Origin of the sequence: Caballeronia telluris, assembly GCF_001544495.1 — a bacterium.
GTDB lineage: Bacteria > Pseudomonadota > Gammaproteobacteria > Burkholderiales > Burkholderiaceae > Caballeronia > Caballeronia telluris.
The window spans coordinates 1-54326 of sequence record NZ_FCNZ02000026.1; the positions used below are offsets into that span (position 1 = coordinate 1).

59 protein-coding genes and 1 tRNA gene (1 of these 60 running past the window's edge) are annotated in these 54326 nt (G+C 64.4%); 38 read left to right on the forward strand and 22 right to left on the reverse strand.

The features are described 5' to 3' along the window. The first annotated feature begins 391 nt into the window (after positions 1 to 391). The 3 genes from imuA to AWB66_RS25820 are packed head-to-tail and all read left to right on the forward strand — an operon-like array spanning position 392 to position 6238. The gene (gene imuA / locus AWB66_RS25810; protein ID WP_087632924.1) at positions 392 to 1288 is read left to right on the forward strand and encodes a translesion DNA synthesis-associated protein ImuA; all 897 of its coding nucleotides are present in this window, start codon (positions 392 to 394) and stop codon (positions 1286 to 1288) included. Continuing rightward, positions 1218 to 2798 (forward strand): Y-family DNA polymerase, encoded by a 1581-nt coding sequence (locus AWB66_RS25815; protein WP_125469790.1) that lies wholly within the window; start codon positions 1218 to 1220, stop codon positions 2796 to 2798. Before imuA ends, AWB66_RS25815 begins: the two co-directional genes overlap by 71 nt. A gap of 8 nt (positions 2799 to 2806) precedes the next feature. Further along, on the forward strand, positions 2807 to 6238 hold the full coding sequence (locus AWB66_RS25820; protein ID WP_087632926.1) for an error-prone DNA polymerase: 3432 nt from the start codon (positions 2807 to 2809) through the stop codon (positions 6236 to 6238). Here the strand turns inward: AWB66_RS25820 and AWB66_RS25825 are convergent. Together AWB66_RS25825 and AWB66_RS25830 are read right to left on the reverse strand one after the other, a co-directional pair. Beyond that, a complete protein-coding gene (locus AWB66_RS25825) occupies positions 6232 to 7167 on the reverse strand; it encodes a dTDP-4-dehydrorhamnose reductase family protein (RefSeq protein ID WP_087632927.1) in 936 nt (311 codons plus the stop codon). The genes AWB66_RS25820 and AWB66_RS25825 overlap by 7 nt on opposite strands. Beyond that, positions 7167 to 7373 (reverse strand): heavy-metal-associated domain-containing protein, encoded by a 207-nt coding sequence (locus tag AWB66_RS25830; RefSeq protein WP_087632928.1) that lies wholly within the window; start codon positions 7371 to 7373, stop codon positions 7167 to 7169. The genes AWB66_RS25825 and AWB66_RS25830 overlap by 1 nt, the downstream gene beginning before the upstream one ends. A 92-nt stretch (positions 7374 to 7465) precedes the next feature. On the opposite strand from AWB66_RS25830, the gene cueR reads away from it, so the two are divergent. Further along, complete coding sequence (cueR, locus tag AWB66_RS25835) at positions 7466 to 7852, forward strand: Cu(I)-responsive transcriptional regulator (protein WP_087632929.1); 387 nt, start codon at positions 7466 to 7468, stop codon at positions 7850 to 7852. 255 nt (positions 7853 to 8107) lie between these two features. Then, positions 8108 to 8254, forward strand: a complete 147-nt coding sequence (locus tag AWB66_RS25840) for a DUF3563 family protein (RefSeq protein WP_087632930.1) — start codon at positions 8108 to 8110, stop codon at positions 8252 to 8254. Between the two features lie 119 nt (positions 8255 to 8373). On the opposite strand, the gene copM is transcribed toward AWB66_RS25840, so the two are convergent. Beyond that, on the reverse strand, positions 8374 to 8754 hold the full coding sequence (copM, locus tag AWB66_RS25845; RefSeq protein WP_087632931.1) for a CopM family metallochaperone: 381 nt from the start codon (positions 8752 to 8754) through the stop codon (positions 8374 to 8376). Positions 8755 to 8845: 91 nt separating this feature from the next. On the opposite strand from copM, the gene AWB66_RS25850 reads away from it, so the two are divergent. Beyond that, positions 8846 to 9196 carry a hypothetical protein gene (locus tag AWB66_RS25850; RefSeq protein ID WP_235021237.1) on the forward strand — a complete coding sequence of 117 codons (351 nt, stop codon included), beginning with the start codon at positions 8846 to 8848 and terminating at the stop codon, positions 9194 to 9196. Between the two features lie 17 nt (positions 9197 to 9213). Here the strand turns inward: AWB66_RS25850 and AWB66_RS25855 are convergent, their stop codons facing one another. Next, complete coding sequence (locus AWB66_RS25855) at positions 9214 to 10059, reverse strand: 23S rRNA (adenine(2030)-N(6))-methyltransferase RlmJ (protein ID WP_087632932.1); 846 nt, start codon at positions 10057 to 10059, stop codon at positions 9214 to 9216. Between the two features lie 286 nt (positions 10060 to 10345). Between AWB66_RS25855 and AWB66_RS25865 the strand changes: the two genes are divergently transcribed. Both AWB66_RS25865 and AWB66_RS25870 read left to right on the forward strand, forming a co-directional pair. Further along, a complete protein-coding gene (locus tag AWB66_RS25865; protein WP_087632934.1) occupies positions 10346 to 11140 on the forward strand; it encodes a 3-hydroxybutyrate dehydrogenase in 795 nt (264 codons plus the stop codon). 14 nt (positions 11141 to 11154) lie between these two features. Continuing rightward, a complete protein-coding gene (locus AWB66_RS25870; RefSeq protein WP_087632935.1) occupies positions 11155 to 12381 on the forward strand; it encodes a DUF3734 domain-containing protein in 1227 nt (408 codons plus the stop codon). A gap of 67 nt (positions 12382 to 12448) precedes the next feature. Here the strand turns inward: AWB66_RS25870 and AWB66_RS25875 are convergent, their stop codons facing one another. Beyond that, positions 12449 to 13648, reverse strand: coding sequence for an amino acid aminotransferase (locus AWB66_RS25875; RefSeq protein WP_087632936.1), 1200 nt, complete (start codon positions 13646 to 13648; stop codon positions 12449 to 12451). 432 nt (positions 13649 to 14080) lie between these two features. On the opposite strand from AWB66_RS25875, the gene uvrB reads away from it, so the two are divergent. From uvrB to AWB66_RS25905, 6 genes are all read left to right on the forward strand, one after another. Next, positions 14081 to 16171, forward strand: coding sequence for an excinuclease ABC subunit UvrB (gene uvrB / locus AWB66_RS25880; RefSeq protein WP_087633006.1), 2091 nt, complete (start codon positions 14081 to 14083; stop codon positions 16169 to 16171). A 287-nt stretch (positions 16172 to 16458) separates the two neighbouring features. Further along, positions 16459 to 17007 (forward strand): iron transporter, encoded by a 549-nt coding sequence (locus AWB66_RS25885; protein ID WP_087632937.1) that lies wholly within the window; start codon positions 16459 to 16461, stop codon positions 17005 to 17007. A 57-nt stretch (positions 17008 to 17064) separates the two neighbouring features. Continuing rightward, positions 17065 to 17397, forward strand: coding sequence for a cupredoxin domain-containing protein (locus tag AWB66_RS25890; RefSeq protein ID WP_087632938.1), 333 nt, complete (start codon positions 17065 to 17067; stop codon positions 17395 to 17397). Between the two features lie 68 nt (positions 17398 to 17465). Then, a complete protein-coding gene (locus AWB66_RS25895) occupies positions 17466 to 18311 on the forward strand; it encodes an FTR1 family iron permease (RefSeq protein WP_087632939.1) in 846 nt (281 codons plus the stop codon). Continuing rightward, complete coding sequence (locus AWB66_RS25900; RefSeq protein ID WP_200819067.1) at positions 18308 to 19714, forward strand: 4Fe-4S binding protein; 1407 nt, start codon at positions 18308 to 18310, stop codon at positions 19712 to 19714. Before AWB66_RS25895 ends, AWB66_RS25900 begins: the two co-directional genes overlap by 4 nt. Before the next feature lie 28 nt (positions 19715 to 19742). Further along, positions 19743 to 20156 carry a GlcG/HbpS family heme-binding protein gene (locus tag AWB66_RS25905; RefSeq protein WP_087632940.1) on the forward strand — a complete coding sequence of 138 codons (414 nt, stop codon included), beginning with the start codon at positions 19743 to 19745 and terminating at the stop codon, positions 20154 to 20156. Between the two features lie 276 nt (positions 20157 to 20432). On the opposite strand, the gene hemP is transcribed toward AWB66_RS25905, so the two are convergent. The 4 genes from hemP to AWB66_RS25925 form a co-directional block, all read right to left on the reverse strand. Further along, complete coding sequence (gene hemP / locus AWB66_RS25910) at positions 20433 to 20681, reverse strand: hemin uptake protein HemP (protein WP_087633008.1); 249 nt, start codon at positions 20679 to 20681, stop codon at positions 20433 to 20435. A 133-nt stretch (positions 20682 to 20814) separates the two neighbouring features. Further along, entirely contained in the window at positions 20815 to 21309 is a 495-nt protein-coding gene (locus tag AWB66_RS25915) for an SRPBCC family protein (protein ID WP_087632941.1), read from the reverse strand. 42 nt (positions 21310 to 21351) lie between these two features. Further along, positions 21352 to 21750, reverse strand: coding sequence for an OsmC family protein (locus tag AWB66_RS25920; RefSeq protein WP_087632942.1), 399 nt, complete (start codon positions 21748 to 21750; stop codon positions 21352 to 21354). Positions 21751 to 21893: 143 nt separating this feature from the next. Continuing rightward, positions 21894 to 22766, reverse strand: a complete 873-nt coding sequence (locus tag AWB66_RS25925) for a pirin family protein (protein WP_087632943.1) — start codon at positions 22764 to 22766, stop codon at positions 21894 to 21896. Between the two features lie 120 nt (positions 22767 to 22886). Between AWB66_RS25925 and AWB66_RS25930 the strand changes: the two genes are divergently transcribed. After that, positions 22887 to 23849 carry a LysR family transcriptional regulator gene (locus tag AWB66_RS25930; RefSeq protein ID WP_087632944.1) on the forward strand — a complete coding sequence of 321 codons (963 nt, stop codon included), beginning with the start codon at positions 22887 to 22889 and terminating at the stop codon, positions 23847 to 23849. A 359-nt stretch (positions 23850 to 24208) separates the two neighbouring features. Here AWB66_RS25930 and AWB66_RS25935 read toward each other — a convergent pair whose 3' ends face one another. From AWB66_RS25935 to AWB66_RS25975, 9 genes are all read right to left on the reverse strand, one after another. Beyond that, positions 24209 to 24631, reverse strand: a complete 423-nt coding sequence (locus AWB66_RS25935; protein WP_087632945.1) for an ExbD/TolR family protein — start codon at positions 24629 to 24631, stop codon at positions 24209 to 24211. A gap of 13 nt (positions 24632 to 24644) precedes the next feature. Continuing rightward, positions 24645 to 25394, reverse strand: coding sequence for a MotA/TolQ/ExbB proton channel family protein (locus AWB66_RS25940; protein WP_087632946.1), 750 nt, complete (start codon positions 25392 to 25394; stop codon positions 24645 to 24647). Between the two features lie 30 nt (positions 25395 to 25424). After that, on the reverse strand, positions 25425 to 26168 hold the full coding sequence (locus AWB66_RS25945; protein ID WP_087632947.1) for an energy transducer TonB: 744 nt from the start codon (positions 26166 to 26168) through the stop codon (positions 25425 to 25427). A 249-nt stretch (positions 26169 to 26417) separates the two neighbouring features. Beyond that, positions 26418 to 26654 (reverse strand): (2Fe-2S)-binding protein, encoded by a 237-nt coding sequence (locus tag AWB66_RS25950; protein WP_087632948.1) that lies wholly within the window; start codon positions 26652 to 26654, stop codon positions 26418 to 26420. A 166-nt stretch (positions 26655 to 26820) separates the two neighbouring features. Then, positions 26821 to 27705 (reverse strand): glutamate racemase, encoded by an 885-nt coding sequence (gene murI / locus AWB66_RS25955; protein ID WP_087632949.1) that lies wholly within the window; start codon positions 27703 to 27705, stop codon positions 26821 to 26823. Positions 27706 to 27717: 12 nt separating this feature from the next. Continuing rightward, a complete protein-coding gene (gene bfr / locus AWB66_RS25960) occupies positions 27718 to 28194 on the reverse strand; it encodes a bacterioferritin (RefSeq protein WP_087632950.1) in 477 nt (158 codons plus the stop codon). Positions 28195 to 28397: 203 nt separating this feature from the next. Further along, positions 28398 to 29933, reverse strand: coding sequence for a fumarate hydratase (locus AWB66_RS25965; protein WP_087632951.1), 1536 nt, complete (start codon positions 29931 to 29933; stop codon positions 28398 to 28400). Between the two features lie 59 nt (positions 29934 to 29992). Next, positions 29993 to 30571 (reverse strand): TIGR00645 family protein, encoded by a 579-nt coding sequence (locus AWB66_RS25970; protein ID WP_087632952.1) that lies wholly within the window; start codon positions 30569 to 30571, stop codon positions 29993 to 29995. Between the two features lie 114 nt (positions 30572 to 30685). Next, complete coding sequence (locus AWB66_RS25975; protein WP_087632953.1) at positions 30686 to 31591, reverse strand: DMT family transporter; 906 nt, start codon at positions 31589 to 31591, stop codon at positions 30686 to 30688. A 359-nt stretch (positions 31592 to 31950) separates the two neighbouring features. Between AWB66_RS25975 and acs the strand changes: the two genes are divergently transcribed. From acs to AWB66_RS26000, 5 genes are all read left to right on the forward strand, one after another. Continuing rightward, positions 31951 to 33933 (forward strand): acetate--CoA ligase, encoded by a 1983-nt coding sequence (gene acs, locus AWB66_RS25980; RefSeq protein WP_087633009.1) that lies wholly within the window; start codon positions 31951 to 31953, stop codon positions 33931 to 33933. Between the two features lie 108 nt (positions 33934 to 34041). Further along, a complete protein-coding gene (locus tag AWB66_RS25985) occupies positions 34042 to 34368 on the forward strand; it encodes a DUF4212 domain-containing protein (protein ID WP_087632954.1) in 327 nt (108 codons plus the stop codon). Beyond that, on the forward strand, positions 34365 to 36401 hold the full coding sequence (locus AWB66_RS25990; RefSeq protein ID WP_087632955.1) for a sodium:solute symporter family protein: 2037 nt from the start codon (positions 34365 to 34367) through the stop codon (positions 36399 to 36401). The genes AWB66_RS25985 and AWB66_RS25990 overlap by 4 nt, the downstream gene beginning before the upstream one ends. Before the next feature lie 48 nt (positions 36402 to 36449). Continuing rightward, a tRNA-Ser gene (locus AWB66_RS25995) sits at positions 36450 to 36539 on the forward strand. 155 nt (positions 36540 to 36694) lie between these two features. Beyond that, a complete protein-coding gene (locus AWB66_RS26000; RefSeq protein ID WP_087632956.1) occupies positions 36695 to 37204 on the forward strand; it encodes a hypothetical protein in 510 nt (169 codons plus the stop codon). Positions 37205 to 37309: 105 nt separating this feature from the next. On the opposite strand, the gene AWB66_RS26005 is transcribed toward AWB66_RS26000, so the two are convergent. Further along, positions 37310 to 37534 carry a hypothetical protein gene (locus AWB66_RS26005; protein WP_087632957.1) on the reverse strand — a complete coding sequence of 75 codons (225 nt, stop codon included), beginning with the start codon at positions 37532 to 37534 and terminating at the stop codon, positions 37310 to 37312. 147 nt (positions 37535 to 37681) lie between these two features. On the opposite strand from AWB66_RS26005, the gene AWB66_RS26010 reads away from it, so the two are divergent. Further along, a complete protein-coding gene (locus tag AWB66_RS26010; protein ID WP_087632958.1) occupies positions 37682 to 37927 on the forward strand; it encodes a hypothetical protein in 246 nt (81 codons plus the stop codon). Between the two features lie 60 nt (positions 37928 to 37987). Here AWB66_RS26010 and AWB66_RS26015 read toward each other — a convergent pair whose 3' ends face one another. Beyond that, on the reverse strand, positions 37988 to 38482 hold the full coding sequence (locus AWB66_RS26015) for a PRC-barrel domain-containing protein (RefSeq protein ID WP_087632959.1): 495 nt from the start codon (positions 38480 to 38482) through the stop codon (positions 37988 to 37990). A gap of 373 nt (positions 38483 to 38855) precedes the next feature. Between AWB66_RS26015 and napE the strand changes: the two genes are divergently transcribed. The 15 genes from napE to AWB66_RS26090 all read left to right on the forward strand — a co-directional run bounded on the left by napE (position 38856) and on the right by AWB66_RS26090 (position 50537). Next, positions 38856 to 39014 (forward strand): periplasmic nitrate reductase, NapE protein, encoded by a 159-nt coding sequence (gene napE, locus AWB66_RS26020; protein ID WP_087632960.1) that lies wholly within the window; start codon positions 38856 to 38858, stop codon positions 39012 to 39014. 68 nt (positions 39015 to 39082) lie between these two features. Continuing rightward, positions 39083 to 39478 carry a chaperone NapD gene (locus AWB66_RS26025; RefSeq protein WP_235021238.1) on the forward strand — a complete coding sequence of 132 codons (396 nt, stop codon included), beginning with the start codon at positions 39083 to 39085 and terminating at the stop codon, positions 39476 to 39478. After that, positions 39450 to 41951, forward strand: coding sequence for a periplasmic nitrate reductase subunit alpha (napA, locus tag AWB66_RS26030; protein ID WP_087632961.1), 2502 nt, complete (start codon positions 39450 to 39452; stop codon positions 41949 to 41951). The genes AWB66_RS26025 and napA overlap by 29 nt, the downstream gene beginning before the upstream one ends. 9 nt (positions 41952 to 41960) lie before the next feature. Beyond that, positions 41961 to 42455: a nitrate reductase cytochrome c-type subunit gene (locus AWB66_RS26035; protein ID WP_087632962.1), complete on the forward strand. Its 495-nt coding sequence runs from the start codon at positions 41961 to 41963 to the stop codon at positions 42453 to 42455. Between the two features lie 9 nt (positions 42456 to 42464). Continuing rightward, positions 42465 to 43079 (forward strand): NapC/NirT family cytochrome c, encoded by a 615-nt coding sequence (locus AWB66_RS26040; protein WP_087632963.1) that lies wholly within the window; start codon positions 42465 to 42467, stop codon positions 43077 to 43079. Between the two features lie 3 nt (positions 43080 to 43082). After that, positions 43083 to 43778 carry a cytochrome c biogenesis heme-transporting ATPase CcmA gene (ccmA, locus tag AWB66_RS26045; RefSeq protein ID WP_235021239.1) on the forward strand — a complete coding sequence of 232 codons (696 nt, stop codon included), beginning with the start codon at positions 43083 to 43085 and terminating at the stop codon, positions 43776 to 43778. Beyond that, positions 43766 to 44434 (forward strand): heme exporter protein CcmB, encoded by a 669-nt coding sequence (gene ccmB / locus AWB66_RS26050; protein WP_087632965.1) that lies wholly within the window; start codon positions 43766 to 43768, stop codon positions 44432 to 44434. The genes ccmA and ccmB overlap by 13 nt, the downstream gene beginning before the upstream one ends. A gap of 24 nt (positions 44435 to 44458) precedes the next feature. Next, positions 44459 to 45220 (forward strand): heme ABC transporter permease CcmC, encoded by a 762-nt coding sequence (gene ccmC / locus AWB66_RS26055; RefSeq protein ID WP_087632966.1) that lies wholly within the window; start codon positions 44459 to 44461, stop codon positions 45218 to 45220. Then, the gene (locus AWB66_RS26060) at positions 45217 to 45402 is read left to right on the forward strand and encodes a hypothetical protein (protein ID WP_087632967.1); all 186 of its coding nucleotides are present in this window, start codon (positions 45217 to 45219) and stop codon (positions 45400 to 45402) included. The genes ccmC and AWB66_RS26060 overlap by 4 nt, the downstream gene beginning before the upstream one ends. Further along, a complete protein-coding gene (gene ccmE, locus AWB66_RS26065) occupies positions 45399 to 45884 on the forward strand; it encodes a cytochrome c maturation protein CcmE (RefSeq protein ID WP_087632968.1) in 486 nt (161 codons plus the stop codon). Before AWB66_RS26060 ends, ccmE begins: the two co-directional genes overlap by 4 nt. Then, positions 45881 to 47920, forward strand: coding sequence for a heme lyase CcmF/NrfE family subunit (locus AWB66_RS26070; protein ID WP_087632969.1), 2040 nt, complete (start codon positions 45881 to 45883; stop codon positions 47918 to 47920). Before ccmE ends, AWB66_RS26070 begins: the two co-directional genes overlap by 4 nt. After that, positions 47917 to 48456 carry a DsbE family thiol:disulfide interchange protein gene (locus tag AWB66_RS26075; protein ID WP_087632970.1) on the forward strand — a complete coding sequence of 180 codons (540 nt, stop codon included), beginning with the start codon at positions 47917 to 47919 and terminating at the stop codon, positions 48454 to 48456. The genes AWB66_RS26070 and AWB66_RS26075 overlap by 4 nt, the downstream gene beginning before the upstream one ends. Then, a complete protein-coding gene (locus AWB66_RS26080) occupies positions 48449 to 48937 on the forward strand; it encodes a cytochrome c-type biogenesis protein (RefSeq protein WP_235021240.1) in 489 nt (162 codons plus the stop codon). Before AWB66_RS26075 ends, AWB66_RS26080 begins: the two co-directional genes overlap by 8 nt. Next, entirely contained in the window at positions 48934 to 49809 is an 876-nt protein-coding gene (gene ccmI / locus AWB66_RS26085; protein ID WP_087632971.1) for a c-type cytochrome biogenesis protein CcmI, read from the forward strand. Before AWB66_RS26080 ends, ccmI begins: the two co-directional genes overlap by 4 nt. Before the next feature lie 68 nt (positions 49810 to 49877). Continuing rightward, positions 49878 to 50537, forward strand: a complete 660-nt coding sequence (locus AWB66_RS26090) for a ribonuclease HI family protein (RefSeq protein WP_087632972.1) — start codon at positions 49878 to 49880, stop codon at positions 50535 to 50537. Positions 50538 to 50544: 7 nt separating this feature from the next. Here AWB66_RS26090 and AWB66_RS26095 read toward each other — a convergent pair whose 3' ends face one another. After that, the gene (locus tag AWB66_RS26095) at positions 50545 to 51291 is read right to left on the reverse strand and encodes an SDR family oxidoreductase (RefSeq protein ID WP_087632973.1); all 747 of its coding nucleotides are present in this window, start codon (positions 51289 to 51291) and stop codon (positions 50545 to 50547) included. A gap of 54 nt (positions 51292 to 51345) precedes the next feature. After that, a complete protein-coding gene (locus AWB66_RS26100; protein WP_087632974.1) occupies positions 51346 to 52578 on the reverse strand; it encodes a pyridoxal-phosphate-dependent aminotransferase family protein in 1233 nt (410 codons plus the stop codon). A 314-nt stretch (positions 52579 to 52892) separates the two neighbouring features. On the opposite strand from AWB66_RS26100, the gene AWB66_RS26105 reads away from it, so the two are divergent. Continuing rightward, a complete protein-coding gene (locus AWB66_RS26105; protein ID WP_087632975.1) occupies positions 52893 to 54002 on the forward strand; it encodes a porin in 1110 nt (369 codons plus the stop codon). 85 nt (positions 54003 to 54087) lie between these two features. Further along, positions 54088 to 54326 carry the 5' end (the start) of a LysE family translocator gene (locus AWB66_RS26110; protein ID WP_087632976.1) on the forward strand. 397 nt of this gene lie beyond the right edge of the window, so the window shows 239 of its 636 coding nt (coding positions 1-239); the start codon lies at positions 54088 to 54090; its stop codon lies beyond the right edge, outside the window.

Below are 54326 nucleotides of genomic sequence, written 5' to 3' on the forward strand. Positions count from 1 at the left end.
GAACAGGACCGTGAAACGACTCCACGCCGATGATAGTGCGGATCTCCCGTGTGAAAGTAGGTAATCGTCAGGCTCCTCATGCGACAAGCAAATACCCCACCCCGCAAAGGTGGGGTTTTTTGCTTTGTGGATCGGTATTCGATACCTCAAAAAATCTATTCAAAAAGAGGATATTTTCGAGGGTTTTCAAAAATTAATTAAATAATCGATCGTTATCGACTTTCATTTAATAGCGGCCCACAACTGCCAGCTCAGCTTTTCCTCTTCAGTCCGCCTCACCTTCCACGCTTACCTTCGTCCTCAAAGTACTGTATAAATATACAGTAAACGAGAGGTCACACGCAGCTCGCACTCCGAGCAGGCCCCTTCATTCGTATCGCAGCGGGGACCCATGGGCGCAGCAATTTCACTATTTGAACTCGGGGTGTCGTCGAGATTGCAGCGTCAGCTATGGCGCGGCAATCAGTTCAGCGACGCAGATTCCGGCGTCGTCTCAAGCGGCCATCGGAAGCTTGATCGCGTATTGCCCGGCGCAGGCTGGATGACCGGCGTGCTCACCGAAGTGCTCGTCGAGGACAGCGGCGTCGGCGAGATGCGCCTGCTCGCGCGCACGCTTCGCGAGTTGACGACGACCAAAGGCCGGTCCGTGGTCTTCGTGGCTCCGCCGTGGAAGCCTTTTCTGACGGCTTTTCGCGCGTGGGGCATTGAGACGGAAAAGCTCTTCTGGGTCAAGGCGCCCGACGATCAGGCGCTCTGGGCGGCAGAGCAATCGTTGAAGCAGAAGGGCATCGGCGCGGTGTTGATCTGGCTGCCGAAAGTGCGTCCGGAAGCCGTTCGGCGTCTGCAAGTGGCGGCGCAGGAATCGCAGGCGCTGGCGTTCCTGTTTCGTCCGATCGAAGCAGCGTCGCAATCTTCGGCCGCACCGCTGCGCATGATCTGCCGGCCCGTGCTGCCCGACGATGCCCAGACGATGAACCGCCGGGAGTGGATGCAGCAGGTCATGCTGGAGATCGACATCATCAAGCGGCGCGGTCCGTTGCTGGAAAAGCCGCTTCGTCTGCCATTGCCGCTGCAGATGCCGGCGCTGCCCGAACACGTCCGCCGCGCGCGCCTGGGCAAACCAGGCAAGTCGGGCCAGAAAGCACGAGAGGTCAATCATGTTGTGGATAGCGGTGACTTTGCCGCTTTTATCGCTAGAAGCAGTCAAGCCGCCATCGATGGCGACACCGGAACCGATCTCGAATTCGTCTGGAATGACGATCTCGTCGGACCCGTCGATCGAAGATGAAGGCGCGCCGTGCTTCGCGCTCTCCGATCACGCGCGCATCCTGCTGCCGGATCTCATCGCGTTCCGGCTCGGCGTGCGGCCGGGCAGCACGCGCTCGCATGCGTTCGCGCTCGCGCCGCGGCTGACCTTGCTCGCCGTCGACGTTCGGCTCGAAACGCAGGCGTTGGAAGCCGTTGCGCTGGCGTTGCTGACTTTTACGCCCAAAGTCGTGTTGGCGCAGGCGAACACGGTGTTGCTCGAAGTCGGCGCGAGCGTGCGTCTTTTCGGCGGCATGAAAACGCTGCTGTCGAAGGTGACGTCGACCGTGAAAGGCTGCGGCTTTACGTCGCGGATGGGTTGCGCGCCCACCGCGTGGGGTGCGTGGCTGCTTGCGCATGCACGCACGCGCCGGGTGCTGCGGCGCACGCGCATCGTGAAAGAGACGTCCCTCGCGCGCGTTCTCGATGTCCTGCCGGTGTCGCTGCTGCCCTCGGCGATGACGCACGGCAATCTTTTCGAGCAGATCGGCTGCAATACGCTCGGCGATCTGCGTCGCTTGCCGCGCGCGGGCGTGGCGCGCCGTTTTGGCGGCGACGTTCTGCAACTGGTCGCGCAGGCTTACGGTGAGGCGCCCGATCCGCGCGAAGCGTTCTGCGCGCCGGCGTCGTTCGAGGCGCGGCTCGAATTGCAGGCGCGCGTCGAGAGTGCGGAGGCGTTGCTGTTCGCCGCGCGCCGGCTGGTGTTGCAGCTCGCGGGCTGGCTGAGCGCGCATCACGCGGCTGTCAGCGAGTTCACGCTGTATCTCGCGCACGAACTGGCCGCGCGCCATGCGCCGAAAACGTCGACGCTGAAGGTTGCGTGGGCTGTCCCGACGCGCGACGCCGACCACGTTCTCTGGCTTTTGCGCGAGAAGCTGAACCAGACGGCGCTCGCGGCACCGGTCATCGAAATGAAGCTGCTTGCGGATAAAGTCAGCGAGCATGCGCCGCCATCGGAGACGCTTTTTCCGATGCCGAATGCCGATAGCGAATCGATGGCGCAATTGCTCGAACGGCTGAGCGCGCGGCTCGGCGCGGAGAACGTGCTGCAACTCGTCGCGCGCGACGATCATCGGCCGGAGGCGGCGATGGCCGTCGAGATCTACCAGCCGGCGCGGGAGGCGAAGACCAAACGCAGGAAGAAGACAGCCGCGCAACCCGCCGCGCAGGACAAAACCGCCGATACCGATTCTCCGGCCGAAACATCCGAAGAAGAACAGCCGCTTACCCTGCCGGATCTTGCGATGCCGTCGCAACCGAGGCCCTCGTGGATTCTGGAAGCGCCGCTCCGGCTGATGTTGCGCAACGAGCGGCCGTTTTACCGGCGGCCGTTGAAGGTGATCAGCCGGACCGAGCGGATCGAAGCCGGCTGGTGGGACGGCAACGGCGTCCAGCGCGATTACTACATCGCCTCCGACGATCGCGGCCGCATGTTCTGGCTGTATCGCGAGCGCTTGTCGGGCGACTGGTTTTTGCACGGTTTTTTCGGGTGACGGGAAAAATGAACTTCGGAAAATCTGCGTTCTCGCGTGCCATGAAGACGTCGGCGTTCTTGCCCGACTATGCCGAGTTGCATTGCCTCAGCAACTTTTCGTTTCTGCGCGGCGCCTCGCATCCGCAGGAACTGACCGAGGCGGCGTTGGAAAACGGTTACACCGCGCTCGCGATCACCGACGAATGCTCGCTCGCCGGTGCCGTGCGCGCGCACGGCGCGATCAAGGAGTTGGAAGCGCAGGCGAAAGCGGCCGCCGATGCCGCCTCGAAAGCCGGCCAGCCGATGCCGGAAATACGGATGCTGAAGCTCGTCATCGGCAGCGAGCTGAATCTCACCGATGCCGACGGCGCGCCGTTCTGCACGCTGATCGCGCTTGCAACCAATCGCGCAGGTTACGGCAATCTGTCGGAACTGATTTCGCTCGGACGTTCGCGTGAACGTAAAGGGAGCTATCGGCTGACGCCCGAGGATTTCACGAATCCGGAGGCATTGTCGGACGATGCGACGGATCTGCGCGGCGACGTCGCGCATCTGAAGCATTTGCCCGATTGCCTGCTGATCCTCGTTCCGCAACGCTCGGCGACGCTTTCGCAAACGCTCGACTGCGCGCATTGGCTCGCGGGTTTCGCCGCCGGCCGTGCGTGGCTCGCGCTGGAGCTTTGGCAGGACGGCAGCGACGACGAACGCCTCGCGTCGTCGCGGCTGATCTCGCAGGAGAGCGGTCTGCCGCTCGTCGCGGCGGGCGGCGCCCTGATGCACGCGCGCTCGCGCAAGCCTTTGCAGGACACGCTGACCGCAATCCGGCTGAACCGTCCGCTCGCGGAATGCGGCTACGCGCTCGAAGCGAACGCCGAGCGGCATTTGCGCACGCGCTTGCGGATCGGCGCGCTGTATCCGCCGGAAGCGATCGCGGAAACGCTGAAGATCGCGGCGCGCTGCACCTTCGAACTCGACGAACTGCAATACGAATATCCGGAAGAACTCGTGCCGGCGGGCGAGACGCCGGCGAGCTATCTCCGCAAGCGCGTCATGGCGGGCGCGCTCGAACGCTGGCCGGACGGACTCGACGCGCGCACGATCGCGCAAATCGACAAGGAACTGACGCTCGTCGCGGAACTGAAGTACGAGAAATACTTCCTGACGGTCTACGACATCGTCGCGTTCGCGCGCAGCCAGAAAATTCTCTGTCAGGGACGCGGCTCGGCGGCCAATTCGATCATCTGCTATTGCCTGCACATCACCGAAATCGATCCGGTGAGCATGGACATGCTGGTCGAGCGCTTCATCTCGCGCGCGCGCAACGAGCCGCCCGACATCGACGTCGATTTCGAGCATCAGCGCCGCGAAGAAGTCATTCAGTACATTTATCGCAAGTACGGGCGGCATCGCGCGTCGCTCGCGGCGTCGCTCATCACGTATCACACGCGAAGCGCGCTGAAGGATGTCGGCAAGGCCCTGGGATTGGATGCGTCGCTGATCGAGCGGATCGGCAAGTCGCAGCAGTGGTGGGATGGGCCGGCGGCGGTCGCCGGCTATCTGGCGGAAGCCGGCTTCAGCGAGGACTCGCACATCACGCAGCATCTGATTCGCCTGACGCGCGAGTTGCGCGGCTTTCCGCGGCATTTGTCGCAGCACGTCGGCGGCTTCGTGATCGCGCGCGACAAGCTGTCGCGGCTCGTGCCGATCGAGAATGCGGCGATGAAGGACCGCTGCGTGATCCAGTGGGACAAGGACGACATCGACGCGCTCAAGCTCCTGAAAGTCGACGTGCTCGCGCTCGGCATGCTGTCGGCGGTGCGCCGCGCGCTCGAATTCGTCGCGTTGAGGCGCGGCTTGCCGGATTTTCCGGTGCAGCGCATTCCCCGCGAGGACAAGGCGGTCTACGAAATGTGCTGTCACGCCGACACCATCGGCGTGTTCCAGATCGAATCGCGCGCGCAGCAGGGCATGTTGCCGCGTCTTAAGCCGCAGAAGTATTACGACCTCGTGATCGAGGTCGCGATCGTGCGGCCCGGGCCGATTCAGGGCGGAATGGTGCATCCGTATCTGCGCAGGAAGCAGGGGCTGGAGGCGGCGGATTATCCGAAGGAGGAATTGCGGCCGGTGCTCGAACGGACGCTCGGCGTGCCGATCTTTCAGGAACAGGTGATGAAGCTCGCGATGGTCGCGGCGGGTTACACGGCCGAGGAAGCGGATAAATTGCGGCGCGCAATGGCGGCCTGGCGTCGCGGCGGTCATCTCGAAAAATATCAGGCCGATCTGATGACGAAGATGCTGGCGCGCGGTTACGAGCGGGAATTCGCGGAGCGTGTCTGCAAGCAGATCGAGGGTTTCGGCGAGTACGGCTTTCCCGAGAGCCACTCGGCGAGCTTTGCGCTCCTCGTGTATGTCAGCGCGTGGATCAAGCGCTACGAGCCGGCGGCGTTTCTGGCGGGCCTTCTGAACAGCCAGCCACTCGGGTTCTACTCGCCGTCGCAACTCGTGCAGGACGCGAAGCGGCACGGCGTGCGCGTGTTCGCGCCCGATGTTTCGCTGAGCGACTGGGAATCGGTGCTCGAAAAGCCGGAAGGGCGCGGCGAGCGGATCGTGTTCGACGTCGACATGGCGGTGCGCCGTCAGCAGTTCTACAGCACGCCGATGCCGAAGCAAGTCCTCAGGAAAACCGTGCGGCGCGCGGCGCGGCGGCTTGCCGCGAGGATCGGCGAGCCGTCGAAGGCGTATGGGGCCCGCGGGCCGGGCGTGCGGATCGGCCTGCAGCTTCTCAAGGGTTTTCCGCAGGCCGCGGCCGAGCGCATCATGGCCGCGCGCCGCGTCGCGCCGTTTGCCGACGTCGACGATCTCGCGCGCCGCGCCGCGCTTTCGCGCCGCGAACTCGACGCGCTCGCGGCCGGCAACGCGCTCGCGAGCATCGCGGGGCATCGGCGGCAGGCGTGGTGGGCGGTCACGGCGCAGCAACAGGTGCCGGAACTGCTGCGCGACGCGCCGATGGCCGAAGCGCCGCTCGCGTTGCCCCAGGCGCCGGAGGGCCGCGAGATCGTCGACGATTACGCGAGTCTCGGCCTAACGCTGAATCGCCATCCGCTCGCGCTCTTGCGGCCGCGCCTCGCGCAGATGCGCTTTAAGACCGCCGCCGAACTCGCGCATTATCGCAACGGGCGCGCGGCGCGGGCGTGCGGCATCGTCACGGTGCGGCAGAGGCCGGGCACGGCGAACGGCACGATTTTCGTGTCGATCGAGGACGAGACCGGCGCGATCAACGTGATCGTGTGGCCGGGACTCGTCGAGAAAGCGCGCAAGGTGTTGCTCGGCGCGTCACTGCTGGCGGTGTACGGCGTCTGGCAATGCGAGGGCGAAGTACGGCATCTGGTGGCGCAGCGGCTCGAAGACCACAGCGGATTGCTCGGGCGCCTCGCCACTGCGAGCCGCGATTTTCACTGAGTTTCCCGAGTCCGTGCGCGCGGATAGTTTGCGAGTACCTGCGCGATCGCGGTATCGAACGGCGTCCGGCGGCCGATGCCGAGCGCCTCGAGCACGCTGGAATCCAGATGGCAATCGCGCGGACGCGGGGTCGAGTCGGTGGGCGTGCGCTGCGCGACGAGCCTGGCGTCGACCTTCAACACGCGCGCGATGCGCTCGGCGATGTCGAACTTCGTCATCGGCTCGTCGCCGGACCATTGCGTGATGCCGCCAATCGTCTCGCCGCGTGCGTGGCGCTCGATCATCTGGCGGATCACGACGGCCACGTCCGGCGTGAAAGTCGGATAGCGCGTCGCCCACGCGTCCATCGTGGCGGGCGCGGCGCCGCTTTTCGCCGATTCGACGATGGCCGGCGTCAGGCTCGTGACCGCCGATTCGTTCCAGTCGAGCACCGGGCCGTAAAGGAGCGGCAGTCGCAACACGCAGGCTTTCGCGCCGGAGTCGATGAGCGCGCGTTCGCCTTCGAGCTTGCTGCGACCGTAAGCGTTGAGCGGCGACGGCGGATCGTCGGGGAAATAGGGCGGCTTCGTGCCGTCGAAGACGTAGTCGGTCGAAATCGACAGCACCCACGCGCCGCGTTCGCGCGCGGCGCGGGCGATCGAGCGCAGCGCATCCACGTTGAGCGCGCGGGCGAGCGCGGGGTCGTTCTCGCACACGTCGGGGCGCCGCTCGGCCGCCGCCACCACGATCGCGTCGGGCGCTTCGCGGGCGATGAAACCGGAGATCGCGGCGTCGTCACGAATATCGAGTTTCACGATCTGCGGCCCGACGCGGCTCCTCGCCGTGCGTACGACCTGCCAGCCGGCGACATCCGCGAGTTCGTTGGCGACCGCCCGTCCAAGCAGGCCCGACGCGCCGATCAGCGCGACTTTGAGACGCGACCCCGTCATCACGCGCCAGCGGACGAAACCACGGTGTAACCCGCTTCGTCGATGGCTTCCTTGAGCGCTTCGGCGGATTGGCTCGACTCGACGGCCACCTTGCCGCGCTCGAGATCGATGCGTACCTGCGCGGACGGATCGACTTCCTGGATGGCGCGCGTGACGGCGCCGACGCAATGTTGGCAGCTCATGCCTTGAACTTCGAATTCAGTCATCTTCGGTCCTTTCAAATCAACGATTGTTCTCATCGTATACCTTCCTATGGTTGGAAGGTGTAGAGTCGAAAGATGATTTTTAGGAGTCAACGATGAACATTGGAGAAGCAGCGCGCGAATCCGGCGTGACGGCGAAGATGATCAGGTATTACGAGAGCGTCGGTTTACTGGCGCCGGTCGGCCGCACGGCGTCGGGTTATCGCGTCTACAGCGCGCAGGAGGTGCATGCGTTGCGTTTCGTGCGGCAGGCGCGGCGGCTCGGCTTTCTCGTCGAGGACATCCGCAAGCTGCTCGCGCTCTGGCAGGATCGCGCGCGCGCCAGCGCCGAAGTGAAAGCGATCGCGCTGGAACACGTCGCCGAGCTCGATCGGCGAATCGCGGAACTGACTGAAATGCGCGACACGCTGTCACATCTTGCGCGCCATTGCCACGGCGACGATCGTCCAGATTGTCCAATCCTGGAGCGCCTCTCGCAGTGAGCAAGAGCGCATGCACCAAAGAAGAGCATTTTTGGCCCGATGGGGGCATTTCAGATCGGTAGAATCGAGAAAATATGAAGAAAAACAGCCACTTGTCTTAATCCGGTGCATGCACCATTCCGAAACGGAATGCACGTTATTCATGCATTTCACTAACACATACGGTGCAGTTTCGCTATAATTCGGGTTAACCCTTTAGAGGGAAATCCCTGACCCGAACTGCCGGGGATTCAACCGCAATCCTTGGAGAACATCATGTTTGCTTATCTGCTCGAAAAACTCAGCGTCTGGTTTGAAACCGCAGAACGCCGCCGTCGCGAAGAATATCTGGCTCAATCGTCGGATATCGTGCAGCTGGAAAAGCGGATTCGCTCGCTCGAAACCAACGGCTACACGCTGTAAGTTCTCGGCGCCGAACCCCGGCTGAGTATTGAAAAGCCCCGCATCGCGGGGCTTTTGTCATTTCTGGGCCGCACTTTCGTGCATCGGCGCAGACTGCGAAGCGTCGGTTTCAGCCGATGTCACTTCGCTTGCGGATGCGCGGCGAGCCACTGCTTCATGAACGCGATTTCTTTCTCCTGCGCCGCGATGACGTCCTTCGCCAAATTGCGCAGCTTCGCGTCCTTCCCGTATTTCAATTCGACCTTGGCCATCTCGACCGCGCCCTCGTGATGCGGAATCATGTGCGCGACGAAATCGCGATCGGCGTCGCCGGTGTACTGGATGTTCGACATGCCGGACATCATCGACTGATCGGCAGTCCGGAATTCGGCCGTGGAAGGCGCGTCCTTGCCCGAACCGGACATCGCGTCGTGCGAAGGGGCGGCAGTCTGCGCGGACACGGTGGACATCGTCGCGCATGCAATCGTCAAGGCTGTAAGCAGTTTTAGTTGTGATTTCATCGCATCTCCTTGGGTGTAGGAGCCGCTAGCGTAAAGCTTGCCACCACGGTAAGGTAAAGCGTTTTCGTCCAACGAATCGGTGGCTCGCGACATGAACCTCATACCTGCCAGCAAACGGTACGCGCGGCGCCTCGCGATGGGCGGCGCTGTAGTGGCATGGATCGTCGGCATCGTGCCGCCGGCGCTCGCCAAGCCGGGCGGCGAGCCACTCGTTCTCGATACACAAACGGGCATCCACAGCGGCGTGCCGGGCACCGTGCTTCAGACCGGCCCGCTGAACGCGCCGGGCATGATCCAGGCGCGGCCCATGGCGAACCTTCCCGAGCTGCCGCCGCAGGAGCAGGTGCCGATCATCGTATCGCCGTATGTCACTTATCCCGGGTCGCAGACCACGGACCAGACCACTCAGCCGCCGCGTTTTTATCGGCCGACGCCGCACTGAACGCACGGCCCGTGGCTTCAGTCGCCGCAATGTTCCAGCTTGAACGCGGCTTTCCCGTCCTGCCCGAGCGTCTCCACGAGATACGGCAGCGCGTCTTTCAGCGCGCCCGTGAGCGTGTAGGGCGGATTGAAAATGAACATGCCGCTGCCAAAAAGACCGAAGCCGTCGGCGGGATGCGTGCTCACCGTCAGCGAGACGTGCAACCAGTTCTTCGGCTGCAGGCGTTTCAATTGATCGGGGAAGCGCTGTGATTCGAGGCGCGTGACCTGCGGATACCACACTGCATAAGTGCCCGTTGCGAATCGCTTCAGGCTTTCCTCGATGCAGTTGAGCGTGCGCGCGTAGTCGCGCTTGTCTTCGTAAGACGGGTCGACCAGGACGAGTCCACGGCGCGGCGGCGGAGGAAGCAGCGCCTTGATGCCGTCGAAGCCGTCGCCTTCGTAGATCATCGCGCGCCGGCCTGCGTCGCGGAAATTGTGGCGCAAGACGTCGATTTCGGTGGTGTGCAGCTCGAAAAGGCGCAACCGGTCCTGCTCGCGCAACATGCGCCACGCGAGATACGGCGAGCCCGGATAGAACTGCAGGGTGCCGTCCGGATTCAGGGCCCGGATTTCGTCGACGTAATCCGCGAGCATCGGCGGCAAGTCCGTGCGGCTCCAGAGACGCGCGATGCCCGTTTCGAACTCGGCGGTTTTCGTCGCGTAACCCTCGGTCAGCGAATAGACGCCGGCGCCGGCGTGCGTGTCGATATACCAGTACGACTTGTCCTTCTGGCCCAGATGACGCAGCAACTGAACGACGACCGAGTGTTTCAGCACGTCGGCGTGATTGCCTGCATGAAAGGCGTGGCGATAGCTGAGCATGGCGAGTGAACCGAAAGACAGAGATGGAGCGGGCGCGGCGCGCGGCAGGGCGGTCATTGTAGCGGAAGGCTTCCATTCGTCCTGCGTCGGGAAGCTGGCGTTCCACGGCCGGTTGCTGCAGCGCGTAACGGGCTTCATGCACAATAGCCTCATCGAACGGCGCGCGGTAGTCGGCCGAATGGCCTAGGACGTTTTGCGCAAAACCGGGGCGTTCGCCTATGCCATTCGGCCAGCTTGTCGCACCGCGTGTCGCGTGTTGTCATTCGTCATCCACGAGGAGGTTCGCATGTCACTGAACACGAAGCTGGACGGAAAGGTCGCGGTCGTCACGGGCGCGGCGAGCGGCATCGGCAAGCAAATTGCGCTGACGCTGGCCGATGCGGGCGCGGCGCTCGCCATCGCGGACCTGAATCAGGCCGGTGCGGACGCCGTCGCCGAGGAAATCCGCGGCAAGGGCGGCCGCGCGATCGGCGTCGCGATGGACGTCACGAGCGAAGAAGCCGTGAACGAAGGCATCGACCGGGTTGCGGCAGAGCTGGGTTCCGTTGACATCCTCGTTTCGAACGCGGGCATCCAGATCGTCAATCCGATCGAGAACTACGCGTTCTCGGACTGGAAGAAGATGCAGGCAATCCACGTCGACGGCGCATTTCTCACCACCAAGGCGGCGCTCAAGCACATGTACAAGGACGATCGCGGCGGCGTGGTGATCTACATGGGATCGGTGCATTCGCACGAGGCGTCGCCGCTCAAGTCGGCCTACGTGACGGCCAAGCACGGTCTGCTCGGGCTCGCGCGCGTTCTGGCGAAAGAAGGCGCGAAGCACAACGTGCGTTCGCATGTGGTGTGTCCGGGCTTCGTGCGCACGCCGCTCGTCGACAAGCAGATTCCCGAGCAAGCAAAGGAACTCGGCATCAGCGAGGAAGAGGTCGTCAAGCGCGTGATGCTCGGCGGAACGGTCGACGGCGTGTTCACCACTGTCGAGGACGTCGCTCAAACCGTGCTCTTCCTGTCGGCGTTCCCGACTGCGGCGCTCACCGGACAGTCGTTCGTCGTGAGCCACGGTTGGTTCATGCAGTGACCGGAGCGCATGGGATGGCAGTGAATGAACCGGTTTTGAGTCCACGTGACGCGGGGCGAAGCGGTATCCAAGAGGCGTCGACTTCGCATCGCAACCGCATCGATCTTCCGCCCTACCAAACCATCGCGTTGATGTTGCAGGGCGGAGGCGCGCTCGGCGCCTACCAGGCGGGCGTGTATCAGGGTCTCGATGAAGCGGGCATCCGCCCGAACTGGCTGGCCGGCATTTCGATCGGCGCGCTCAACACGGCGATCATCGCGGGCAATGCGCCGCAGGACCGCGTGCCGCGCTTGCTGGAATTCTGGGAGACCATCTGCCAGCCCGCGTTCGGGCTGCCGCTGCCGGGCTTCGTCGAGCACTGGTTCTTCAATGCCAACGACGAGATCCGCAAGGCGTTCACGGCGATGCAGGCGGTCGGCGCGCTCGTAGAAGGGCAGAAGGGTTTTTTCGTGCCGCGCCTGCCGCCGCCGTCGCCGCTCGCGGCAGGCGTGCCGCAGACGGCCAGCTATTACGACACGGCTCCGCTCAAGGCGACGCTCGAACGGTTGTGCGACTTCGAGCGCATCAATTCGGGCGAGATGCGGGTGTCGGTCGGCGCGGTGAATGTCGCGACCGGCAACTTCGCCTATTTCGACAACACCCGCATCAGGCTGCGCGCCGAGCATTTCATGGCGTCGGGCGCGCTGCCGCCGGGTTTCGCCGCCGTGGAAATCGACGGCGAATACTTCTGGGACGGCGGACTCATGTCGAACACGCCGCTCTATGAAATCGCGATGGCAACGCCGCGCCGCGACACGCTCGCGTTCCAGGTCGACTTGTGGAGCGCGCGCGGGCCGGTGCCGGACAGCATCGTCGACGTGATGGGGCGCGTAAAGGACGTTCAGTTTTCGAGCCGAACGCGCATGGTCACCGACATGATGCAGCGCTCGCAGCGCTATCGGAACGTGCTGCGCCACGTGCTGGACCAGGTTCCGGAGCAGCAACGCCAGAGCGACGAATGGTGCAGGCTTGCCGAAGAACTCGCGTGCTCGAAGCGCTACAACGTGATCCACCTCATCTACCGCCACAAGGAGTACGAGGGGCATTACAAGGACTATCAGTTCGGGCTTTCGACGATGCGCGAGCACTGGGCGAGCGGCCTCGACGACATTCGCGGATCGCTTGCGCATCGCGACTGGCTCGACATGCCGAACGGCGAATCGCGTTTCGTGACACACGATATCCATCGCGACGGTCGCTGAAAACCGACGAAAAAAAATGGCGCCCATCGCGGGGCGCCATTTCTAGGAATCGACGACGAACGTTGCTTTACTTCAGTACGTGCGCGATGGCGCCGGCCACGACGTCGAGGTTGCGCGTATTGAGCGCGGCCACGCAGATGCGGCCGGTGCCGACGGCGTAGATGCCGAACTCTTCACGCAGACGGTCGACTTGCGGCGCCGTCAGGCCCGAATACGAAAACATGCCGCGCTGACGGCTCACGAAGCCGAAATCGCGATCGACGCCGCTCGCCTTCAGGCGTTCGACGAGGCCGTTGCGCATCGCGCGGATGCGCTCGCGCATTTCGCCGAGCTCCTGTTCCCACGTCGCGCGCAGTTCCGGCGACGCCAGCACGGCCGCGACGACGGCGCCGCCGTGCGTCGGCGGGTTCGAGTAGTTCGTGCGGATCACGCGCTTCAGTTGCGACAGCACGCGCACCGATTCTTCCTTGGCCGTCGTGATGATCGAGAGCGCGCCGACGCGTTCGCCATAGAGCGAAAACGACTTCGAGAACGACGACGACACGAACACGTTCAGGCCCGCGCCCGCGAAAAGGCGAACCGCTTCCGCGTCGGCTTCGATGCCGTCGCCAAAGCCCTGATAGGCGATGTCGAGGAACGGCACGAGGCCGCGCGCCTTCACCACGTCGACGATCTGGCGCCACTGGTCCTGGCTCAGGTCGACGCCGGTCGGGTTGTGGCAGCACGCGTGCAGCACGACGATCGTGCCCGACGGATAACCGTTGAGCGCCGACAGCATGCCTTCGAAGTTCACGCCGTGGCTCGCGGCGTCGTAGTACGGGTAGTTCACGACCTCGAAACCGGCGCCTTCGAAGAGCGCGCGGTGGTTTTCCCAGCTCGGATCGCTGATCGCGACCATTGCGCCCGGATTCACGCGCTTCAGGAAGTCCGCGCCGATCTTGAGCGCGCCCGTGCCGCCCAGCGCCTGCGCCGTGACGACCTGGCCGGCCGCGATCAGCGGCGAATCGTTGCCGAGCAGGAGCTTCTGCACGGCGGCGTCATAGGCGGCGATTCCGTCGATCGGCAGATAACCGCGCGGCAGCGCAGCGTCGACACGGGCTTTTTCCGCGTCACGCACCGCGCGCAGGAGCGGAATCTTGCCTTCTTCGTTCGTGTACACGCCGACGCCCAGGTTGACCTTGGTCGTGCGCGTGTCGGCGTTGAAAGCTTCGTTGAGGCCCAGAATCGGGTCGCGGGGAGCGAGTTCGACGGCAGAGAAAAGAGACATGATTTTTCGGCAGTAGTGAGAAGACGTGCTGCAAAGGACCTGCGGGAAGGGCGAAGGCGGCCGGCGGCAGAATTCAACGGCGTCGCGCCGGTCACAGCCCGAAAAAGCGAAAGCGTGCCGCGGCAAGCTCAATTCGACATTGTAGCGAATCGCTAACGCGTTTTCGGCGGCGGCACTGCGCCAAATGCGTCGTTTTTTGCTTTTTTGCCTCGTAATTTGCACGGAAATGGGGCTCCGATCGGTCGCGAGAATGTTTTCGCGCGAGTCTTCCTCGAGGGCTTGGCATCCGGCCGATCGACCTCATCTCAAAAACTTGTTTCCCGAAAGTTCGGGTGCCCGGCCACGCGCCGCGCACGCCGGACCGCCGTCCACGACCGCCCGCGCGAACCGCTAGAATAGGTGTTTGCTCTCGGCGAAGGCTACGTTTTCCTCATGTCCGATACCCTCATCGAAGCTTCCGAAGCCCTCGACGAATCGAAATTCGTCACGTTCGACGGCTCCCCGTTTCAGCTCTACCAGCCTTATGCGCCCGCCGGCGACCAGCCCGAGGCGATCAAGACGCTCGTCGAAGGCATCGAGGATGGGCTCTCGTTCCAGACGCTCCTCGGCGTGACCGGTTCCGGCAAGACCTTCACGATGGCGAACGTCATCGCGCGCATGGGCCGGCCGGCTATCGTTTTCGCGCCGAACAAGACGCTCGCCGCGCAGTTGTACGCGGAGTTCCGCGAGTTTTTTCCGCGCAATGCCGTCGAGTATTTCGTCTCGTACTACGACTATTACCAGCCCGAAGCGTATGTGCCGCAGCGCGACCTGTTCATCGAAAAGGACTCGTCGATCAACGAGCACATCGAGCAGATGCGGCTTTCCGCCACCAAAAGCCTGCTCGAACGGCGCGACGTGGTGATCGTCGCGACCGTGTCGGCGATTTACGGTATCGGGAATCCGTCGGAATATCACAAGATGATTCTGACGCTGCGCACCGGCGACAAGCTCGGTCAGCGCGACATCATCGCGCGCCTGATCGCGATGCAATACAACCGCAACGAAGCCGATTTCCAGCGCGGCTCGTTTCGCGTGCGCGGCGACACGATCGACATCTTTCCGGCGGAGCACGCCGAAATGGCGGTGCGCGTCGAACTGTTCGACGATGAAATCGAGTCGATGCAGCTCTTCGATCCGCTCACCGGCCGCGTGCGCCAGAAAATTCCGCGTTTCACCGTCTATCCGTCGTCGCATTACGTGACGCCGCGCGACACCGTGATGCGCGCAATCGAAACGATCAAGTCCGAACTGCGCGAGCGGCTCGAGTTTTTCCACAAGGACGGCAAGCTCGTGGAGGCGCAGCGGCTCGAACAGCGCACGCGCTTCGACCTGGAAATGCTGCAGGAACTCGGCTTCTGCAAGGGCATCGAGAATTACTCACGGCATTTCTCCGGCGCGGCGCCCGGCGAGCCGCCGCCGACGCTCGTCGACTATTTGCCGCCCGACGCCCTCATGCTGCTCGACGAGTCGCACGTGCTGATCGGCCAGTTGAACGGCATGTACAACGGCGACCGCGCGCGCAAGGAAAATCTCGTCGATTACGGCTTCCGGATGCCGTCCGCGCTCGACAACCGGCCGCTCAAGTTCAACGAGTTCGAGCGCAAGATGCGTCAGGCGATCTTCGTGTCCGCGACGCCCGCTGATTACGAACAGCGCACGTCCGGCCAGGTCGCCGAGCAACTGGTGCGGCCGACCGGTCTCGTCGATCCGGAAATCGAAGTGCGTCCGGCGCGCTCGCAGGTCGACGACGTGCTCTCGGAGATCAACGCGCGCGTCAATGCGGGCGAGCGCGTGCTCGTCACGGTGCTGACCAAGCGCATGGCCGAGCAACTGACCGAGTTTCTCGCCGATCACGGCGTGAAGGTGCGCTATCTGCACAGCGATATTGATACGGTCGAGCGCGTCGAAATTATCCGCGACCTGCGGCTCGGCAGCTTCGATGTATTGGTCGGCATCAACTTGCTGCGCGAAGGGCTGGATATTCCGGAAGTGTCGCTGGTCGCGATTCTCGACGCCGACAAGGAAGGTTTTTTGCGCGCCGAGCGCTCGCTGATCCAGACCATCGGCCGGGCGGCGCGCAACGTGAACGGCAAGGCGATTCTCTACGGCGACAACATGACCGATTCGATGAAGCGCGCGATCGGAGAAACCGAGCGGCGGCGCGTGAAACAGATCGCGCATAACGAGAAGATGGGCATCGTGCCGCGCGGGGTGACCAAGCGCATCAAGGACATCATCGACGGCGTCTACAACGTCGACGACGCCCGCGCCGAACTGAAGGAAGCGCAGACGCGCGCGAAGTTCGAAGACATGTCCGAGAAACAGCTCGCGAAGGAACTCAAGCGCCTCGAAAAGCAGATGATGGATCACGCCAAGAATCTCGAATTCGAGAAGGCAGCGCAGACGCGCGACCAATTGTCGCTATTGCGGCAGCGCGTGTTTGGCGCAAACGTCGGCGATCACGTGCCCGGTGTGAACTGACGACACTTTGGTACGACAAAAAGCGGCGAATCCCACGGATTCGCCGCTTTTTTCACACGAATCGAAAACTCACCGCCGCCGGAAACCCCCGTCGCAACAGGGCTGTAAGCCGGATCAAATTGTTGCGTCGATAGAACGGTGCTACACTCCAAAAATATTGAGAATGGTTCCTATTAACGTTCCGTGCTCATTCTCATTGTCGTTCTGGCGGCCGAGTTCCGAGTCGGCTGACGATCAACCAAGGCGCGCGGCGCGTGTCATTCATCGATAAGAAAAGGGAATAACTCATGGTGGGTTCAACTTTGATGCGCGGCACGCTCGCCGCCCTGGCCCTTGCCGCTGCGACCTCCGCGATGGCTGCCGAGTACCCGATCGGCAAGCAGCACATCGAAGGCGGCATGGAGACGGGCGCGGTTTATCTGCAACCGATCACGATGGCGCCGGAAGGCATGATGCGCAAGGCATCGGATTCGGATATCCACCTCGAAGCGGACATCCACGCGGTCAAGAACAATCCGACCGGTTTCGCCGAAGGCGACTGGATGCCGTATCTGCAAGTGTCGTATGAACTTACGAAGGTCGGTTCGACGGAATCGGTCAAGGGCGACATGATGGCGATGGTCGCGAGCGACGGCCCGCACTACGGCGACAACGTGAAGCTCTTCGGACCGGGCAAGTACCACCTGAAGCTGCACGTTTCGCCGCCGACGCAGACGGGCCACATGGCATTCGGCCGTCACGTCGACAAGGAAACGGGCGTGGGCCCGTGGTTCAAGCCGTTCACCATCGAATACGACTTCCCGTTCGCCGGCATCGGCAAGAAGGGCGGGTACTAAGCGCGGTTAGCGGTGCGCCTTGCTCGATGCGAGACGCGTCCATTTCAGGAAGGCTGCATGAAAGTGAAAACCCAGATGGCCGCGCTCGCGCTGTCGGCGCTCGTTGCCGGCATCGCCCACGCGGACGATCTGCCGACGTTCAAGCTCGAGATGAACGACGGCACGCTGATTCCGGCGCGCATCGAAGTGCCGGCGGGCAAGCGCATCAAGATTGAAGTGCACAACATCGGAAAAGGTGCCGCGGAGTTCGAGAGCATCCAGTTGCGCAAGGAAAAAGTGCTGGCGCCGGGCGCCGACTCTTTTGTCGTGATCGCGCCGCTAACCCCGGGCGAGTACAAGTTTTTCGACGATTTTCATCAGTCCGCACAGGGCGTGATCGTCGCGAAGTAGTGGTCGGCGCACGGCGGCTCGCAGTGCTTCGCGCCGCGTGCGAAGCGGAATTGGCTGGGAGATTTTGAATGGGTCAGGTTCTTTTCATCGTCTGGCGCGAGAGCGTCGAGGCTCTGCTCGTCGTCGGCATCCTGTATGCCTGGCTCAAGAACGGCGATCATCATGCGCGGCGCGGCATGCCGTATCTGTGGGCCGGCGTCGGGATCGGCCTCGTTGCCGCGGTCGCGCTCGGTGCGGCGCTCGTCGGCTTCACGGAAGTGCTGTCGGGCAACGCCCAGGACTATTTCCAGACCGTGATGGTCCTCGTCGCCTGCGTGCTGATCGTGCAAATGGTGCTGTGGATGAAGCGCCACGGCCGCACGCTCAAGCGCGACATGGAAGCGTCGCTGCAAAAGTCCACGCAGGACGGCCACTGGTGGGGCATCGCGGTGCTGGTCGCGCTCGCGATCGCGCGCGAAGGCAGCGAGACGGCCGTGTTCCTCTATGGCGTGGGTTTCGGGCAGTCGGGACACGTCGCGCCGTCGCAATATCTGGCGGTGATCATCGGCCTTGGCCTGGCGTTTCTCACGTTCTATGTCTTGCAACTCGGCGGCAAGTATTTCTCGTGGCGGATCTTCTTTCGCGTCACCGAAATCATGCTGTTGTTCCTCGCCGCGGGGCTGTTCGAAACCGGCGTCGACAAGCTGATCGACATGGAAGTCCTGCCGGTCGTGATCAACCAGGTGTGGGACACGTCGCGCATTCTCGACGATTCCACCACGTTCGGCTCGCTCGTCGCGACGCTGACCGGCTACCGCGCCCATCCGGCCGGGATGAACCTGATCGCCTATGCCGCGTACTGGCTCGTGATCTTCCTCCTGCTGCGCCGTTCGAAGACGGGCATGGCGCAAAAGGCAGCGGGCCGTCCAGCATGAACAGTGTCCTTGAACGGCCGGGCCGGCTGCGCCAAGCCGGACAGTGGATGCAACGGCACGGCAGCGCGATCCGCGGCATTCAGTGGGTCGTGGTTGCCGTGTACGCTTTCCTGATCCTCGTGCCGGCCGTGATGCCGCTGCCCGACGGCACCGCGCATCTCTGGACCAACCTGACGCTTGCCGCGCAGTTCGTGTTCTGGGGCATCTGGTGGCCGTTCGTGCTGCTGTCGATGGTGATGCTCGGGCGCGTGTGGTGCGGCGTGCTGTGTCCGGAAGGCGCGCTGTCGGAATATGCGAGCCGCTTCGGACGCGGCTGGGCGATCCCGCGCTGGATGCGCTGGGGCGGCTGGCCGTTCGTGGCGTTCGGCCTCACGACGATCTACGGCCAGATGGTGAGCGTCTATCAGTATCCGAAGGCCGTGCTGCTGGTGCTCGGCGGGTCGACGGTCGGGGCGATGATCGTCGGCGTGCTGTATGGGCGCGAGAAGCGCGTCTGGTGCAAGTACCTGTGCCCCGTGAACGGGGTCTTTTCGCTGCTGGCGCGCCTCGCGCCGTTTCACTACAAGGTCGACGAAGACGCCTGGCGCCGTTCGTACAAAGAGGGCGAGCACGGCCATCGCGTGATTCCGATCAACTGCGCCCCGCTCGTGCCCTTGCGCAACATGAAAGGCGCCTCCGACTGTCACATGTGCGGCCGATGCAGCGGCCACCGCGACGCCATCGCGCTGACGTGGCGTTCGCCGTCGGACGAAGTGGTCAATCTGGGCGACAAGCAGGCGAACGCGTGGGATACGGCGCTGATTCTCTACGGCCTGCTCGGCATCGCGATCGGCGCTTTCCACTGGACGGTAAGCACGTGGTTCGTCGATCTGAAGCAGGTCTTCGCGACCTGGCTGATCGATCACGACATTCTCTGGCCGCTCGACACCAACGCGCCGTGGTATCTCTTCACGCACTATCCGGAACAGAACGACGTCTTTTCGTGGCTCGACGGCGGCATGGTGATCGGCTATATCGTCGTGACGGGGCTCGTGTACGGCACGGTGCTGCTCGCGCTCGTCGCGCTCGCGACGCGCATGCTCGGCCGTTTCGACTGGACGCGCCTGAATCACCTGACTCAGGCGCTGATTCCGGTCGCGGGATGCGGCGTGTTCCTCGGCTTGTCGGCGACGACGGTGGGGCTCCTGCGCGCCGAACACGTGCCGCTCTGGTGGGTGACGGATCTGCGGCTCGGCCTGCTTGGCGTGGCGAACCTGTGGAGCGCGTGGCTCGCCTGGCGTGTGACTAGCCGGTATGCGGCATCCCGTATTGTTTCGCGCGTGGGGGCGATGGTATGGTTCGTGGCTACGCTGGCCGTCGCGGACAGCGCGTGGTACCTGATGTTCTGGGGCTTTACCCGCTAGCCATTTTTGACCAACCTGTGAGCCGATTGTGAGAACCAAACCCGTACTGACCGACGACGACATCAAGGCCATCGCCGCCGCAGCCGAAGCCCATGCGCACGAGCACCACTGGAACGTGACGGTCGCGATCGTCGACGACGGCGGACATCTGCTGTATCTGCACCGCCTCGAAGGCGCGGGCGCGAGCACGTCGGACATGGCGGCGGGCAAGGCGCGCACGGCGGTGCTCGGCCGCCGCGAAACGAAGGTCTACGAAGACATGATCAAGCAGGGCCGCACCGCGTTCCTGAGCGCGCCGATGACCGCGATGCTCGAAGGCGGCGTGCCGATCATGGTCGGCACGGACATCGTCGGCGCGGTCGGCGTGTCGGGCGTGAAGTCGGACCAGGATGCGGCGATTGCGCGCGCGGGCATCGCGGCGCTGAAGATCGAAAACGTCTGAGCGCGGCGAAACCACTCGCGCCAAAGCAAACGGCGCGCTTTCCGCGAAGGAAAGCGCGCCGTTTTCATTCATCTGGCCGCGGTGCTTCAGAAGAGCACGGCGCACCCGCGGGAACCAAAAAAAGCGGCTTCGCTGGCTATCGACGACTGGCTGGTGTTTGCACGAAGGGGTCTAATTTCTCGCGTGCAAGTCGTCCTCGCTGGCTAATGCCAAACACCTCTTGGAGAGGTGGTCCCCACAATACCCGGTACTGCAATTCTGTCGTTTGTGCGAGTGTTACTTCGTCAGGATGAGCTTGCCGAGACGCGTCGCGCGCAACTGGTAGGTCTCGCCGTTGTGGACGATGCTGATGTGACTATGGCCCTGCAACAGCGCATCGCTTCGCACCGAACGCTCGCTGCCCTGATCCGCCGACGCCGAAACATGCACCGTCGTCACAGCTGCCTGTTTCGGTCGCGTGATGGCGGCATCGCGCACCACCGGGCGACGCAGCCGAAGCGTGGAAGAGCGCAGGGGGTCGGTCATGTCGGAGTGCTCGTTCGTCGATTCGATGGATTCATAGTAAATGATAACCATTCCTATTTACAACAACGATTTCTTCATCGAAAGCGATTTCTGATAGTCTAAGCCGCGGCGTTACGCGCCGCGGCCGGGAAGCTCAGTGGAGCGGACCTTCTTCGCTGCGGCCGTGCGCAAACTGGCGGATGAGCCGTACCGTGTCGATGTCGGCTTCGCGATACGCCGATTTCACGATCTCCTGCGTCTGGTGGGCGTCGGCGCTGGCAGTGGCGTCGTCGGCGACTGGCAGCGTCGTGCTGTAGGTGAAACGCAGGAAGAGTTGGAGGTCGTCGGGCTGCTCGATCGCCATCGTCAGCGATCCGCCGACGTGGTCCGCCGTCGGCAGGATGTCGTAACGCACGCTCGCGCCTGAGTTCAGCGTCACGCGGTCGCGCACGATGGCCTGCCCGTAGTGCAGTTCGCGCTCCATCACGTCGCCCTCGCGCGAGAGGATCGTGCAACTGTCGAGGCCGATCACGAAGAGCTGCGGCTGTTCCGCGCGCAGCACGAGGCCTTCCCACAACTGTTCGCGCGTCAGCGAGTCGACGAACGGATTGAGCGGGTCGTTGATCTGGATCAGGTGTTCGAAATTCAAGACGACGGGTTCCTTCTCGGATTCATGGCGGGCAAAAGCGGTTCAGGCCGGAACGATGCCGGTATCGATGCGGATCGCGCCGCTCAGGATCTTGTGGACCGGACACGCATTGGCGATTTGCAAAAGGCGTTCCCGCTGTTCGTCGCTGAGCGCGCCGGTCAGCACGATCTTGCGGTCGATCACGCTGCCTTCGGCCGTGCTCGCGAGCGAGAGCGTGACGCGCACTGCGTCGAGCGGCCAGTCCTTGCGCCTGGCGTACATCTTGAGGGTGATCGAGGTGCAGGCGCCCAGGCTCGAAAGCAGGAGCGACGCGGGCGCCGGGCCGGTGTCGCGGCCGCCGAGCGTCTCGGGTTCGTCGGCGATCCACTTGTGCATGCCGTCGTCGAGTTGAACCTGATAGTCGGTCGGGCCGATGGTGGCGATCACGGACGGTTCAGCCATGCAGTGCTCCTCTTGTGGGTGTTCAGGCGACGCATCGACCACAAAAAAGCGGCGCGGCGCGAACGGTTATTGTGACGCAATGTCGCCGTTCGTGCCGCGCCGCGTGACTCGCGTATCGCGATTGTTTCAGCGCGTGGACGCAATCAGTGCGTGATCGCGCCCATGCGTCCCGCCTGGTAGTCGATCACCGCCTGACGGATCTCGTCCTCCGTGTTCATCACGAACGGACCGTAGCGCACGACGGGCTCCTTCAGCGGCACGCCGCCGATCAGAAGCACCTCGAGCGGCTCGTCGCCGGCGGCGAGCGTGACGCTCTCGCCGTCGTCGTTGAAGAGCACCATCTGTTGCGCGCGCACCGGCGTGCGGTCCGCACCGTAGAAGCCCGCGCCGGCGAGCGGATAGGCGAACACGCGGAAATCGCGCGGCACCGCCGTCTCGACCGACGCACCCGGCTGCAGCGAAAAGTGCTGGTACAGGATCGGCGTGCGGGTTTCGATCGCGGCCTTCACGCCGAGCGCCTCGCCTGCGATCACCTTCACGCGCACCCGGCCGTCCTCGCTCACGGCGATCGGGATTTTCCCCGACGCGATCTCCTGATAATGCGGCGCGATCATCTTGTCGCGGCGCGGCAGGTTCACCCAGAGTTGCAGACCGTGCACGCGGCCGCCGGTACGCGTGAATTCGGGATCGGGCATTTCGCTGTGCACGACGCCCGCGCCCGCCGTCATCCACTGGACGTCGCCTTCGCGCAGCGTGCCGGAGTGGCCCGCCGAATCCTTGTGGCCGAACTGGCCTTCGAGCACGTAAGTGACCGTCTCGAAGCCGCGATGCGGGTGATCCGGCGCGCCTTTCGCCTCGCCGGGCGCGTAGTCGACCGGGCCCATTTCGTCCAGCAGCAGGAACGGATCGAAATCCATCAGAAGGCGCGTCGGAAACGGGCGATGCACGACAAAACCGCCGCCTTCGACGGTTCGAAGGGCGGGAAGGGTGCGTTCGATAGTACGGGTAGTGCTCATGGGACCTCGCGTCGCTATCAGGGGAATAGCGCTAGATTTGAAACACAGAGCTATTATATGGGCCCGATTTGCGCGAAAAAGCCGTTCGAACGCAATGGATTGTCCCGCCAGTGAAACGATATGAAAGCCGACACGCACGACCTCAATGACCTGATGTACTTCTCGCATGTCGTCGAGAACGGCGGCTTTTCCGCAGCCGAGCGCGTGCTCGGCATTTCGAAGTCGCGGCTGTCGCGGCGCGTGTCTGAACTGGAGGCGTCGCTTGGCGTGCGGCTTTTGCAGCGCTCGACGCGCAAGCTCGCGCTTACCGAAGCCGGCCAGCTCTTCTACCAGCACTGTCAGGCGATGCTCGCCGAGGCGCAGGCGGCCGTCAACGTCGTGCAGAGCCTGCGCGATTCGCCGCGCGGCACCGTGCGCGTGAGCGTGCCGGTGACGATCGCGCAGACGTTCCTGTCGGCGGTGATGCCGGAGTTCCTGCATCGCTATCCCGAAGTGCGCGTCGTGCTGCGCGTGACGAACCGCGTCGTCGATCTGTTCGAGGATGCCGTCGATGTCGCCCTGCGCGTGCGTTCCGAGCCGCCGGCGAATTCGAACGTAGTCGCGCGGCCGCTGTGGCGCACGGAACAGATGCTGGTCGCGGCGCCGTCGCTGCTCAAGCCCAACGCGCCGCCGCTCACGCCGTCCGAGCTCGCGCAGTTCGACACGCTCGACACGCCGTCGAGCGATGGCCGTCACGTCTATCGCCTGATCGCGCCCGACGGCACGCGCCACGAGTTCGAACACGAGCCGCGCCTCGTGACCGCCGATCTGTCGATGATCCGCGAAGCCGTGCTGCGCGGCGTCGGCATTGCGGCGCTGCCGGAGATGATGTACGGCGCGCCGCTGCGCTCGGGCCAGCTTTCGCCGGTGATGCCGGGCTGGACGTTCCCGGCGCCGCAACTGTACGCGGTGTTCCTGTCGCGGCAGGGCATGGTGCCGGCAATCCGGGCCTTCGTCGATTTTCTGGTCGAGTCGATCGACGATGGACGGCGCTTCCCAGGAGAATGTCCTGTCGAGCCAGCGCCTGCGCGCGAAACAGTGTGACTATTCTGCGTGCGGCGCATCGTTTCTCGCATTGAAGCGCGTGCTTGCGATGGGCAGATTCAATCGGCCGAGGGTTGTACGCAAAAATGCGCGGCGTTATATTGAAATCCCTTCGCTAAGGAGCTTCTTATGCGAAAACTGACGGCTACTCTTATAGTTAGCCTGATAGGGTTGATCGCGCTGTCCGTGTCGACCACGGCTGCCGCATGTGGCGATTCTTCGAACTCAAATTATTCGAGCCCGAAGTGACTGCCCGCCCGAATGCGCTGAGTGCGCACAAAAAAAGGCCTTCATCCGACGATGAAGGCCTTTTACTTTGGGGCGTCTGAATCAATCAGTCCGCCTGCTTATTTTCCCGCTTATTTCCCCGCTTTCGGCTCCGTCACGAAGCCGATCTTCGACAAACCGCCCGCCTGAGCGGCCGACATCACATCGGCGACGCGCTCATACGGCACCTTGCGGTCCGCGCGCAAATGCAGTTCCGGCTGCGGCGATTGCTTGGACGCCTGCGCGATGCGCGCGGCGAGCGCGGTGTCGTCGACCTTCTGGTCGTCCCAGAGGATCGTGCCGTCGGCTTCGACCGCGAGATTTACGTGCGCGGGCTTCGTGTCCTGCGGCTGGCTGCTCGCGTGCGGCAGGTCGATCTTCACGGCGTGGTTCATCGCCGGAATCGTCACGAGAAAAATGATCAGGAGAACCAGCATCACGTCGACGAGCGGCGTCATGTTGATCTCGCTCATCATGCCGTCGTCTTCGTCGCTGGCGAAAGGGCTCATTGCCATCGGAAACCTCGTTTTAGCTGGCGCGCGTGGCGAGACGCAGGCTGTCGGTGGCGCCCGCGCCAGCGGGGCGCTTGGTCGACGAGAGCTTGGTGCCCGTTACGAAGAACGCATGCAGGCCGTGCGCGAAGCGGTTGAGCTTGATCACGATCGACTTGTTCGCACGCGTGAGCGCGTTATAGCCGAGCACCGCCGGAATCGCGACGAAGAGGCCGAACGCCGTCATGATGAGCGATTCGCCGACCGGGCCCGCGACCTGGTCGATCGACGTCTGGCCGGTCGCGCCGATCGTGAGCAGCGCGTGATAGATGCCCCAGACCGTGCCGAACAGGCCGACGAACGGCGCCGTGCTGCCGATCGAAGCCAGGACGGCGAGGCCCGACTGCATGCGGCCGACGCCCTCGTCCATCGTGTCCTTCAGGCAGCGCGTGACCCAGTCGGAGACGTCCATGCGGTCGTGCAGATGCGGCTGCGTCTGGTGATGATGGTCGGCGGCTTCCTGGCCGGAGAGGGCGAGGGCGAGAAAGGGATTGTCGGCGGGGCTCGACGAATGGCTGCCGAGCTTCTTGATGCCGTCGGCGAAATCGTCGGAGTGCCAGAACGCGCGCTCGGCGTTCTTGGTCAGGCGCTTCAGGCGCAGGACGTTCCACGCCTTCACGACGATAACCGTCCACGAAAGCACGGACATGATCACCAGCGCGAGCGCGATGCCGCGTGTCACGAAATCGCCTTGCGCCCACACGTGCGCAATTCCGTAGTTTTCCATTGCAGTTCCTGTTGTATCTGAGAAATTTGATCAGTCGGTCAGACTGAAGACGAAAGGCACGGAAGTGACGGCGCGGATCGCCTCGCCGTTTTCTTTGTAGGGTTTGCAGGCGCTCGCTCGCACGGCGTCGAGGGCGGCTTCGTCGAGACGCGACGAGCCGCTGCTCTTCTTCAGCGCGATGTTTTCGAGCTTACCAGACACGCCGAGGACGAATCCGACCACCGCGGTGCCGGTCTCGCCGCGGCGCTTCGCCATCGTCGGATAGTCCGGCTGAACGATGCTGCACGACAGGCGCGAAATGTCCTTCGGTGCGGAAAGCGCCATCGTCGGGCGTCCGACGGCGGGCGCGGCCGCCTCGGGCTGCGCGGGAGCCGCCGTGGCGGGCGGCGCGGGGGGCGTCGGTTCGGGCGCGGGAGCGGCGATCGGCGATGGCGCGTCGCTCAGCGGCATCGGCTTCGGTGCCGGCTGCGGACGCGGCTGGACCTTGGGCTTGACGACCGGCTTCGGCGAAACGAGTTTCGGCGGCGGAGGCGTCGGCGTCGATTCGACCGCGACAGGCGCGGCCACGGGCGCCGGCTCGGCGCTGATCAATTCCGCGGTGATCGCGCGGACTTCGACCGGGCGGGGCTTCGGCTCGTTGCGCATCGTCGTGACGACCGCGACGAGCGCCACATGAAGTGCGACGACGGCAGCGGCCGCCACCATCACGCGGCGATCGACGCCGCTTGTGGGCTCCGGCGTCGGCCCGGCGGGTGTCATTGTCGGGGACTGCATGGGATCAGATGTGGGCCGCGAAGAGTGAATCCGCCGGGCCTGTGCAGCACTTCAGGCTAAACAACGTCATGTTCGGAAAATCAGCAGAGAGATAAAGAGAGTGGTCACGAAGCCGATCAGCAATTCCATCATTTCTCCCGGAGAAGACGTGGCGCGGCTGGCTGGTGCGACTGGCTTGCGGCGGTGAGATCGATGCAGCATCCGGCAAAGCGCGCAATGGCTCGCCGGACGCCGCACGGGTGTGAAGCGTCAGGCGGCCTTGCGTTCGTAGAACGTCAGCGGAACGGCATGGTGCTCGTGCCCGACGCCGCAGCGCGACGCGCAGACGCCGCTTTGCAGCATCACGTCCCGCACCGATTCCTCGCATTTCCCGCAGCATAACGCGACGCCGAGCTCGAATTGCAGCTCGTCGAACGAATCGACGCCGCCGGCGATAGCCGTGCGGATCTTGCGGTCGGATACGGACTTGCACACACAGACGATCATGATCGGTCGCGATAGCTTGGGTTAATGCGAACTATTATCATTCAGTATCAGCGTGTTTGCAAGCGCGTGTCTGTGTTTAATGTAACAAAACAAGGAAGTAGGAAGGGTTTTCCTGAGCGCCCGATGCGACCGGGCCGGGCGAGGGCGCCCGGTATTCAGGGATGCATCACGCCGCGTCGGATTCGAGCGACTGCGTGCGGCGCGACGGGATGACGACGTGCTGGACGCGCGTGTCGATGCCAAGGAGTGTCGCTGCGAGCTGGCGCTGCGATTCGCCATCGGCGGTGGAATAAAAGAGCGGGAGCGGGGCGGATGCCGACGGGGCGGCGCGCAGGCCGTGGAGGTCGAGTTGCCGTTCGAGCTGCCGCGCAATGGCGACGCTCGTATCGACGATTTGCAGGCGGTCGCCCGCGATCGAGCGGATCGCTTCGTCAAGGAAAGGGTAGTGCGTGCAGCCGAGCACGAGCGTGTCGGCGCCGGCGTCGAGCATCGGCTGAAGGTAGCCGGAGAGGAGCGCCATCAGTTCGGGCGAGCGGGTGTCGCAGCGCTCGACGGCCTGCACGAGACCATGTCCCGGCTGGCAGATGAAGCGGCAATCGGCCGCGTAACGGTCGAGGAGCGCCTGGAAGCGCAGGCTGCGCAAGGTGACGGCGGTCGCAAGCACCCCGACGACACGCGTCTTCGACAATGCCGCGGCCGGTTTGACACCGGGTTCCACGCCGATCAGCGGAATGGACAGCCGCTCGCGCACGAACGCGATCGACTGCGCGGTCGCCGTATTGCATGCGACGACCAACGCCTTGGCCCCGCGCGCGACGAGCCATTGGCCGATTGCCATCGTGCGGTCGACGATGAAATCGTCGTCGCGCTCGCCATACGGCGCATAGCGCGAGTCGGCGACGTAGACGAGCGGTTCGTGCGGGAGCGCTGTGCGCACCGCGCGCAACACGGACAGCCCGCCGAGCCCGGAATCGAAAACGCCCACGGGCGCGCTCGTCACGGAGACGGCGCGCTCGAAGGATGAGTTGGTTTGCGAAACGGACAACGACACGATGCGCGAGACTTATTCGCCTTCGCCCATCATGGTTTGCTGGTAATTCTGAATACCGACCTTGTCGATCAGATCGAGTTGCGTTTCGAGCCAGTCGATGTGCTCTTCGGTATCGTCGAGAATCTTCACGAAAATTTCACGCGAGACAAAATCGCGCACCGATTCGCAATAAACGATTGCTTCCTTGCACGTGCTTTGCGAAATCTGCTCGAGCTTCAGGTCGCATTCGAGAATCTCTTTTGTCTCTTCGCCGATCAGGAGCTTATGCAGATCCTGCAGATTTGGCAGGCCGTCGAGCATGAATACACGCTGGATCAGCCAGTCGGCGTGCTTCATTTCGCCGATGGATTCGTCGTATTCGTGCTTGTTCAGGCGCTCCAGGCCCCAATGCTTGTACATCCGGGCGTGCAGGAAGTATTGATTGATCGCAGTCAGCTCGTTTTTCAACTGCGAGTTCAGGTATTCGATGACTTTCGGGTCGCCTTGCATGATTGTCCTTGTTCGGGGCGTACTACTTCTCGGAATCTTTGAACCATAAACCTTACAGCGAAGATTGCCAAGGTTGGATAAAAATCTTTTGTTTCAGATGAAAATGAGAACGAATCTCTTTATCGGAAGATTCCTAGTTAATAAAAAACCGGGCGATCATGCCCGGTTTTTTCATAGGCGGATATTGATTAGACGGTCCCGCATCAGACAGTCGCGACCGGAATCTTGCCGATCTTCGCCTGCCATTCGGCCGGCCCCGTCTTGTGTACCGACGTGCCCGACGAATCGACCGCGACCGTCACCGGCATGTCCTGCACGTCGAACTCGTAGATCGCTTCCATGCCGAGGTCCTCGAACGCGACGACTTTCGCGTGGCGGATCGCCTTCGAGACCAGATACGCCGCGCCGCCGACCGCCATCAGGTAGGCCGCGTTGTGCTTCTTGATCGCCTCGATCGCGACCGGGCCGCGCTCGGCCTTGCCGATCATCGAGATGAGGCCGGTCTGGGAAAGCATCAGTTCGGTGAACTTGTCCATGCGCGTCGCGGTGGTCGGGCCCGCCGGGCCGACGACTTCGTCGTGTACCGGATCGACCGGGCCGACGTAATAGATCACACGATTCTTGAAATCGACCGGCAGTTTTTCGCCCTTCGCCAGCATGTCGGCGATGCGCTTGTGCGCGGCGTCCCGGCCCGTGAGCATCTTGCCGGAGAGCAAGAGCGTCTGGCCCGGCTTCCACGCGGCGACCTGCTCGGGCGTCAGCGTGTTCAGGTCGACGCGCTGGCTCGTTTCCGTGTTCGGCTCCCAGTTCACCTTCGGCCACGCGTCGAGCGACGGCGCTTCGAGCTTCGCGACGCCCGAGCCGTCGAGCGTGAAGTGCGCGTGGCGCGTCGCCGCGCAGTTCGGGATGATCGCGATCGGCTTCGATGCCGCGTGCGTCGGCGCCGCCATGATCTTGACGTCAAGCACGGTGGCAAGGCCGCCGAGACCCTGCGCGCCGATGCCGAGCGCATTGACCTTCTCGTGCAGCTCGATGCGCAGTTCCTCGATCCAGTCTTTCGGGCCGCGCGCGATGATGTCCTGAATGTCGATCGGGTCCATGAGCGACTCCTTCGCCATCACCATCGCCTTTTCGGCCGTGCCGCCGATGCCGATGCCGAGCATGCCCGGCGGGCACCAGCCGGCGCCCATGGTCGGCACGGTCTTGAGAATCCAGTCGACGATCGAATCGGACGGATTCAGCATCGCGAACTTCGACTTGTTCTCCGAGCCGCCGCCCTTCGCCGCCACCTGCACGTCGACCTTGTCGCCCGGCACGATCTCGTAGTGGATCACGGCCGGCGTGTTGTCCTTCGTGTTCTTGCGTCCGCCCTCGGGCGGGCTCACGATCGACGCGCGCAGCACGTTGTCCGGGTTCAGGTAACCGCGGCGCACGCCTTCGTTGATCATCTCGGTGACGCCCATCGTGGCGCTGCCGTTTTCACTTGCCCAGCGCACGTCCATGCCGACCTTCACGAAGACCGTGACGATGCCGGTGTCCTGGCAGATCGGCCGGCGGCCTTCCGCGCACATGCGGCTGTTGGTCAGGATCTGCGCGATCGCGTCCTTCGCGGCCGGGCTTTCTTCCAGCTCATAGGCGCGGCCGAGCGCCTGGATGTAATCGAGCGGATGGTAGTAGCTGATGTGCTGGAGCGAATCGGCGATGCTCTGGATCAGGTCTTCCTGTTTGATGACGGTCATGGCTTGGGCTCTGGGAAGCGTCTTGGGGGACGGAGTCGGTTCGGCGCTCTGCGGCGCGCTCAGTCGGCTGCGCGGGCGGGCGCGGCCGACTCGTTATGGAAATGCTGCGGATGCGTATGCGTGGTCAGGCGGTCGACCCAGGCCATGATGAGCGCGGACAGCAGGAACGCGAGGTGGATGAGCACCTGCCACATCACGGCGTTTTGCGAGTGCTGGTCCGGATCGATGAAGGTTTTCAGCAGATGGATCGACGAGATGCTGATGAGCGCCATCGACAGCTTCACCTTCAGCACGCCCGCGTTGACGTGATCGAGCCATTCGGGCTCGTCCGGATGGCCTTCGACGCCGAGCCGCGAGACAAAGGTCTCGTAGCCGCCGACGATCACCATGATGAGCAGGTTCGAGATCATCACCACGTCGATCAGGCCGAGCACGACCAGCATGATGTTGGTTTCGTCGAGCGTGAAGGCGTGCGAGACGAGGTGCCACACTTCCTTCAGGAACAGCACGACGTAGACGCCCTGCGCGACAATTAGGCCGAGATAGAGCGGCACCTGGAGCCAGCGGCTCATGAAGATGAGCCTTGGGAGCGGGCCCATCGGGCGGGGCGAGCCGGGGACGTGCTTGGAAACGGACATGGGCTTCAGGTTGGACGAATGCCGGATTGGGGAACCCGCAATTGTAGCGTGTCGATCGTAAGGTTCGCCGAAGGCACCGGCGCGAGGCGAGGGCGCGAGCCAAGGGCGGCGCGCTCAGGAGGCCATCGGCGGAACCTGGCGGGGGCGGATGCTCGCGAGCGCGATGCCCGCGACCACGCACGCGAGCGCGATGCCATGCGCGACGGTCGGCCGCTCGCCGAGGAACACGATGCCGTACACCGCGGCCGCGATCGGCAGGACGGCCGAGAACACGCCGGCAAGGCTGCCGTCGACGTGCCGGATGCCCTTCATCCACAGCCAGAACGAGAAGATGCTCGCCGAGAGCCCGTACCACAGCACGAGCGTCCACGTTCCCGCGCCGACGCTCGCGTAGTCGAAGGAGAGGAGCGCCGGGAGACCCAGCGGCAGCATCAGCAGGAGCCCGAAGCCATGCGTGTACGCGCAGATGTCGATGGCGGGCAGTGTTTCCGTGAGGCGGCGCGAGAGGATCACGTAGAAGGATTCGCAGCACACGGCGCCGAGCACCATGAGGTTGCCGGCGAGCGAACTCTCCCTGGCCGTGCCTGCGAGCGCGCCGTGCGCACTCTGCGCGACGTTGATGACGACCACGCCCGCGATCGCCAGCGCGATCGACACGAGTGCGCGGCCGTTCGGCCGCTCCTTGAGAAAGAGCCATGCAAAGAGCGCGACGACCGCCGGGATCGTGCTCGTGATGACGCCCGCCGCGACCGCGCTCGTGCGCTGCACGCCGTTGAGCATGAGCAGCGTGAACATGAACGTGCCGAAGAGCGCTTGCAGGAAAAGGTTGATCCATTCGCCGCGCGCGACGCGCTTCATCTTCGACGGCCGAAGGAGCGGCCACAGCACCGCGATGGCGATCACGAAGCGCAGGAGCGCGAACAGCGTGACAGGAACGAACGCGACGATCGACTTGCCGACACCGACATTGCTGCCGACGAGGAGCATGGCTGCGATAAGGTACAAGGCGTATCGATTCAAGCTGGAATCCGGACGGCGAGTTCAGTTACGATTGTAGGGACGTATGCAGGTCGGGCGCTTTACAGCCGCGTGGATCGGAATCCAGGCGCGCATTGTAGAAGCCGCGCGACCCTCTCGTATACCCCGTGTCGATTGGCGGCGCCGCGTAAGAAGCGGGTAAGGCGAGAGGCTTATCGTGCGGATAAAGGCCGGACATACAGGTCGACGAACGAACGTGCTGCAGCGCGGCAACGAGCGCTCGTCGACGCAGGAGACACAGTCAGCTGCGAGGCGCGAATGCGCGTCCCGCGTCAAACGAAACATGCGGCCCGCGCCCACGCGCGCCGACGGTTTTAGAGTCACCATCAAAGGGGTTGTCGATGTCTGCGATTGAATCCGTACTCCAGGAACGCCGCGTTTTCCCGCCTTCCGACAAGGCTTCGGCCCATGCCGCGATCTCCGGCATGGACGCTTACAAGGCCTTGGCCGACGAAGCCGAACGCGACTACGAAGGCTTCTGGGCGCGCATCGCGCGCGAAACGCTCGCGTGGCACAAGCCGTTCACGAAGGTGCTCGACGAATCGAACGCGCCGTTCTACACCTGGTTCGAGGACGGCGAACTCAACGCGTCGTACAACTGCATCGACCGTCACGTCGAAGCGGGCAACGGCGCGAAGAACGCGATCATCTTCGAAGCGGACGACGGCACCGTCACCAACGTCACGTATCAGGACCTGCTCGGCCGCGTATGCCGCTTCGCGAACGCGCTGAAGAAGCAGGGCGTGAAGAAGGGCGACCGCGTCGTGATCTATCTGCCGATGTCGGTGGAAGGCGTCGTCGCGATGCAGGCCTGCGCGCGCATCGGCGCGACGCATTCGGTCGTGTTCGGCGGGTTCTCGTCGAAGTCGCTCAACGAGCGGCTCGTCGACGTGGGCGCGGTCGCGCTCATCACCGCCGACGAACAGATGCGCGGCGGCAAGGCGTTGCCGCTCAAAAACATCGCGGACGAAGCGCTCGCGGCCGGCGGCTGCGAGGCGGTGAAGAACGTGATCGTCTATCGCAGGACGGGCGGCAAGGTCGCGTGGACCGAAGGCCGCGACCAATGGATGCACGAACTCGTCGCGAACGAATCGGACCAGTGCGAGCCGGAATGGGTGAGCGCCGAGCATCCGCTCTTCATCCTCTACACGTCGGGTTCGACGGGCAAGCCGAAGGGCGTGCAGCACAGCACTGGCGGCATCCTGCTGTGGGCCGCGCAGACCATGAAGTGGACGTTCGACATGAAGCCGGACGACGTCTTCTGGTGTACTGCCGATATCGGCTGGATCACGGGACACAGCTACATCACCTACGGGCCGCCCGCGATCGGCGCGACCCAGGTCATGTTCGAAGGCGTGCCGACGTATCCGAACGCGGGCCGCTTCTGGGAGATGATCGCGAAGCACAAGGTCACGATCTTCTACACCGCGCCCACCGCGATCCGCTCGCTCATCAAGGTGTCCGAAGCGGACGCGAAGGTGCATCCGAAGAGCTATGACCTGTCGACGCTGCGCATCCTCGGCACGGTCGGCGAGCCGATCAATCCGGAAGCGTGGATGTGGTATCACGAGAACGTCGGCGGCGGGAAGTGCCCGATCGTCGATACGTGGTGGCAGACCGAAACCGGCGGGCACATGATCACGCCGCTGCCGGGCGCGACGCCGCTCGTGCCGGGTTCGTGCACGCTGCCGCTGCCGGGCATCATGGCGGCGATCGTCGACGAAACCGGGCAGGACGTGCCGAACGGGCAGGGCGGCATCCTGGTTGTGAAGCGCCCTTGGCCGTCGATGCTGCGCAACGTGTGGGGCGACCCGAAGCGCTATCAGACGAGCTACTTTCCCGAAGAACTCGGCGGCAAGCTGTATCTCGCCGGCGACGGCGCCGTGCGCGACAAGGACACCGGCTATTTCACGATCATGGGCCGTATCGACGACGTGCTGAACGTCTCCGGTCACCGGCTCGGCACGATGGAAATCGAGTCCGCGCTGGTCGCGAATCCGCTCGTCGCGGAAGCGGCGGTCGTCGGCCGTCCGGACGACACGACGGGCGAAGCGGTCGTCGCGTTCGTGGTGCTCAAGCGTGAGCGTCCCGAGGGCGAGGAGGGCACGAAGATCGCGAACGAGTTGCGCGCGTGGGTCGCGAAGGAGATCGGTCCGATCGCGAAGCCCAAGGACATCCGCTTCGGCGAGAACCTGCCGAAGACGCGTTCGGGCAAGATCATGCGGCGCCTGTTGCGCTCGCTCGCGAAGGGCGAGGCGATCACGCAGGACGTCTCGACGCTCGAAAATCCCGCGATTCTCGACCAGCTCGGCGAAGCGAAATGAACCTTCGCGGTTGACTGCTCGTGCAAAACGGCTGCCCTCGGGCAGCCGTTTTGCATTGCAGCGGTCGATCCTGATTGCCCGCGCGGCGCGGTTTTGGTAAACAGTCGCATGCCCGTCGAGACCCCTTCCCAAAGCTCGCCCGAAGCGCCGCCCGTATCGGCCGCGATGGCGCGCGCGCATCGCGCTTACTGGCGCTTCAACGTCGCGCTGATCGCCGTGCTGATGGCGGTCGGCTTCGTCGTGTCGTTCGGCTTGCCGCTCGTGGCGTCGCGGCTCGAAGACGTGCGTATCGCGGGCTTCCCGCTGCCGTTCTACTTCGGCGCACAGGGCGCGATCCTCGTGTATGTCGCGCTGATCGTCGTCTATATCGTGCTGATGCAGTTCGCCGATGCGCGCCTTTTGCGAGCCTCGCGCGCGGCCGGCGGGCAGACATGAAGCTGACCAACCGCCTGATCGTCTACTACGCGCTCTATACGGTCGGCTTTTTCTTCTTCATCTTCGTGATGGAGCGCATCGAGCGCGTGACCGGGCCCGGCATGTGGATCGGCTACGTGTTCCTGTTCGTGCCGATCGCGGTCTATGCGGTGATCGGCCTTTTATCGCGCACATCGGATCTCGTCGAATACTACGTCGCGGGGCGGCGCGTGCCGTCCGCGTTCAACGGCATGGCGACGGCGGCCGACTGGTTGTCGGCGGCATCGTTCATCGGATTGGCTGGCTCGATCTACGCGAGCGGCTACGACGGCCTCGCCTACGTGATGGGCTGGACGAGCGGCTACTGCCTCGTCGCGTTCCTGCTCGCGCCCTACGTGCGCAAGCTCGCGCGCTACACGATCCCCGATTTCCTCGGCACGCGCTTCTCCAGCAACCTCGTGCGCGGACTCGCCGCGTTCGCCGCGATCCTCTGTTCGTTCGTCTATCTCGTCGCGCAGATCCAGGGCATCGGGCTGATCGCGTCGCGCTTCATCGGCATCGACTTCGCGATCGGTATCTTCTGCGGGCTCGCGGGCATTCTCGTGTGCTCGTTTCTCGGCGGCATGCGCGCCGTCACGTGGACGCAGGTCGCGCAGTACATCATCCTCATCAGCGCGATGCTGATCCCGGTTTCGATGATCGCGCATCGCGAAGGGCTCGGCTGGCTGCCGCAACTGAACTACGGACGCGTGATGGAGCGCGTCGAATCGCTCGAACGGATGGTCGCGCAATCGCCCGAGGAAGCGCGTGTGCGCGACGACTACCGCCGGCAGGCCGCGCAAATCCAGACGCGGATCGACACGCTGCCGCAGTCGTATCGCAGCGAGTACGGGCGGCTCGTGTACGAGATCGCGGAACTGCGGCGGCATAACGGGCCGCTGCGCGAGATCAGCGCGCGCGAGCGCGAACTCGAAGCGTTCCCGAAAGATCCCGCCGACGCGCTCGCCAAATGGTCGCGCGAGCGCGATGCGCTGCTCGAACGCGTGGCCGCGCCCGTGCCGATGGCGCAGGCGTTTCCGGTCGCCTCAAAGGGTCGTGCTGAGGAGGAGAGCCAGCGCGTGCATCAGCGCAATTTCCTGTCGCTGCTTTTGTGCCTGTCGCTCGGCACGGCGAGCCTGCCACACATCCTCACGCGCTATAACACGACGACCTCGGTGGCCTCGGCGCGGCGCTCGGTCGGCTGGACCCTCTTCTTCGTCGCGCTTTTCTATCTGACGGTGCCCGTGCTCGCGGTGCTGATCAAGCACGAGATTCTGTCGGGGCTCGTCGGGCACCGGTTCGTCGATCTGCCGCAATGGGTCATGCAATGGCGCAAGGTCGAGCCGTACCTGATCCGCATCACCGATGTGAACGGCGACGGCATCGTGCGCTGGGCCGGCATCCAGATGCAGCCGGACATGGTCGTGCTCGCCGCGCCCGAAATTGCCGGGCTGCCGTATGTGATTTCGGGGCTGATCGCGGCGGGCGCGCTGGCGGCGGCGCTTTCGACGGCGGACGGTCTGTTGCTCACGATCGCCAACGCGCTCTCGCACGACGTGTATTACTGCATGGTCGACCGGAACGCGACGAGCCAGCGGCGCGTGACGATATCGAAGATTCTGCTGCTTGGCGTGGCGCTGTTCGCGTCCTATGTGGCGTCGCTGAATACGGGGAATATTCTGTTTCTGGTGGGGGCGGCGTTTTCGCTGGCGGCGTCGAGTCTCTTTCCGGTGCTCGTGCTCGGCGTCTTCTGGAAGCGCACGACCCGGCGCGGCGCGGTGGCGGGGATGATGGCGGGGCTCGTCGTGTGCGTTTATTACATCGTCTCGACGTATCCGTTCTTCACGCAGATGACGGGTTTCGCGGGCGCGCGATGGTTCGGTATCGAGCCGATCAGCTCGGGCGTGTTTGGCGTGCCGGCGGGATTCGCCGTGGCGATTGCGGTGAGCCTCTTCGACCGCGACAAGCCCGATGCGTATACGCGCGCGCTCGTGGACTATATCCGGCACCCGTAGGCAGGGGCTGGCAGGGCCGGCGGAGTTTGCTATACTCTGCGTCTTGCCGGAGAGATGGATGAGCGGTTTAAGTCGCACGCCTGGAAAGCGTGTATAGGGTCAAACCTATCCGGGGTTCGAATCCCCGTCTCTCCGCCAGAGTCAGTCATAAAGCCCTGTAACTTGAATGAGTTACAGGGCTTTTGTTTTTTCGGGCCATCAGAAAACCAACAGCGTACGCTCAGGTTTCCATTCTTGGTCTGTTTGAGGAATGACACACTGTGCGAGTCACGCAGCATTGGTTTCAACACTCGATGATGTACAGCAAGGGACTACGCGCGCGCCGAATAGAGGATTGTCTGAGCAACGCAAACAGGACATGGGGTTGGCATCTTGCCAAGGATGGTCAACGGCTTGAATCGGTTCTTGGCGGATATCCGTCTTTCCACGATTCCGCTGTACGGTCATTCTGTCTGCAGAGAATCCGGCAATCGCACGAAGGTTTCAGCGGTCTTCCTTTGCCGGAAAATCGCACGCGCGAGATGCTGGACCTTCGGCTCGAAGTGTTTCACAACCGATATGGTGCGCCGCCCGTTCCGGGGCAACCCGATTACATCGCCGTACTCGACTTTCTGGAAATTCAAGCGTCGGATATCGACGTGAATGGTATGGTGGACGAAGCGACGATTATGGAAATGACGCTCGCAGAAACGCCGGAAGGTTTGATTCAGCTAGACCTTACACCGAATGTTGGCCTTGATATCCGGTTGACGTGTAAGGAGGCCGTGGTTGTCGATTTACGTCCTTACACACGCGAAGGCTAATCTTTCGGGGTAGCAAGTTCCGCCGATAACCGCCTCGAAAGGCGGGTGTCTCATCAGACGGCGCAAAACTCCAGCAATACTCACCGACCGGCGTCGCCGCGCCCGTCATTCCACCTTCTCCGCATAGTCGCCCCCAAACTGCGCGATATACGAACTCAGTCCGCGGCCCGCAACCGCAAGGCGCTTCATTTCTTCGACGTGCTCCCGTCCGGGTACGCGATGATCGTAGAGATACGTCGCGCCATTCGCGAATCGCACGCGAATGCCGTCGCGCAAGACTTCAAAGGCTCGCACGCCCGAATTCCCCGCGAGATTCCGGTAAGCCTGCATCAGCGGCTCTCCTTCTGTCGACCAAACCCGGGCGAACGATCGTACGCGCATTAAAAAGCGAGTTCGCGCGAATCCCGTATACTTCGGGGCTCGAAATTTATCTTCGATCCGGCTAAAGTTCGCGCGGATCGTGCCGAAATAGCATTCATGGAACACGACCACGATCCCTTCTTCGAATCCGACGACCCGCATTTTCAGCGCGCCCGAGCGTTGAGCATGAGTATCGGTGCGATCCGCAAGGCGCAAGGCAAGGCCAGCCCGAACGACTTTGCAGTCGGCACGGTCGAATGGCACGTCGCCGTGGAGGACTTCGCCAATGACGTGCTGGCCGCCCTCATGGACGACGCGGATTTCGCCAGCCTGCAATTCGGCCACGCCGGCTCGAGCAAGTAGGCCGCTCGCTTAGCACCGGGCCGCCGGCCGTCGAAGGCCCGGCGGACGGCCCGCACCATCTCAAAGTTTCACGCCACCTGCTTCGGGCGCATCGACGCCCGCCGGCGGTATCGCTCCCGTGTCGCGCACATCCGACGACCAGTACGGCTCGCGTCCGTAATGCTGATGCACGGTGCTTGCCCATTGCTTTTCCGCCATCAAGGGCCAGGCGTCCTTGTCGAACCCCGGCGAATTGCGGATCTGCTCCGAGGTCGCGGCGAGCCGGAAACACTTCTTGTCGGTATCGAGCGTCAAGGCGCTCCACGGAATGGCGAGCAACTTGTCGCCGATACCGAGAAAGCCGCCGCTCGACATCACCGCGTAGGCGATGCGCCCTTGCCGCACGTCGAGCATGATTTCCTTGATCGAGCCGACATCGTCGCCGTCGCTGCTGATGACCGTGTTGCCGTCGATCGTGCTGGCCGCCATGACGTCGGGACCGGGGCCATCGGCCGTGGCGGCGCCCTTGCCGACGATTGCGGCACCGCCCGATGTAGCAGAGGTTGGAATGCTCATGTTAGCTCCTGAAATGTCGGCGGCTCGTCTGGCCGTCTGCATCGAATTTAGCAATGAGTGTTCCCATCGTGGAGGGTTGGGAGCAGGTCGGTGATCTGCGCTCCGTTTTAACCGAACAGAACAGATATTGGAAAAGTCAGAAGCGTTTATTGAGCAAAGTAGAAACTATTGCGTCAGCCGCAATTGTTTGAGTTCGCGAAGCGTTTAATGGATTCGGTTCACGCATTAATCCGGGCGAGCGTTTTATTTAGACAGATCGTTGTAAATATAAAAAACACTTTGTCCTTGACGGATGTCGACCTGGCGACAACAATAAATCGGAATCACCCTCGCAATATAATCGCCGGATCGCCCGAATCGACGGCTACGCGCCATGACAGACGCAGAAAACAACCTTCGCAAAACCGAAGAACTGCGCAGCTTCGTCTTTCTGACGGCGGTCATGGTTCCTGTTTTGACCGTGCTCTTCATTGCCGCGTATGGCTTTGCGGTCTGGTTCTATCAACTGCTGGTCGGCGGCCCGCCTCACTGATTGTTATAGATCCGCATGGGCGGTTGGCGTCATGGCGCACTCATGCAGTCGGAACAAGGAGCTGCGAAATGCCTGTCTCCGCATTCGAAACGATCGCCCATGTCAATTCAAACGGCGAAACAGGCGACGGCGAAATTGCTGAAAGCGCAGCACGAGATTCAAAAGCGGAAATGGCGGAGTCGCACATTGCGGGAATTGTCGTCCATGCGAATGGCACGCATATGGAGTCGATTCGCAAGTCCATATCGGTCATTCCGGGCGCGGTGATTCATGCAATCACCCCGACGGGAAAACTGGTCGTCACGCTGGAGGCGAACCGTTCAGCCGATATCGTTGGACAACTCCAGGCCATTCACGCGCTGCCCGGCGTCCATTCGGCGGCGCTGATCTACCAGCATCACGAAGACGTCGAATCGCTCGACGAGGAGATTGGCGATGAAACTGACCCGGCGGGCGTTCATTAGGCAGACCGCCGCGGCGACGGCGGCATCGGCCGCCGGCGTCACGCTGCCAGTCCTGGCGGCCGGTGCGGACCGTGCAGCGCAGGTCGTCGGCGGCGACCTCACCTGGTCGAAGGCGCCATGCCGCTTTTGCGGGACGGGCTGCGGCGTGAGCGTCGGCGTGAAGGCGGGCAAGGTGGTCGCAACGCAAGGCGATCCGCAGGCGGAAGTGAATCGCGGGCTCAACTGCGTCAAGGGCTATTTCCTGTCGAAGGTCATGTACGGCGAGGACCGCCTCACGACGCCGCTTCTGCGCATCAAGGACGGCAAGTACGACAAGGACGGCGAATTCACGCCCGTGTCCTGGGACCGGGCGTTCGACGAAATGGCCGCTCAGTTCAAGCGCGTCCTGAAGGCGAAAGGCCCGACCGCCGTCGGCATGTTCGGCTCGGGCCAGTGGACGGTCTTCGAAGGGTACGCCGCCGTCAAGCTGATGAAGGCGGGGTTCCGCAGCAACAACATCGACCCGAACGCGCGCCACTGCATGGCATCCGCCGTGACGGGCTTCATGCGCAGCTTCGGCATGGACGAGCCGATGGGCTGCTACGACGACATCGAAGCCGCCGACGCCTTCGTGCTGTGGGGCTCCAACATGGCGGAGATGCACCCGATCCTCTGGACGCGCGTGACCGATCGCAAGCTCAGCGTGCCGCAGACGAAGGTCGCGGTGCTCTCGACGTTCGAGCACCGCAGCTTTGATCTCGCCGACCAGCAACTCGTCTTCACGCCGCAGTCGGACCTCGCGATCATGAACTACATCGCGAACTACATCATCAAGACGAATCGCGTGAATCGCGACTTCGTGACGAAGCATACCGTCTTCAAGGAAGGCAACACCGACATCGGCTACGGGCTGCGGCCGGATCATCCGCTGCAAAAGGCCGCGAAGAACGCGAACGACGCGACCGGTTCGAAGCCGATGGACTACGACGCGTTCGCGAAGTTCGTCTCGAAGTACGACGCCGCCTACGTGACGAAACTCTCGGGCATCCCGAAGGTGAAACTCGACCAGCTCGCCGAGCTTTACGCCGACCCGAAGATCAAGGTCGTTTCGTTCTGGACGATGGGCTTCAACCAGCATACGCGCGGCACGTGGGCCAACAACATGGTCTACAACCTGCATCTCCTGACGGGCAAGATCTCGACGCCCGGCAACAGTCCGTTTTCGCTGACGGGGCAGCCGTCCGCGTGCGGCACGGCGCGCGAAGTCGGCACGTTCTCGCACCGGCTGCCGGCGGACATGGTCGTGACCAACCCCGAGCATCGCAAGCACGCCGAGGAAATCTGGAAGATCCCGGCGGGCACCATTCCGGAGAAGCCGGGCTTTCACGCGGTCGTGCAGAACCGCATGCTCAAGGACGGCAAGCTCAACGCGTACTGGGTGATGGTCAACAACAACATGCAGGCGGCCGCCAACCTGATGCAGGAGACGCTGCCGGGCTATCGCAACGAGGACAACTTCATCGTCGTGTCGGAGGTCTATCCGACGGCCACGGCGGTGGCCGCCGACCTGATCCTGCCCTCGGCGATGTGGGTCGAGAAGGAGGGCGCCTACGGCAACGCGGAGCGGCGCACGCAGTTCTGGCATCAGCTCGTGCCGCCGCCGGAGGGCGCGCGCTCGGACCTGTGGCAGCTCGTCGAGTTCTCGAAGCGCTTCAAGATCGAGGAGGTGTGGCCCGCGGACCTGATCGCGAAGGAGCCGGGCGTCAAGGGCAAGACGCTCTACGACGTGCTGTACCGCAACGGCAACGTCGACAAGTTCCCCGCCTCGCAAATCGACGCCGCCTATCGCAACGACGAAGCGAAGGCGTTCGGGTTCTACATCCAGAAAGGGCTCTTCGAGGAATACGCGTCGTTCGGACGCGGCCACGGCCACGACCTCGCGCCGTTCGACGACTATCACCGCGCGCGCGGCCTGCGCTGGCCGGTCGTGAACGGCCGCGAAACGCGCTGGCGCTATAAGGAAGGCGCCGATCCCTACGTGAAGGCCGGCACCGGCTGGCAGTTCTACGGCAACCCGGACGGGCGCGCCGTGATCTGGGCGCTGCCCTACGAGCCGCCGCCCGAGGTGCCCGACAAGGAGTATCCGTTCTGGCTCTCGACCGGTCGCGTGCTCGAGCACTGGCATTCCGGATCGATGACGCGGCGCGTGCCGGAGCTGTATCGCGCGTTTCCGAACGCCGTGTGCTTCATGCATCCCGACGACGCCAAGGCGCTGGGTTTGCGGCGCGGCGTCGAGGTGAAGGTGATGTCGCGGCGCGGCTACATCCGCACGCGCGTGGAGACACGCGGACGCGACAAGCCACCGCGCGGGCTCGTCTTCGTGCCGTGGTTCGATTCGAGCCAGTTGATCAACAAGGTGACGCTGGATGCAACCGATCCGATTTCCTTCCAGACCGACTACAAGAAGTGCGCGGTCAGGATCGTGAAGGTATAGGGGGCTGCCATGCGACTGTGGATCGCACTCGTCGCCGTGTGTTCGCTGCTCGCGCCGCCGGGGCCGCAGGCCCAGCCGACGGTGCCTGCGGAGCCGTTTCACGACGGACTGCGCGGCACCACGCCGCTCGACGAGGAGGCAAAACCTCCGCTCATCTATCCCACCGAGAACAAGGACGTGATCCGTGGCCGCGCTTACGCACAGCAGCCGCCGACGATCCCTCACAAGATCGACGGCTATCAGGTCGACAAGAACGCGAACCGCTGCCTGTCGTGCCATGCGCGCAGTCGCGCGGCGGAAAGCGGAGCGGTGCCCATCGGCGTTACTCATTACGCCGATCGCGCCGGCACGACGTTGGGCACGCTCGCACCGCGGCGGTATTTCTGCACGCAGTGCCACGTTCCGCAAGCCGATACGAAGCCGCTCGTCAGCAACACGTTCACGGACATCGAAGATATCCGCGTGGCCCCGGGACCGAAGGCGAGCCCGGCGCGCAGAAACTAGGGGCGTTCAATGCTCGACCTGGTGAAACGCTACTGGCGCACGATCAACCGGCCGAGCGCCTACTACAGCCTCGGCTTTCTCACGCTGGGCGGCTTCATCGCGGGCGTGGTGTTCTGGGGCGCGTTCAACACCGCGCTCGAATTCAGCAGCACCGAAGCGTTCTGCACCGGCTGCCACGAGATGCGCGACAACACCTTCGCCGAACTGAAATCGACGATCCATTTTTCGAACCGCAGCGGCGTGCGCGCGAAGTGCTCGGACTGTCACGTCCCGCACAACTGGACCGACAAGATGGCGAGAAAAATGCAGGCGTCCAAGGAAGTGTGGGCGAAGGTGTTCGGCGTCATCGACACGCGCGAGAAGTTTCTCGACAAGCGGCTCGAACTCGCCGAGCACGAATGGTCGCGCCTGAAAGCGAACGATTCGCTCGAATGCCGCAACTGCCACTCGTTCGAATCGATGGACTTCACGCGCCAGAGTCCGCGCGCGCAGAACGCGCACCAGACGTTCCTCGGCACCGGCGAGAAGACGTGCATCGACTGTCACAAGGGCATCGCGCATCAGTTGCCCGACATGACGCAGGCGATGCGCGACCAGGAAGCGCACAGCGCGAAGGGGAAATGACCGATGCGAACCATGCGCTCGGCCGGGGAAACCGAAGTCAGCGCAGCGCCGACGCTGTGCGTCGCGGGTCTCGCGTTCTGTCGCGGCGGCGAGATGGTGTTCGACGCAGTCGACTTCACGGCCGACGCCGGACAGGTGCTGCAAATCCACGGGGCGAACGGCAGCGGCAAGACCACGCTGTTGCGCGTGCTTGCCGGTCTCCTGCGTCCGTTTCACGGCACGATCCGCTGGCAAGGCGTCGACACGAGAAAGGACGCGCTGGCGTGGCGCCGCGCGCTCGCGTATGTCGGGCATGCGAATGCGGTGAGCCGGGACCTGACCGTCGTCGAGAATCTGCGCTTCGCGGCGCGGCTCGGCGCGGCCGTCTCGTGCGATACCTCGGATGCGCATTCCGAACATCGCGCGCTCGGGCGGCTCGGGCTCGCGGCGTGCGAGAACCGGCTCGCGGGTGCGCTGTCGCAGGGCCAGCAGCGGCGCATCGCCATCGCGCGGCTCCTGCTCGAACCCAAGCCGCTGTGGCTGCTCGACGAACCCGCCGCCGCGCTCGATGCCGAGTCGTCGCGGCTCATCGCCGCGTGCATCGGGGAACATGTCGAGCGCGGCGGCATCGTGGTGATGACGACGCACCTGCCGCTCGATACCGCGCCCTCGGCGACGCGCGACTTCTCCTTCGAGCGGAGCGAGTCATGCCTCGCCTGATCGCATGCGTCGCGCGCCGCGAATGGGCGCTCACCTGGCGGCGCCGCACCGACGCACTCGGCTCGCTGCTGTTCTTCGTCATCGCGACGAGTCTCTTTCCGATCGCGGTGGGCGCCGATGTGCGCTTGCTGCACGCGATCGCGCCGGGCGTGCTGTGGGTCACGGCGCTCTTCTCGACGATGCTCGCCGCGCCGCGCCTTTTCGCGCAGGATTTCGACGACGGCTCGCTCGACCTGATGCTGCTCGCGCCGCAGCCGCTCATCGCGATGGTGTTCGCGAAGATCGCGGTGCACTGGCTGACGAGCGGCTTCGCGCTCGTGCTGCTCACGCCGGTCATCGCACTTCAGTACGATCTGCCGGCGCGCGCGGTGCTGCTCCTCACGGCGTCGCTCCTCGTCGGCACGCCGGTGCTTTGCCTGATCGGCGCGATCGGGGCGGCGCTGACCGTCGGCGTGCGCGGCGGCGGCGTGCTGCTCGCGGTGCTGGTGCTGCCGCTCGACATCCCCGTGCTGATCTTCGGCGTCGGCGCAGCCGATGCGGTGCGCGGCGCGGCGTGGAGCGCGGCCAACTTTTCGCTGCTCGGCGCCGGGCTGATCGCCGCGCTCGTGTTCTGTCCCGTCGCGAGCGCCGCGGCGCTGCGCGATGCCGCGCAATGATTCCCTAGCGAACCTTCTTCGAACATGAGCACGTCGAGCGCCACGAACCGCACCCCGATCCACTGGTTTCGCTACGCGTCGCCGAAGACGTTCGACGCGCTCGCGCGCCGGCTGATTCCTCTGTTCAGCTGCGCGGCGCTCGCGTTCCTGGCGGCGGGGCTTTACATCGCGTTCGCGGTCGCGCCGACGGATGCCGTGCAGGGCGAGGTCTACCGCATCATGTTCATCCACGTGCCGGCGGCGTGGATGTCGATGCTGATCTACGTCGTGATGGCGGGGTACGCGGCGCTCGGCCTCGTGCTCAACGCGCGGCTCGCCGCGATGATGGCGCGCGCGCTCGCGCCGACCGGCGCGCTCTTCACCTTCGTCGCGCTCGCGAGCGGCGCGCTGTGGGGCCGGCCGACCTGGGGCGCGTGGTGGGTCTGGGACGCGCGGCTCACGTCGGAACTGATCCTGCTTTTTCTTTATCTCGGCTTTCTGGCGCTGCACGCCGCCATCGACGACCCCCCGCGCGCCGATCGCGCCTGTGCCGTGCTGGCGCTCGCGGGCGTCGTCAATATTCCGGTGATCTATTTTTCGGTGCAATGGTGGTACACGCTGCATCAGGGCGCGTCGCTCGGATTCGGCAGCGGGGTGGCGATGGCGCCTTCGATGCTCTGCGGCATCGTCGCGATGACGCTCGCGCTTTGGAGTTACGGGATCGCCATCGTGCTCGCGCGCATGCGCATCATCGTGCGCGTGCGTGAGGACGCTGCGCCGAGTCATGCGGAGGGGCGCCCGCGATGAATCCTTCGGCTTTTGTCTGGGCCGCGTTCGGCGGCGCGTTCGTGTTGTTCGCTGTCGAGGCGCTGCTGGTGTGGCGCGCGAGCGCGAGAGCCCTGCGCGAGCGCGAGGCCACCGCGCGGGTTCGCGCGCCGGTGACGCTGCGGCCCGTCTCGCGCGGGCCGCGCAGCGGGCGGGAACCATGAAGCCGCGCACGCGGCGCTTCTTGTGGGTCGCGCTCGGCGTGGCGGCGCTAGGCATGGCGACGACGCTCGTGCTCAACGCGTTCCGCGCCAACGTGATGTTTTTCGCCAGCCCGACGCAAGTGGCCGAGGAACGCCTCGCCGCGGGTGCGCGGTTGCGCATCGGCGGGCTGGTCGGGCAGGGCTCGCTCGCGCGCGATGCAGCCGATCGCGAAGGGCTCACGGTACGTTTCATCGTCACCGATACGGCGCACGACATCCGCGTGACCTATCGCGGCGTGCTGCCCGATCTCTTTCGCGAAGGCAAGGGCGTGGTCGCGGAGGGCACGCTGATGGCGGACGGCACGTTCGTCGCCGACCAGGTGCTGGCGAAGCACGACGAGAACTACCTGCCGCCGCCCGTCGCCGGCTCGCCCGAGCGCGCGAGCCGGTCGCGTCCCGCCCTGCGCGTCTCGGACCACTCGTCGACGGATCCGGCGCGATGATCCCCGAAGCCGGCCACTTCGCGCTGATCGTCGCGCTCGTGCTCGCGGTGACGAACGGCGTGCTGCCGCTCGTGGGCGCCGCGCGCGGCATCGACGGCTGGATGCGCATGGCGTGGCCCGTCGCGCGCGCGCAGTTCGCGTTCGTCGCGATTGCGTTCGGCTGCCTCGCGGCATCGTTCGCCGGCAACGATTTTTCGGTCCTCTACGTCGCCGGCAATTCGAATTCGATGCTGCCGCTCGTCTATCGCGTGACGGCGGTGTGGGGCGGACACGAAGGCTCGATCCTGCTGTGGACTTTGCTCCTCACCGTCTGGATGGCGGCCGTGACAGTCTTCAGCAAGTCGCTGCCGATCGCGATGGTCGCGCGCGTGCTGGCCGTGATGAGCTGGGTCGCGGCGGGGTTCCTCCTCTTCATGCTATTCACGTCGAATCCGTTCGCGCGGCTGCTTCCGCCAGCGATGGACGGCCGCGATCTCAATCCACTCCTGCAGGACCCCGGCATGGTGTCGCATCCGCCGATCCTCTACATGGGCTATGTCGGCTTCACGGTGGCGTTCGCGTTTGCCATCGCGGCGCTGCTTTCCGGGGAGCTGAACGCTGCGTGGGCGCGCTGGTCGCGCCCGTGGACGCTCGCCGCCTGGCTCTTTCTCACGCTCGGCATCATGCTCGGCAGCGGCTGGGCGTACTACGAACTCGGCTGGGGCGGCTGGTGGTTCTGGGACCCGGTCGAGAATGCGTCGTTCATGCCGTGGCTCGCGGGCACGGCGTTGATCCACTCGCTCGCGGTCACCGAGAAGCGCGGCGCGTTTCGAAGCTGGACCGTGCTGCTCGCGATCTGCACGTTCTCGCTGTGTCTGCTCGGGACCTTCCTCGTGCGCTCGGGCGTGATCACGTCGGTGCATTCGTTCGCCGCCGACCCGGCGCGCGGCATTTTCATCCTCGTGTTCCTCTGTGCGGTGTCGGGCGGCGCGCTCTTGCTCTTTGCGTGGCGCGCGCCGAAGGTCGGCCTCGGCGGCGGCTTCGACGTGATTTCGCGCGAGTCGCTGCTGCTGTCGAACAACGTGCTCCTGATGGTGGCCGCTGCGTCCGTGCTGCTCGGCACGCTCTATCCGCTCGGCCTCGACGTGCTCGGGCTCGGCAGGATTTCAGTCGGGGCGCCGTACTTCGATGCGATCTTCGTGCCGATCATGACGCCCGCCGTGTTCCTGATGGGGATCGGACCCGTCGCGCGATGGAAAAGCGCACGCGCGCCCGAACTGGCCGTGCGTCTGCGCTGGGCGTTCGCCGCGAGCGTCGCCAGTGCGGCGGCCGCGCTCGTGCTGCAGGGGATCGGCGGCGGCTTCCGACCGCTCGTCGCGCTCGGCGTGCTGCTCGCGGCGTGGACCATGAGCGCGACGGCGGTGGCGCTCGTCGAACGCATCGCGCAGCAGACCGGGCCGCTCGCCGCGCGCTTGTCGCGTCTGCCGCGCGGATTCTGCGGGATGCTGATCGCGCACCTCGGAGTCGGCGTGTTCATCGTCGGCGTGACGTTTGTGAAAGGCTTCGAAACGGAGCGCGATGTCAGGCTCCAGCGAGGCGAATCGGTGACCGAAGGCGGCTACACATTCCGCTTCGACGGCACGCGCGCGCGCGACGGCCCCAACTATCGCGCGATGCAGGCGAGCATCTCGGTGACGCGCGACGGCAAGCCCGTTGCGCTGCTCCATCCGGAGAAGCGCTTCTTCGTCGTGCAGGAAACGCCGATGACCGAAGCGGCCATCGACCGCGGCGTGTTCCGCGACCTCTATGTCGCGCTCGGCGAAGAAGTGAGCGCCGCGCCGGACACGCGAGCCGGCCGCGAGGCGTGGACGATGCGCATCCACACCAAGCCGTTCGTGAACTGGATCTGGGGCGGTTGCCTGCTGATCGCGCTCGGCGGCGCGCTGGCGGCGAGCGATCGCCGCTACCGGTCGGTGGTGCGCGCAAGGCGAGACGCCGCCGCGCCGATCGCGAGCGAAAGTCATGGCGCGGCGCCCGGACCGGAGACCGGCCGATGAAGCGCTTTCTCGTGCCGCTTGCCGTCTTTGTCGTGCTCGGCGCGCTGCTCGCGGCGGGGCTGTCGCACGATCCGCGGCGGCTGCCGTCCGCGTTGATCGGCAGGCCCGCGCCCGCGTTCGATCTGCCGCAGTTACAGGCGGCCGGGCAGCGCTTCTCGCCCGCCGATCTGCGCGGACAAGTGTGGCTGTTGAACGTCTGGGCTTCGTGGTGCGAGTCGTGCCGCGACGAGCACGCGCTCCTCGTGGAAATCGCGCGCCGCAAACTCGCGCCGGTCTACGGCCTCAACTACAAGGACGAGCCGCAGGCGGCGCTCGACTGGATCGCGCGCGCGGGCGATCCGTACGTCGCGTCGATCGTCGACAGGCTGGGGCAGGTGGGCATCGAATATGGCGTCTACGGCGTGCCGGAGACCTTCGTGATCGACAAGGCGGGCGTGATCCGCTACCGGCACGCGGGTCCGCTCAGCGCGAAGGCGCTTGAGGCGGACGTGCTGCCGCTCGTGCGGCGGCTGCAGCGGGAGTCCGGCGATGACTAGCGGTTTCGCGCGCGCCATGTGGTTCGCAATGACGTTCGCGATGACTCTCGCGACGACGCTCGCGCTGACGACGCACGCGCACGCCGCGCCCGACGCGGCCCAGGCCGCGCGCATCCGCGAAATCGAGCAAAGCCTGCGCTGCCTCGTGTGCCAAAACGAAACGCTCGCCGATTCCACCGCCGATCTCGCCGCCGATCTGCGCGCGAAAGTTGTCGAGCAGGTCGAAGGCGGCGCGACCGATCAGCAAGTGCGCGACTACATGACCCAACGTTACGGCGATTTCGTGCTGTACTCGCCGCCGTGGCGGCCACGGACCTGGCTGCTGTGGCTCGGGCCTTTCCTGCTGCTTGGCGTGGGCGTCGCGGCGCTCTCGCGTATCGTCGCGCGCCGCCGCACGATGAACGCGCGCACGCTCTCGGACGACGAGCGCCGGCGCGTCGGCGCGCTCCTCGCACGCCACCCAGGGGAGCCGGGATCGTGACGGAATTCTGGACGATCGCGGCAGCCATGCTCGTCGGCGCGTTGCTGTGCGTGACGTGGCCGCTCTTGCGCGGCGCGGGCCGCCCGGACGGCCCCGACAGCCGCGCGCTGCTCGTCGCGCTGTATCGCGATGAACTCGAACGCGCCGAGTCGGACCGGCGCACCGGCGCGCTGTCGAAGGACGCATACGAGTCGACCCGGCGCGAGATCGAAACGCGTCTCTTCGACGATGTCGATTCGGTGCGACCGCCCGGCACCATCCAGGCGTCACAGGGGTTCGCCGCGCGCGCCGCGACGGCGGGGCTCATGGTCGCGCTGCTGCCGTCGGCGGTGCTCGCCCTGTATCTGAAACTCGGCGAACCGCGCGCGCTCGCACTCGACGCCACGCCCGGCGGGCAGCACGAGATGGCGTCGGGCACGCTGGACGTGATGGTGTCGCGCCTCGCGCTGCGTCTGCGCGATCGATCCGGCACCGCCGACGACTGGGCGATGCTCGCGCGCTCGTACTTCGTGCTCGATCGCGCGAACGATGCCGTCGCGGCCTACGCGCGTGCCGTCGCGCTCGCGCCGCGCGATGCGCAACTGCGCGCGGACTACGCCGACGCCCTCGCGAGCGCGCGCGGCTCGGGGCTCGCGGGATCGTCGCTCGAGCAGATCGACGCCGCGCTGGCGCTCGATGCGGCCAATCCGAAAGCGCTCGCGCTCGCGGGATCCGCGGCGCTGGATCGGCGCGACTACGCCGCCGCGCTCGACTACTGGCAGCGGCTCGCCAACGCGCTGGAGCCGGGCACCGCCGCGCAGACGCAGGCGCGCCGCAATATCGACGAAGCGCGTTCGCTGCTGGCGGCCAAGACGCCCGCGGCCTCTCGCTGATCGCGTCACCGGGCGGTTTTTGCTAAGCTCGCCGTTCATTCCTCCCTGCGCGCGGCCTGCGCGTCGCCATGTTCGATTTCGAAGAACTGCTGTCCATCGCGTATAAAAAAGAGCGCGCGCAGAGCCGCCGCTTGTCGAAGGGCGCGTCGATTTCCGCGCGCGAAGCGCTCGTCAAGACGCTCGAAAAAGCGGCCGGCGGGCAGTCGCTCGGCGATCTCGTGCACGCGCGTCGGCTTGCCCATGCCCGCGCGCACGAAGCCGCACAGGCGCGCGAAGCGTCGCGCGCGAAGCCGCGCCTACGCGCGCATCATCGCGGGTCCCCTCACGAACATGGCGCCTGGCTCGCCTGGTTCGACGGCTCGGCGATGCCGAACCCGGGGCGCATCGCAATCGGCGCGGTATTGAGGAGTCCGCACGGCGAGACGCTCGAAATCAGCGCGGCGGCGGGTCACGGCGACAGCAGCAAGGCCGAGTATCTCGCGCTGATTTCGGTGCTCGAAGCCGCGCTCGACCGGCGGGCGGAGAAGCTCGTGATTTATGGCGACAGCCGCGTCGTGATCGACGACGTGAAGGGCGTCGCGGGCGCGGCCGTGCTCGCGGCGCATGCGGCGCTCGCGCGGCGGTTGATCGGGGAACTCGGCGAGGTCCATCTGCACTGGATTCCGCGCGTCAGGAACTCGATTGCCGACGCGCTCTCACGCCGGCCATTCCTGCCCGGCGCGCCTTAAGCCGAGGTCACGGCAGATCGCGAACGTCGGCGACCGGCGTCTCGCCGAAGGCGTCGCTCAACGCGTAATCGACCAGTTTTTGCGCCGACTGCGCGGGGCTCGCGAGCAGGCCGTCGCGCTTGAGCGAGTCGAATTTTTCGCGCAAGGGGAAGCGTTCGAGCCCGGTCGCGCGAATCTCGCCCTGCATGTCCGTATCGACGACGCCCGGCGCGACGCTCGCGATCCGCAGCGCGCGGCTCGCGTCCAGCGCGACCGCGCGCGCGTGGTGATCGAGCGCGGCTTTCGTCGCGCAGTAGATGCTCCAGCCGGGATACGCATTGCGTGCCGCGCCGCTCGACACATGCACGATGCGGCGCTCTTGCGCGTCGCTGCCCGCGACGGCCAGCGACGCGGCGAGCATGAGCGGCGTCGCGACATTCAGGCTGACAGCGCGCGCGATCGAACCGGCATCCTGCTGTTCGAGCGCGCCGACCGGCTGCAGCATGCCTGCGTTGTTGACGAGCAGCAGCGTGCCGGCGCCGGCCGAGAAACGTTGCAGCGCGTCGCTCGCGAGCCAGCGTTCGACGCCCGCGAGATCCGCGAGATCGAGTTCGACTTCTTCGAGCGTGCCGGGAAACCGCGCGGCGAGGGCCGCGTTGCGGCGCCGCGCGAGCGCGAGCACCGGAATGCCGCGCAAGAGCAGTGCTTCGGCGATGGCCTCGCCGAGCCCGCGTGAATGGCCGGTGACGATCGCTTTGGTGAGGAGGTCGGACATGTCGGAATCGCAGTGGTGGGAATCACGTGATCTTACCGGTCATGCCCGCAACGCTCACGCCGCCGCGAGCGACCGTTCGAGCGCCGCGACGCCGGCCGGCAGATCGACATCGACGCCGAGATCGTGCATCGTGCGCCCGAGCGCGTGGACCGTGCGAAAGAGGTGATGCTCGCGGCATTGCTCGCCCATCTGCCCGATGCGCACGATGGGCGCGCCGAACGACCCGGCGATCTCGACATGATGATGCCGCGAAATATGCGCGCAGACATCGGCGCCGGACAGGCCCTCGGGCAACCGGATGCCGACGACCGAATTCAGCCGGCTTTCGCGCGCCACATAAAGCTTGAGCGACATCGCCTCGATGCCGGCCTGCAGCGCGTTCGAGCACTTCAGATGGCGCGCGAAACGCCGCTCGAGCGTCTCCGCGCAGACGAGCCGCAACGCCTCGTGCAGCGCGAGCACGCCGGACACGGGCGCGGTGTAGTGATACGACGCGTTGTGCCAGAAGTTCTCGGCGAGCGACGCGTCGAGGCACCAGTGCGCGGGCGCGGCGGGGCGCGACTTGATGCGCTGCCAGGCGGGCTCGGAGAACGCGAGCAGCGAGACGCCCGGAATCGACGACAGTCCTTTCTGGCCGCCGGTGATGACCGCGTCGATGCCCCATTCGTCCATGGGCAGCGGCATCGTGGAAAGCGTGCAGACCGCATCGACGACGACGAGCGCGCCCGCTTCGCGCGCGGCCGCCGCAATCGACGCGAGATGGCGGTTCCATACCGTGTTCGACGTTTCGCCCTGCACGATCGTCACGATCTCGGGCCGAAAGCGCGCGATGGCGTCGGCGACTTCACCCGCCTCGGCGGCACGACCGTTCGGAATCACAAGCATTTCGACGTCGGCGCCGACGCGTCGCGCCATTTCCGCCATCCGCTCGCTGAAAAAGCCGTTGCACACGCAGAGCACGCGCGTGCCGGTCCACGCGAGGTTGGTCACGGCCATTTCCATCGCGGCCGATCCCGGGCCCGCGACGCCCATCACCCATTTCGACTCCGTCTGGAACACGTAGCGGGCCATCGCCTTCACCTGACCGATGACAGTCGCCATCGTCGAGCCGAGGTGATTGATCACGACGCCGTTCGCTTTCGCGACGGCATCGGGAATCGGCACGGGGCCCGCGCCCATCATGAGGAGCGGCTCTTCGGGAAGGATGGAGGAGAGTGGCACGACCGCCGGGCAGGCGATTTTCTTCGAATCGTGCGGCAGGTCGAGCGAAACGGAATCGTTTTTCATGTTCTTCACGGTTAAGCGGGGAAACGGCTGATCGAGCGATTATTCAGTGCAACAGCGTACCGGGGAATGAACAGTCAGGGGATTTTTGGCCGGAAATTGTGTTTCGGGCGCAGGTTGATCCGCCGCTCTTCGAGAATCCGGCTGACGCGCGCACGCAACATCGCGGCCGCTTTTCCTGCGCAAACATAACGATTTCGGCGATATCGACACCTTTTCGAAAGCAGATTTTCATTTGTTAAATGAAAATCACTATCATTCCAATCAGATGCGATTCAGGAGTCAGTAGTAAATTCGACCAACGATTGGAGAAAAGCATGCGCATTCGACCCAAGGTCCGTCATCGCCACGTCATCTGCGGCGCCGCGCTCGCGCTTGTCGGCAGCGCCGCATCGGCGCAGAGCGCCGTCACGCTGTACGGCGAACTCGACGCCGGCTTCGCCTACGTGAACAACGTCGCGGACAATGCGCAGTATCGCCTCACGTCCGGCCTGATCGACGGCAGCTACTGGGGCCTGCAAGGTTCCGAAGACCTCGGCGGCGGCGCGAAGGCGATCTTCCGCCTGGAGCGCGGCTATTCGGTCGCGACGGGCGAAGGCTTCAACGATCACCCGTTCTACGTCGGCCTCGGCACCGACACGCTCGGCACGCTGACTTTCGGTCACCAGTACGATTCGATCCATGACTACTTCGCGCCTTTCACGTTGACAGGCGGCGCGGGCGGCACGGCCTTCGCGCACATCTTCGACAACGACAACGCCAACAATTCCTTCCTCGCCGCCAATTCGGTGAAGTACACGAGCGAAAACTACGGCGGCTTCAGCTTCGGCGGCATGTACGCGTTCTCGAATGCGGCAGGGCAGTTCGCGAACAATCGTGCTTATAGCGTCGGCGCGAATTACTCGGCCGGGCCGTTCAACGCGGGCGCGGCGTATCTGCACAACAATGGCCGCGGCAACACGACGACAGGCGCCTACGATTCGCTGACTTTGCCCGGCGCCGACGGCACGGTCATCGCGGCAAACGTCCAACGGCAGAACACGTTCGGCGTCGGCGCGAGCTATGCGATCGGCGACTTCACGTTGGCAGGCGCGTTCTCCCGCTCGATCAATTCCGGCGTGACCAACGCCGACACAGGCGAAGCCGCCGGCTCGATCGCGTTGAGCAACTACGAAATCAACGGCATCTACCAGCTGACGCCGGCGCTCGCGCTCGCGGGCAATTACGTCTACACGAACGGCGGCGGCGCGCACTGGCACCAGGGCGCGATCCAGGCGGACTACTTGCTCTCGAAGCGCACCGACGTGTATCTGGAGTCGCTGTATCAGCGGGCGTCGTCCGGCGCACCAGCAGTGATCAACACCAACGATCCGGCGAGCGGCCGCAATCAGCTGATGATCGCGACGGGCATCCGGCATCGGTTCTGAGCGCCCGGTTCCAATCGTTTTCGGCCTGCACCGGGCACGAATCTGCTAGCGTGACGGTTTTCGTCGACACCGGAAGGTGACTGGAATGTCGCTGCAGACTTTCTGGCTGTTCGTGCCCGCGTGCTTCGCGATCAACATGGCTTTCGGGCCGAACAACGTCCTGTCGTTGTCGAATGGCGCGCGCGACGGCGTGCGCCTCTCCGTGCTCGCGGCTTTCGGGCGGCTCGTCGCGTTCGCGATCATGATCGCCGTTGCCGGACTCGGGCTCGGCGCGCTCTTGATGGCGTCGCAAACGCTCTTCACGCTGATCAAATTCGCCGGCGC

Excerpts from the sequence above, each read along its gene's own strand:
- AWB66_RS25850 (WP_235021237.1), top strand. The coding sequence starts at position 8,846 with ATGAACCTCATACCTGCCAGCAAACGGTACGCGCGGCGCCTCGCGATG.
- AWB66_RS25925 (WP_087632943.1), bottom strand. The coding sequence starts at position 22,766 with ATGAGCACTACCCGTACTATCGAACGCACCCTTCCCGCCCTTCGAACC.
- AWB66_RS26080 (WP_235021240.1), top strand. The coding sequence starts at position 48,449 with ATGACTAGCGGTTTCGCGCGCGCCATGTGGTTCGCAATGACGTTCGCG.
- AWB66_RS25935 (WP_087632945.1), bottom strand. The coding sequence starts at position 24,631 with ATGGCAATGAGCCCTTTCGCCAGCGACGAAGACGACGGCATGATGAGC.
- AWB66_RS25940 (WP_087632946.1), bottom strand. The coding sequence starts at position 25,394 with ATGGAAAACTACGGAATTGCGCACGTGTGGGCGCAAGGCGATTTCGTG.
- AWB66_RS25965 (WP_087632951.1), bottom strand. The coding sequence starts at position 29,933 with ATGACCGTCATCAAACAGGAAGACCTGATCCAGAGCATCGCCGATTCG.
- AWB66_RS25895 (WP_087632939.1), top strand. The coding sequence starts at position 17,466 with ATGGGTCAGGTTCTTTTCATCGTCTGGCGCGAGAGCGTCGAGGCTCTG.
- AWB66_RS25820 (WP_087632926.1), top strand. The coding sequence starts at position 2,807 with ATGAACTTCGGAAAATCTGCGTTCTCGCGTGCCATGAAGACGTCGGCG.
- AWB66_RS26005 (WP_087632957.1), bottom strand. The coding sequence starts at position 37,534 with ATGCAGGCTTACCGGAATCTCGCGGGGAATTCGGGCGTGCGAGCCTTT.
- cueR (WP_087632929.1), top strand. The coding sequence starts at position 7,466 with ATGAACATTGGAGAAGCAGCGCGCGAATCCGGCGTGACGGCGAAGATG.
- AWB66_RS25865 (WP_087632934.1), top strand. The coding sequence starts at position 10,346 with ATGTCACTGAACACGAAGCTGGACGGAAAGGTCGCGGTCGTCACGGGC.
- AWB66_RS25920 (WP_087632942.1), bottom strand. The coding sequence starts at position 21,750 with ATGGCTGAACCGTCCGTGATCGCCACCATCGGCCCGACCGACTATCAG.
- AWB66_RS25830 (WP_087632928.1), bottom strand. The coding sequence starts at position 7,373 with ATGACTGAATTCGAAGTTCAAGGCATGAGCTGCCAACATTGCGTCGGC.
- ccmB (WP_087632965.1), top strand. The coding sequence starts at position 43,766 with ATGCCTCGCCTGATCGCATGCGTCGCGCGCCGCGAATGGGCGCTCACC.
- acs (WP_087633009.1), top strand. The coding sequence starts at position 31,951 with ATGTCTGCGATTGAATCCGTACTCCAGGAACGCCGCGTTTTCCCGCCT.
- ccmC (WP_087632966.1), top strand. The coding sequence starts at position 44,459 with ATGAGCACGTCGAGCGCCACGAACCGCACCCCGATCCACTGGTTTCGC.
- AWB66_RS26015 (WP_087632959.1), bottom strand. The coding sequence starts at position 38,482 with ATGAGCATTCCAACCTCTGCTACATCGGGCGGTGCCGCAATCGTCGGC.
- ccmE (WP_087632968.1), top strand. The coding sequence starts at position 45,399 with ATGAAGCCGCGCACGCGGCGCTTCTTGTGGGTCGCGCTCGGCGTGGCG.
- AWB66_RS26070 (WP_087632969.1), top strand. The coding sequence starts at position 45,881 with ATGATCCCCGAAGCCGGCCACTTCGCGCTGATCGTCGCGCTCGTGCTC.
- AWB66_RS26040 (WP_087632963.1), top strand. The coding sequence starts at position 42,465 with ATGCTCGACCTGGTGAAACGCTACTGGCGCACGATCAACCGGCCGAGC.
- AWB66_RS25945 (WP_087632947.1), bottom strand. The coding sequence starts at position 26,168 with ATGCAGTCCCCGACAATGACACCCGCCGGGCCGACGCCGGAGCCCACA.
- bfr (WP_087632950.1), bottom strand. The coding sequence starts at position 28,194 with ATGCAAGGCGACCCGAAAGTCATCGAATACCTGAACTCGCAGTTGAAA.
- napA (WP_087632961.1), top strand. The coding sequence starts at position 39,450 with ATGAAACTGACCCGGCGGGCGTTCATTAGGCAGACCGCCGCGGCGACG.
- hemP (WP_087633008.1), bottom strand. The coding sequence starts at position 20,681 with ATGACCGACCCCCTGCGCTCTTCCACGCTTCGGCTGCGTCGCCCGGTG.
- AWB66_RS25870 (WP_087632935.1), top strand. The coding sequence starts at position 11,155 with ATGGCAGTGAATGAACCGGTTTTGAGTCCACGTGACGCGGGGCGAAGC.
- AWB66_RS25885 (WP_087632937.1), top strand. The coding sequence starts at position 16,459 with ATGGTGGGTTCAACTTTGATGCGCGGCACGCTCGCCGCCCTGGCCCTT.
- AWB66_RS25970 (WP_087632952.1), bottom strand. The coding sequence starts at position 30,571 with ATGTCCGTTTCCAAGCACGTCCCCGGCTCGCCCCGCCCGATGGGCCCG.
- uvrB (WP_087633006.1), top strand. The coding sequence starts at position 14,081 with ATGTCCGATACCCTCATCGAAGCTTCCGAAGCCCTCGACGAATCGAAA.
- AWB66_RS26000 (WP_087632956.1), top strand. The coding sequence starts at position 36,695 with ATGATGTACAGCAAGGGACTACGCGCGCGCCGAATAGAGGATTGTCTG.
- AWB66_RS26105 (WP_087632975.1), top strand. The coding sequence starts at position 52,893 with ATGCGCATTCGACCCAAGGTCCGTCATCGCCACGTCATCTGCGGCGCC.
- AWB66_RS26025 (WP_235021238.1), top strand. The coding sequence starts at position 39,083 with ATGCCTGTCTCCGCATTCGAAACGATCGCCCATGTCAATTCAAACGGC.
- imuA (WP_087632924.1), top strand. The coding sequence starts at position 392 with ATGGGCGCAGCAATTTCACTATTTGAACTCGGGGTGTCGTCGAGATTG.
- AWB66_RS25950 (WP_087632948.1), bottom strand. The coding sequence starts at position 26,654 with ATGATCGTCTGTGTGTGCAAGTCCGTATCCGACCGCAAGATCCGCACG.
- AWB66_RS26100 (WP_087632974.1), bottom strand. The coding sequence starts at position 52,578 with ATGAAAAACGATTCCGTTTCGCTCGACCTGCCGCACGATTCGAAGAAA.
- AWB66_RS25825 (WP_087632927.1), bottom strand. The coding sequence starts at position 7,167 with ATGACGGGGTCGCGTCTCAAAGTCGCGCTGATCGGCGCGTCGGGCCTG.
- AWB66_RS25855 (WP_087632932.1), bottom strand. The coding sequence starts at position 10,059 with ATGCTCAGCTATCGCCACGCCTTTCATGCAGGCAATCACGCCGACGTG.
- AWB66_RS26060 (WP_087632967.1), top strand. The coding sequence starts at position 45,217 with ATGAATCCTTCGGCTTTTGTCTGGGCCGCGTTCGGCGGCGCGTTCGTG.
- AWB66_RS25815 (WP_125469790.1), top strand. The coding sequence starts at position 1,218 with ATGGCGACACCGGAACCGATCTCGAATTCGTCTGGAATGACGATCTCG.
- AWB66_RS26035 (WP_087632962.1), top strand. The coding sequence starts at position 41,961 with ATGCGACTGTGGATCGCACTCGTCGCCGTGTGTTCGCTGCTCGCGCCG.
- AWB66_RS26010 (WP_087632958.1), top strand. The coding sequence starts at position 37,682 with ATGGAACACGACCACGATCCCTTCTTCGAATCCGACGACCCGCATTTT.
- AWB66_RS25890 (WP_087632938.1), top strand. The coding sequence starts at position 17,065 with ATGAAAGTGAAAACCCAGATGGCCGCGCTCGCGCTGTCGGCGCTCGTT.
- AWB66_RS25990 (WP_087632955.1), top strand. The coding sequence starts at position 34,365 with ATGAAGCTGACCAACCGCCTGATCGTCTACTACGCGCTCTATACGGTC.
- AWB66_RS25985 (WP_087632954.1), top strand. The coding sequence starts at position 34,042 with ATGCCCGTCGAGACCCCTTCCCAAAGCTCGCCCGAAGCGCCGCCCGTA.
- AWB66_RS25875 (WP_087632936.1), bottom strand. The coding sequence starts at position 13,648 with ATGTCTCTTTTCTCTGCCGTCGAACTCGCTCCCCGCGACCCGATTCTG.
- AWB66_RS25930 (WP_087632944.1), top strand. The coding sequence starts at position 22,887 with ATGAAAGCCGACACGCACGACCTCAATGACCTGATGTACTTCTCGCAT.
- copM (WP_087632931.1), bottom strand. The coding sequence starts at position 8,754 with ATGAAATCACAACTAAAACTGCTTACAGCCTTGACGATTGCATGCGCG.
- AWB66_RS25840 (WP_087632930.1), top strand. The coding sequence starts at position 8,108 with ATGTTTGCTTATCTGCTCGAAAAACTCAGCGTCTGGTTTGAAACCGCA.
- napE (WP_087632960.1), top strand. The coding sequence starts at position 38,856 with ATGACAGACGCAGAAAACAACCTTCGCAAAACCGAAGAACTGCGCAGC.
- AWB66_RS26075 (WP_087632970.1), top strand. The coding sequence starts at position 47,917 with ATGAAGCGCTTTCTCGTGCCGCTTGCCGTCTTTGTCGTGCTCGGCGCG.
- ccmA (WP_235021239.1), top strand. The coding sequence starts at position 43,083 with ATGCGAACCATGCGCTCGGCCGGGGAAACCGAAGTCAGCGCAGCGCCG.
- AWB66_RS25900 (WP_200819067.1), top strand. The coding sequence starts at position 18,308 with ATGAACAGTGTCCTTGAACGGCCGGGCCGGCTGCGCCAAGCCGGACAG.
- AWB66_RS26095 (WP_087632973.1), bottom strand. The coding sequence starts at position 51,291 with ATGTCCGACCTCCTCACCAAAGCGATCGTCACCGGCCATTCACGCGGG.
- AWB66_RS26090 (WP_087632972.1), top strand. The coding sequence starts at position 49,878 with ATGTTCGATTTCGAAGAACTGCTGTCCATCGCGTATAAAAAAGAGCGC.